Source organism: Neorhizobium sp. P1_A6, assembly GCF_056406795.1.
Window position 1 is genome coordinate 1 of sequence record NZ_JBFTZM010000023.1, and the last position, 56186, is coordinate 56186.

Annotated in this window: 54 protein-coding genes, 3 tRNA genes and 1 pseudogene (1 of these 58 running past the window's edge); 29 read left to right on the forward strand and 29 right to left on the reverse strand. The window is 61.6% G+C overall.

The annotated features are described in order from the left end of the window. The 3 genes from AC1D3C_RS27665 to AC1D3C_RS27675 form a co-directional block, all read right to left on the reverse strand. Positions 1-248: GTP-binding protein (locus AC1D3C_RS27665; RefSeq protein WP_477485133.1), on the reverse strand; the 248-nt coding region annotated here is incomplete at its 3' end. Positions 249-772: 524 nt separating this feature from the next. Beyond that, positions 773-846: transfer RNA gene (locus tag AC1D3C_RS27670), tRNA-Gly, on the reverse strand. A gap of 25 nt (positions 847-871) precedes the next feature. Further along, positions 872-956 (reverse strand) — tRNA-Tyr (locus AC1D3C_RS27675). A gap of 202 nt (positions 957-1158) precedes the next feature. On the opposite strand from AC1D3C_RS27675, the gene rlmB reads away from it, so the two are divergent. The 4 genes from rlmB to AC1D3C_RS27695 all read left to right on the forward strand — a co-directional run bounded on the left by rlmB (position 1159) and on the right by AC1D3C_RS27695 (position 5490). Further along, positions 1159-2037: a 23S rRNA (guanosine(2251)-2'-O)-methyltransferase RlmB gene (rlmB, locus tag AC1D3C_RS27680; protein WP_477485134.1), complete on the forward strand. Its 879-nt coding sequence runs from the start codon at positions 1159-1161 to the stop codon at positions 2035-2037. Positions 2038-2123: 86 nt separating this feature from the next. Then, entirely contained in the window at positions 2124-2912 is a 789-nt protein-coding gene (gene cysQ, locus AC1D3C_RS27685) for a 3'(2'),5'-bisphosphate nucleotidase CysQ (protein ID WP_477485164.1), read from the forward strand. Positions 2913-3077: 165 nt separating this feature from the next. Further along, positions 3078-4382, forward strand: a complete 1305-nt coding sequence (locus tag AC1D3C_RS27690) for a UDP-glucose dehydrogenase family protein (RefSeq protein ID WP_038542102.1) — start codon at positions 3078-3080, stop codon at positions 4380-4382. Between the two features lie 202 nt (positions 4383-4584). Further along, positions 4585-5490 (forward strand): transglycosylase SLT domain-containing protein, encoded by a 906-nt coding sequence (locus tag AC1D3C_RS27695; RefSeq protein WP_477485135.1) that lies wholly within the window; start codon positions 4585-4587, stop codon positions 5488-5490. Between the two features lie 47 nt (positions 5491-5537). On the opposite strand, the gene AC1D3C_RS27700 is transcribed toward AC1D3C_RS27695, so the two are convergent. Continuing rightward, positions 5538-5936 (reverse strand): hypothetical protein, encoded by a 399-nt coding sequence (locus AC1D3C_RS27700; RefSeq protein WP_477485136.1) that lies wholly within the window; start codon positions 5934-5936, stop codon positions 5538-5540. Positions 5937-6144: 208 nt separating this feature from the next. After that, positions 6145-6220 (reverse strand) — tRNA-Thr (locus AC1D3C_RS27705). 248 nt (positions 6221-6468) lie between these two features. Here AC1D3C_RS27705 and AC1D3C_RS27710 point away from each other — a divergent pair. Then, complete coding sequence (locus AC1D3C_RS27710; protein WP_477485137.1) at positions 6469-7242, forward strand: NAD kinase; 774 nt, start codon at positions 6469-6471, stop codon at positions 7240-7242. A gap of 47 nt (positions 7243-7289) precedes the next feature. On the opposite strand, the gene AC1D3C_RS27715 is transcribed toward AC1D3C_RS27710, so the two are convergent. Beyond that, entirely contained in the window at positions 7290-7946 is a 657-nt protein-coding gene (locus AC1D3C_RS27715; RefSeq protein WP_038542099.1) for a TetR/AcrR family transcriptional regulator, read from the reverse strand. Between the two features lie 170 nt (positions 7947-8116). Here AC1D3C_RS27715 and AC1D3C_RS27720 point away from each other — a divergent pair, with 170 nt between their 5' ends. Then, positions 8117-9322, forward strand: a complete 1206-nt coding sequence (locus AC1D3C_RS27720; protein WP_247034015.1) for a multidrug effflux MFS transporter — start codon at positions 8117-8119, stop codon at positions 9320-9322. 80 nt (positions 9323-9402) lie between these two features. Here the strand turns inward: AC1D3C_RS27720 and prfB are convergent. The 3 genes from prfB to AC1D3C_RS27735 form a co-directional block, all read right to left on the reverse strand. Further along, positions 9403-10534 (reverse strand): peptide chain release factor 2 gene (gene prfB / locus AC1D3C_RS27725; protein ID WP_247034016.1). Its coding sequence is split into 2 segments (ribosomal slippage): positions 9403-10464 and positions 10466-10534, totalling 1131 coding nucleotides; the frame shifts between segments, so codons are not numbered across the junction. 112 nt (positions 10535-10646) lie between these two features. Further along, positions 10647-13118: a penicillin-binding protein 1A gene (locus AC1D3C_RS27730; protein WP_477485138.1), complete on the reverse strand. Its 2472-nt coding sequence runs from the start codon at positions 13116-13118 to the stop codon at positions 10647-10649. Between the two features lie 256 nt (positions 13119-13374). Then, the gene (locus AC1D3C_RS27735) at positions 13375-14622 is read right to left on the reverse strand and encodes an N-acetylmuramoyl-L-alanine amidase (protein WP_477485139.1); all 1248 of its coding nucleotides are present in this window, start codon (positions 14620-14622) and stop codon (positions 13375-13377) included. A 628-nt stretch (positions 14623-15250) separates the two neighbouring features. Between AC1D3C_RS27735 and AC1D3C_RS27740 the strand changes: the two genes are divergently transcribed. The 6 genes from AC1D3C_RS27740 to aat all read left to right on the forward strand — a co-directional run bounded on the left by AC1D3C_RS27740 (position 15251) and on the right by aat (position 22343). Continuing rightward, positions 15251-18232, forward strand: a complete 2982-nt coding sequence (locus tag AC1D3C_RS27740) for an Rne/Rng family ribonuclease (RefSeq protein ID WP_477485140.1) — start codon at positions 15251-15253, stop codon at positions 18230-18232. A gap of 294 nt (positions 18233-18526) precedes the next feature. Beyond that, positions 18527-19303: a DsbA family protein gene (locus tag AC1D3C_RS27745; protein ID WP_477485141.1), complete on the forward strand. Its 777-nt coding sequence runs from the start codon at positions 18527-18529 to the stop codon at positions 19301-19303. Positions 19304-19437: 134 nt separating this feature from the next. Then, positions 19438-19875 carry a type II 3-dehydroquinate dehydratase gene (gene aroQ / locus AC1D3C_RS27750; protein WP_038585793.1) on the forward strand — a complete coding sequence of 146 codons (438 nt, stop codon included), beginning with the start codon at positions 19438-19440 and terminating at the stop codon, positions 19873-19875. 28 nt (positions 19876-19903) lie between these two features. Beyond that, complete coding sequence (gene accB, locus AC1D3C_RS27755; protein WP_038542081.1) at positions 19904-20362, forward strand: acetyl-CoA carboxylase biotin carboxyl carrier protein; 459 nt, start codon at positions 19904-19906, stop codon at positions 20360-20362. A gap of 8 nt (positions 20363-20370) precedes the next feature. Next, on the forward strand, positions 20371-21717 hold the full coding sequence (gene accC / locus AC1D3C_RS27760) for an acetyl-CoA carboxylase biotin carboxylase subunit (RefSeq protein ID WP_038542079.1): 1347 nt from the start codon (positions 20371-20373) through the stop codon (positions 21715-21717). Between the two features lie 8 nt (positions 21718-21725). Continuing rightward, on the forward strand, positions 21726-22343 hold the full coding sequence (gene aat, locus AC1D3C_RS27765) for a leucyl/phenylalanyl-tRNA--protein transferase (protein WP_038542077.1): 618 nt from the start codon (positions 21726-21728) through the stop codon (positions 22341-22343). A gap of 7 nt (positions 22344-22350) precedes the next feature. On the opposite strand, the gene AC1D3C_RS27770 is transcribed toward aat, so the two are convergent. The 6 genes from AC1D3C_RS27770 to AC1D3C_RS27795 form a co-directional block, all read right to left on the reverse strand. Further along, positions 22351-22770, reverse strand: a complete 420-nt coding sequence (locus AC1D3C_RS27770; protein WP_037081092.1) for a DUF2155 domain-containing protein — start codon at positions 22768-22770, stop codon at positions 22351-22353. Between the two features lie 76 nt (positions 22771-22846). Further along, positions 22847-23245, reverse strand: a complete 399-nt coding sequence (locus AC1D3C_RS27775) for an NADH:ubiquinone oxidoreductase subunit NDUFA12 (protein WP_038542075.1) — start codon at positions 23243-23245, stop codon at positions 22847-22849. A 103-nt stretch (positions 23246-23348) separates the two neighbouring features. Beyond that, positions 23349-23810 carry an N-acetyltransferase family protein gene (locus AC1D3C_RS27780; protein ID WP_477485142.1) on the reverse strand — a complete coding sequence of 154 codons (462 nt, stop codon included), beginning with the start codon at positions 23808-23810 and terminating at the stop codon, positions 23349-23351. A gap of 23 nt (positions 23811-23833) precedes the next feature. Next, positions 23834-24340 carry a GNAT family N-acetyltransferase gene (locus AC1D3C_RS27785; RefSeq protein ID WP_038542070.1) on the reverse strand — a complete coding sequence of 169 codons (507 nt, stop codon included), beginning with the start codon at positions 24338-24340 and terminating at the stop codon, positions 23834-23836. A 5-nt stretch (positions 24341-24345) separates the two neighbouring features. Continuing rightward, positions 24346-25851: an Asp-tRNA(Asn)/Glu-tRNA(Gln) amidotransferase subunit GatB gene (gene gatB, locus AC1D3C_RS27790; protein ID WP_247137786.1), complete on the reverse strand. Its 1506-nt coding sequence runs from the start codon at positions 25849-25851 to the stop codon at positions 24346-24348. A 98-nt stretch (positions 25852-25949) separates the two neighbouring features. Further along, on the reverse strand, positions 25950-26459 hold the full coding sequence (locus AC1D3C_RS27795; protein ID WP_477485143.1) for an N-acetyltransferase family protein: 510 nt from the start codon (positions 26457-26459) through the stop codon (positions 25950-25952). A gap of 281 nt (positions 26460-26740) precedes the next feature. Between AC1D3C_RS27795 and AC1D3C_RS27800 the strand changes: the two genes are divergently transcribed. Continuing rightward, positions 26741-26998, forward strand: coding sequence for a YjhX family toxin (locus tag AC1D3C_RS27800; protein ID WP_477485144.1), 258 nt, complete (start codon positions 26741-26743; stop codon positions 26996-26998). A gap of 109 nt (positions 26999-27107) precedes the next feature. Here AC1D3C_RS27800 and AC1D3C_RS27805 read toward each other — a convergent pair whose 3' ends face one another. The 5 genes from AC1D3C_RS27805 to AC1D3C_RS27825 all read right to left on the reverse strand — a co-directional run bounded on the left by AC1D3C_RS27805 (position 27108) and on the right by AC1D3C_RS27825 (position 30670). Continuing rightward, a complete protein-coding gene (locus AC1D3C_RS27805; RefSeq protein ID WP_477485145.1) occupies positions 27108-27404 on the reverse strand; it encodes a hypothetical protein in 297 nt (98 codons plus the stop codon). Between the two features lie 42 nt (positions 27405-27446). Beyond that, entirely contained in the window at positions 27447-27929 is a 483-nt protein-coding gene (locus AC1D3C_RS27810) for a hypothetical protein (RefSeq protein ID WP_477485146.1), read from the reverse strand. 102 nt (positions 27930-28031) lie between these two features. Beyond that, the gene (gene gatA / locus AC1D3C_RS27815) at positions 28032-29513 is read right to left on the reverse strand and encodes an Asp-tRNA(Asn)/Glu-tRNA(Gln) amidotransferase subunit GatA (protein ID WP_477485147.1); all 1482 of its coding nucleotides are present in this window, start codon (positions 29511-29513) and stop codon (positions 28032-28034) included. A gap of 57 nt (positions 29514-29570) precedes the next feature. Beyond that, the gene (gene gatC / locus AC1D3C_RS27820) at positions 29571-29858 is read right to left on the reverse strand and encodes an Asp-tRNA(Asn)/Glu-tRNA(Gln) amidotransferase subunit GatC (RefSeq protein ID WP_477485148.1); all 288 of its coding nucleotides are present in this window, start codon (positions 29856-29858) and stop codon (positions 29571-29573) included. Positions 29859-29968: 110 nt separating this feature from the next. After that, positions 29969-30670, reverse strand: a complete 702-nt coding sequence (locus AC1D3C_RS27825; RefSeq protein ID WP_247035225.1) for a metal-dependent hydrolase — start codon at positions 30668-30670, stop codon at positions 29969-29971. 131 nt (positions 30671-30801) lie between these two features. On the opposite strand from AC1D3C_RS27825, the gene ruvX reads away from it, so the two are divergent. Continuing rightward, the gene (gene ruvX, locus AC1D3C_RS27830) at positions 30802-31290 is read left to right on the forward strand and encodes a Holliday junction resolvase RuvX (protein ID WP_038549038.1); all 489 of its coding nucleotides are present in this window, start codon (positions 30802-30804) and stop codon (positions 31288-31290) included. Here ruvX and AC1D3C_RS27835 read toward each other — a convergent pair. The 3 genes from AC1D3C_RS27835 to AC1D3C_RS27845 form a co-directional block, all read right to left on the reverse strand. Then, a complete protein-coding gene (locus tag AC1D3C_RS27835; RefSeq protein ID WP_038542055.1) occupies positions 31233-31559 on the reverse strand; it encodes a DUF6105 family protein in 327 nt (108 codons plus the stop codon). The genes ruvX and AC1D3C_RS27835 overlap by 58 nt on opposite strands. A 294-nt stretch (positions 31560-31853) precedes the next feature. Continuing rightward, positions 31854-32339 (reverse strand): group II truncated hemoglobin, encoded by a 486-nt coding sequence (locus tag AC1D3C_RS27840; protein WP_038542051.1) that lies wholly within the window; start codon positions 32337-32339, stop codon positions 31854-31856. 65 nt (positions 32340-32404) lie between these two features. Then, the gene (locus AC1D3C_RS27845; RefSeq protein ID WP_038542049.1) at positions 32405-33049 is read right to left on the reverse strand and encodes a TetR/AcrR family transcriptional regulator; all 645 of its coding nucleotides are present in this window, start codon (positions 33047-33049) and stop codon (positions 32405-32407) included. Between the two features lie 185 nt (positions 33050-33234). Between AC1D3C_RS27845 and AC1D3C_RS27850 the strand changes: the two genes are divergently transcribed. Continuing rightward, complete coding sequence (locus AC1D3C_RS27850; RefSeq protein ID WP_477485149.1) at positions 33235-34170, forward strand: AEC family transporter; 936 nt, start codon at positions 33235-33237, stop codon at positions 34168-34170. Here the strand turns inward: AC1D3C_RS27850 and AC1D3C_RS27855 are convergent. Then, complete coding sequence (locus tag AC1D3C_RS27855) at positions 34152-35804, reverse strand: acyl-CoA dehydrogenase family protein (RefSeq protein ID WP_477485150.1); 1653 nt, start codon at positions 35802-35804, stop codon at positions 34152-34154. The two genes, AC1D3C_RS27850 and AC1D3C_RS27855, sit on opposite strands and share 19 nt — an antisense overlap. 202 nt (positions 35805-36006) lie before the next feature. Here AC1D3C_RS27855 and AC1D3C_RS27860 point away from each other — a divergent pair, with 202 nt between their 5' ends. From AC1D3C_RS27860 to dprA, 4 genes are read left to right on the forward strand one after another with little or no spacing between them, the layout of a single operon-like run. Continuing rightward, positions 36007-36948, forward strand: a complete 942-nt coding sequence (locus tag AC1D3C_RS27860; RefSeq protein ID WP_105437415.1) for an aspartate carbamoyltransferase catalytic subunit — start codon at positions 36007-36009, stop codon at positions 36946-36948. Beyond that, positions 36945-38231, forward strand: coding sequence for a dihydroorotase (locus AC1D3C_RS27865; RefSeq protein WP_477485151.1), 1287 nt, complete (start codon positions 36945-36947; stop codon positions 38229-38231). The genes AC1D3C_RS27860 and AC1D3C_RS27865 overlap by 4 nt, the downstream gene beginning before the upstream one ends. Then, positions 38200-38862 carry a glycerol-3-phosphate 1-O-acyltransferase PlsY gene (gene plsY, locus AC1D3C_RS27870; RefSeq protein ID WP_051899686.1) on the forward strand — a complete coding sequence of 221 codons (663 nt, stop codon included), beginning with the start codon at positions 38200-38202 and terminating at the stop codon, positions 38860-38862. Before AC1D3C_RS27865 ends, plsY begins: the two co-directional genes overlap by 32 nt. 13 nt (positions 38863-38875) lie before the next feature. Beyond that, the gene (dprA, locus tag AC1D3C_RS27875; protein WP_477485152.1) at positions 38876-40018 is read left to right on the forward strand and encodes a DNA-processing protein DprA; all 1143 of its coding nucleotides are present in this window, start codon (positions 38876-38878) and stop codon (positions 40016-40018) included. On the opposite strand, the gene AC1D3C_RS27880 is transcribed toward dprA, so the two are convergent. After that, on the reverse strand, positions 39998-40204 hold the full coding sequence (locus tag AC1D3C_RS27880; protein ID WP_477485153.1) for a hypothetical protein: 207 nt from the start codon (positions 40202-40204) through the stop codon (positions 39998-40000). The genes dprA and AC1D3C_RS27880 overlap by 21 nt on opposite strands. Before the next feature lie 246 nt (positions 40205-40450). Here AC1D3C_RS27880 and topA point away from each other — a divergent pair, with 246 nt between their 5' ends. From topA to rpmG, 6 genes are all read left to right on the forward strand, one after another. Next, positions 40451-43132 (forward strand): type I DNA topoisomerase, encoded by a 2682-nt coding sequence (topA, locus tag AC1D3C_RS27885; RefSeq protein WP_477485154.1) that lies wholly within the window; start codon positions 40451-40453, stop codon positions 43130-43132. Beyond that, a complete protein-coding gene (rnr, locus tag AC1D3C_RS27890; RefSeq protein WP_477485155.1) occupies positions 43129-45483 on the forward strand; it encodes a ribonuclease R in 2355 nt (784 codons plus the stop codon). Before topA ends, rnr begins: the two co-directional genes overlap by 4 nt. A gap of 2 nt (positions 45484-45485) precedes the next feature. Continuing rightward, positions 45486-45938 carry a DUF983 domain-containing protein gene (locus AC1D3C_RS27895; RefSeq protein ID WP_477485156.1) on the forward strand — a complete coding sequence of 151 codons (453 nt, stop codon included), beginning with the start codon at positions 45486-45488 and terminating at the stop codon, positions 45936-45938. Next, positions 45935-46621, forward strand: a complete 687-nt coding sequence (locus AC1D3C_RS27900) for an NUDIX hydrolase (protein WP_477485157.1) — start codon at positions 45935-45937, stop codon at positions 46619-46621. The genes AC1D3C_RS27895 and AC1D3C_RS27900 overlap by 4 nt, the downstream gene beginning before the upstream one ends. Positions 46622-46631: 10 nt before the next feature. Then, positions 46632-47816 carry an MFS transporter gene (locus tag AC1D3C_RS27905; RefSeq protein WP_038542029.1) on the forward strand — a complete coding sequence of 395 codons (1185 nt, stop codon included), beginning with the start codon at positions 46632-46634 and terminating at the stop codon, positions 47814-47816. Positions 47817-47907: 91 nt separating this feature from the next. Beyond that, positions 47908-48075 carry a 50S ribosomal protein L33 gene (gene rpmG, locus AC1D3C_RS27910; RefSeq protein ID WP_003547442.1) on the forward strand — a complete coding sequence of 56 codons (168 nt, stop codon included), beginning with the start codon at positions 47908-47910 and terminating at the stop codon, positions 48073-48075. 875 nt (positions 48076-48950) lie between these two features. Here rpmG and AC1D3C_RS27915 read toward each other — a convergent pair. After that, positions 48951-50321, reverse strand: coding sequence for a PleD family two-component system response regulator (locus AC1D3C_RS27915; RefSeq protein WP_477485158.1), 1371 nt, complete (start codon positions 50319-50321; stop codon positions 48951-48953). A gap of 16 nt (positions 50322-50337) precedes the next feature. After that, complete coding sequence (locus AC1D3C_RS27920; protein WP_038542024.1) at positions 50338-50709, reverse strand: response regulator; 372 nt, start codon at positions 50707-50709, stop codon at positions 50338-50340. A gap of 132 nt (positions 50710-50841) precedes the next feature. Here AC1D3C_RS27920 and AC1D3C_RS27925 point away from each other — a divergent pair, with 132 nt between their 5' ends. Both AC1D3C_RS27925 and AC1D3C_RS27930 read left to right on the forward strand, forming a co-directional pair. Continuing rightward, the gene (locus AC1D3C_RS27925; RefSeq protein WP_477485159.1) at positions 50842-51150 is read left to right on the forward strand and encodes a DUF3572 domain-containing protein; all 309 of its coding nucleotides are present in this window, start codon (positions 50842-50844) and stop codon (positions 51148-51150) included. Position 51151: 1 nt separating this feature from the next. After that, positions 51152-51822 (forward strand): annotated as a pseudogene (locus AC1D3C_RS27930) (HAD family hydrolase); the annotation flags it as partial. Here the strand turns inward: AC1D3C_RS27930 and AC1D3C_RS27935 are convergent. Further along, positions 51806-52387: a GNAT family N-acetyltransferase gene (locus tag AC1D3C_RS27935; RefSeq protein ID WP_038542020.1), complete on the reverse strand. Its 582-nt coding sequence runs from the start codon at positions 52385-52387 to the stop codon at positions 51806-51808. The pseudogene AC1D3C_RS27930 and the gene AC1D3C_RS27935 overlap by 17 nt on opposite strands. A 77-nt stretch (positions 52388-52464) precedes the next feature. Between AC1D3C_RS27935 and AC1D3C_RS27940 the strand changes: the two genes are divergently transcribed. Then, positions 52465-53757 carry a DNA polymerase IV gene (locus AC1D3C_RS27940; RefSeq protein ID WP_477485160.1) on the forward strand — a complete coding sequence of 431 codons (1293 nt, stop codon included), beginning with the start codon at positions 52465-52467 and terminating at the stop codon, positions 53755-53757. Positions 53758-53865: 108 nt separating this feature from the next. Then, positions 53866-55242 carry a L,D-transpeptidase gene (locus tag AC1D3C_RS27945; RefSeq protein WP_477485161.1) on the forward strand — a complete coding sequence of 459 codons (1377 nt, stop codon included), beginning with the start codon at positions 53866-53868 and terminating at the stop codon, positions 55240-55242. A 6-nt stretch (positions 55243-55248) separates the two neighbouring features. Here the strand turns inward: AC1D3C_RS27945 and dnaE are convergent, their stop codons facing one another. Further along, positions 55249-56186, reverse strand: partial view of a DNA polymerase III subunit alpha gene (gene dnaE / locus AC1D3C_RS27950; RefSeq protein ID WP_477485162.1) — the 3' end only. Its footprint extends 2560 nt past the window's final position; only the last 938 of its 3498 coding nucleotides appear in the window; the start codon falls outside the window, past its right edge — the gene reads right to left on this strand; it ends in the stop codon at positions 55249-55251.

Here is a 56186-nt window from a genome sequence, read left to right on the forward strand (position 1 = left end):
TAGTCGGCGTGGCCGGGGCAGTCGACGTGCGCATAGTGGCGGGCCGGCGTCTCATATTCGACGTGCGCCGTCGAAATGGTGATGCCGCGTGCCTTTTCTTCAGGAGCCGCGTCGATCTGGTCATAGGCCTTGTACTCGCCGAAGTACTTCGTGATCGCGGCCGTCAGCGACGTCTTGCCATGGTCAACGTGACCGATCGTGCCAATGTTGACGTGCGGCTTGTTGCGCTCAAACTTGCTCTTTGCCATTGAATGCTTCCTGTGAACATAAGGGTGGACCCGGCGACCGGGTTTGGTGTCGCCGTTTAAGGCTTTCCACTAGAATGCGCAAGACATAATTACGACGCGCGCCCGGACAAGGGGAGCGGGGCAAATCGGCTTGAAAATGCCCGGGGACGGTCGGTTCAGCACGCCCTCAGTTCAAGATCCGGACCGGCTCTGACTTCGGGCTTCGGCGAATTGACGTGCGCCAGAAGCGCAAAAAAGCCCCGCGGCCGGGTAAGGCCGCAGGGCTCCAGGTCCGCCTTTATCATGTTAGTATAGCACAAAAGTTTGTTCCGGGATCGTTTGTCAGCTGCCGTACCTACCGGCGGCCCCTCGGCACCGGATGCGCGGCTCAAAACGATGCGGGGAAACATGCCTCGTTCCGGCTGAGGCAGTGTCTAGTGTCCCACAGCATGGCGCAAGCCGCGCGATCGCCGGACCCGCTTCAACGGAGATGCAGGAAAGCGTTGCACCGACTGGCACGCCGTCATTGTAAATGGTTGAGATTATGGAGCGGGTAGCGGGAATCGAACCCGCGTATTCAGCTTGGAAGGCTGCTGCTCTACCATTGAGCTATACCCGCGGTGTGGTGTCCGATCAGAGACGAATGGTGGAGAGAGTTGGATTTGAACCAACGTAGGCTGAGCCAACGGATTTACAGTCCGTCCCCTTTAACCACTCGGGCATCTCTCCAGTTTTTCGTCCGGATCGTGAGACCAAGTTCGTCAGATCTTGAAGCTTGCTGCCCCTCAATCTGCGCCGCGTATATGACCGCCTCGTTCTCGTCTGTCAACACGAGGAAGAAGCAAAAATGACGAAAATAAATCAGTCGCACTTTCGACCCGCCTCCCCGTCGAGGGCTTTGCCCGGCGAGCGAGGATGGCTATAAGGCCTGATGAGCAAGGACGACAAACAAGACAAATCCACCCGCGATACCCATTACGCAACGCTTCGGCGCGCCGTGCGCGACGCCAAGCGCGAACGCGGGGAAATTCCGACGCCGCCCTTGAAGCGGCCGAAATCCAACAAGGACTGGAAGCCGCCGCAGCTTCAGCCGGAACAGGTCTTCCTCTATGGCCTGCACACGGTGCGCGCTGCCCTCGACAATCCCGAGCGCAAGCTCATCAAGCTTTTGGTGACGCAGAACGCCTTCGCGCGGCTCGATATCGGCGAGCCGGAGACGCTGTCCTTCCCGGTTGAATTCGTTTCGCCCCAGGATATCGACAAGCTGCTTGGGCCCGAGGCCATCCACCAGGGCGTGATGCTGGAAACACGGCCCCTCCCCGTGCGCCGGCTGGAAGGCTTGAAAGAAAGCCCGCTTCTCCTCGTCCTCGACCAGGTCACCGACCCGCACAATGTCGGCGCGATCATGCGCTCGGCGGTCGCTTTCGGCGTCGGCGCCATCATCACCACCCAGAGACATAGCCCGACCGAATCCGGCGTGCTCGCCAAGTCGGCCTCCGGCGCGCTCGAACTGATACCTTATATACAGATTACCAATCTCGCCGACGCCATCGAGGAACTGCACCGGCTTGGCTTCCAGACGATCGGGCTCGATTCGGAAGGCCCCGCCCCGCTCGAAGGCACGTTTGCCGGCGGCCGGATCGCCCTGGTGCTTGGTTCCGAGGGCAAGGGCCTGCGTCAGAAGACCCGCGAGACGGTCAACGCGCTTGCCCGCCTCGACATGCCGGGCGCCATAAAGTCGCTCAATGTCTCGAACGCCGCCGCGATCGCGCTTTACGCGACACAGCAGCATCTCGCCAAGGCCGGTTGAGCCGAGCCGTTTTAAGACTCCCAAGCGCGGGGCAAACGTGTCATTGGAAGTCTGCCCAACCGACGTGACCAGCCGCCATGGAATTCATGCTCGCCACATTCGAAAAAGCCGCGCTGCTTGCCGGCAAAGCCATCCTGGACGTCTACAGGGCCGGCCCCAACACCAGCTACAAGGCCGACCGATCCCCGGTCACTGAGGCGGACGAACGGGCCGAAGAGATTATCCTCGCTGAACTCGCCCAAGCCTTTCCGGACATTCCCGTCATCGCCGAAGAATCGGTAGCGATGGGGCGCATCCCGTCGATCGAGGGACGCACCTTCATCCTGGTCGATCCGCTCGACGGCACCAAGGAGTTCATCAACGATCGCGAGGATTTTACGGTCAACATCGCCCTGATCGAGAACGGTATGCCGATCCTCGGTGTCGTTTATGCGCCCGCCCTCAAGGTCGCTTATCTCGGCGGCGGTGGACGGGCGGAAAAACTTGTGATCGACGACAAATTCGCGGTGACGAGCCGGGCGCCGGTCGTCGCAAGGCCCGTCGAGGCCCGCCCGATCTGCGTTGCGAGCCGCTCGCATAATTCCGCCGAGACGGAGGCCTTCCTCGAAAAATCAGGCGCCGCCGATATCCGCAGCATTGGTTCCTCGCTGAAATTCTGCCTGCTCGCGGAGGGTGTGGCCGATCTCTATCCCCGCTTCGGCCGAACCATGGAATGGGACACGGCCGCCGGAGACGCCGTGCTCCGTGCCGCTGGCGGCAGCACGGTCACGCTCGACGGGGCACCGCTTACCTATGGCAAGACCGGCCGCGCGGACATGATGGATTTCGCCAATCCCGATTTCATTGCCTGGGGATCGCGCCCTGGAAAGCCGTAGCCGCAATCCTATTGTCATTACCCCGTAACGTTGGCCACTCAGGCCGGCTCGGGTAACGCCTGACCAAAGCGCCGCAGGCAACCAATCCGACGCGTTGCATTCCCTTTCGGATGCGCTTAGGAAACCGCTGCGCGTGAGATTGCCGGATAAAGATGAGGATCATTGATGCGTATTGTGATGGTTGGATCGGGTTATGTCGGCCTCGTGTCGGGTGCCTGCTTTGCGGATTTCGGACATGACGTGATCTGCGTCGACAAGGCTGCCGAAAAGATCGAGGCGCTGAAACAAGGCGTCATCCCGATCTTCGAGCCGGGCCTCGAGGCGCTGGTCGAATCGAACGTCAAATCCCGTCGCCTTTCCTTCACCACGGAACTCGGCCCCGCCGTGGCCGACGCGGATGTCGTCTTCATCGCGGTCGGCACGCCGTCGCGCCGCGGCGACGGCCATGCCGATCTCGGCTATGTCCATGCCGCAGCACGCGAAATCGCCGAGGCGTTGACCGGCTTCACCGTCATCGTCACCAAGTCGACCGTTCCGGTCGGCACCGGCGACGAGGTGGAGCGGATCATCCGCGAAACCAATCCGGACGCGGATTTCGCCGTCGTCTCCAACCCCGAATTCCTGCGCGAAGGTGCTGCGATCGAGGACTTCAAGCGCCCTGACCGCATCGTCGTCGGCCTTTCCGACGAACGCGCCCGCGGAGTGATGACGGAAGTCTATCGCCCGCTCTATCTCAACCAGTCGCCGCTCCTCTTCACCAGCCGCCGGACCTCCGAGCTGATCAAATATGCCGCCAATGCCTTCCTGGCGATGAAGATCACCTTCATCAACGAAATGGCCGATCTCTGCGAGCGCGTCGGCGCCGACGTCCAGGACGTTTCACGCGGCATCGGTCTCGACGGCCGCATCGGCTCGAAATTCCTGCATGCCGGCCCCGGCTACGGCGGCTCCTGCTTCCCGAAGGACACGCTGGCGCTCGCCAAGACCGCCCAGGATTATGAAAGCCCGGTCCGACTGATCGAAACCACCATCGCCGTCAACGATACCCGCAAGCGCGCCATGGGCCGAAAGGTGATCGCGGCTGCCGGCGGCGATGTGCGCGGCAAGAAGGTCGCCGTCTTCGGGCTGACCTTCAAGCCGAACACCGACGACATGCGCGACAGCCCGGCGATCGCCGTCGTCCAGACCCTGCAGGATGCCGGCGCGATCGTTTCCGGCTACGATCCGGAAGGCATGGAAAACGCCCGGCAGCTGATGGCTATCGAATTCGCCGACGGCCCCTATCAGGCCGCCGAAGGCGCCGATGTCGCGGTTCTCGTCACCGAATGGAACGAATTTCGCGCACTCGATCTCGAGCGCCTGAAATCCGTCATGAAGAGCCCGGTTCTCGTCGACCTGCGCAATGTCTATCGCGCGCGGGAGGTGGAAGCCCATGGCTTTGCCTATACCGGCGTCGGAAAAATGCACTAGGGCAGTCTCGAAGGCGGCGGGCCTGGAGTTTTTGGGCTCTTTGCAAGAGTTGTCCCGCAGATCGGGCAAGCGAAAATCACCCGGGCCGTGACCTGGTGCCGGACCATCCGTGCCAGTCGCTTTTGGAGCAATCCTGCCGCCGAAGGCTTTAAAGCTGCGCCCTGGTTGGGCATATTGCCTATCGATGATGTTTCGCCGCCTCATGCAGATAGGCTTGGGCCTGTCCTTGGCTGTTCCGCCCTCCGGTGGGAGTGTCGGTGCTGCCGAAGACTCCGCCGCTCCCGAATGCCGATACGAGCGTGCGGCATCGGACGAGATCGGTCGAATGTGCATCCGCGCCGAAACCTACAATCAGGATCTCTGCCAGGTGATGCAGCGGCTGGCCGAGAAGAATGGGCTGCCTCCGGAATTTTTCGCGCGGCTGGTCTGGCGGGAAAGCCTGTTCCGGGCCAATGCGGTGAGCCCGAAAGGGGCCGAGGGCATCGCGCAGTTCATGCCGGAAACCGCAAGAATCCGCGGCCTGAGAAACAGCTTCGATGTCATCGAAGCGCTTGCGGCATCCGCTCTCTATCTGAGGGATCTGCGCGACCGTTTTGGCAATCTCGGCCTTGCCGCCGCAGCCTATAATGCGGGCGAAGCAGGTCTCGAAACATTCCTGGCGACCGGACGGCTGCCGATCGAGACGCGCGACTACGTGTTTGCGATTACCGGCCATTCCGCAGAAACGTGGAAGGGCGATCCGCCGAAGATGGCGGCTCAGGCTCTCGATCCCGGAAAACCCTTCCTCGACGGCTGCCTACGGCTTGCCAATATGAGGCGGCTCAACGAGAGCGTGTTGATAGCATCGGCGGATTGGGCGCCCTGGGGCGTGCAGCTTTCCGCGCACTACAATCCGAATATCGCCAGCCAGCTATTTGCCACCACGATCAGCCGCCTGCCAGCGCCGCTCAACTCGGAACGGGCGCTCGTCGTGCGGCAGAAACGCGGCAATTTCGGCTATCGCCCGCGCTATGCAGCGCGGATCGGCCGCGCCACCAGAGCCGACGCGACTGACTTGTGTGCCAGGATCAGGGCACACGCGGTGCCCTGCACGGTTTTCAGAAACTGACGCGGCACGCAGAAGAAGGTCTTCCGCTTGCCGCACATAGGTCTCTATCAGCAGTTTTGTGCCTGCCCCGGCGCAAGAGTTCCGTCCGCATTGGGCGTCGCGGAGCCGGAACCCTGCGGCAGGTTGTTGGTCGTGGCGGAGCCGGAACTCTGCGATAGATTGTTCGACGGGCATTTGGAACCGCCGGAATTGCCGACCGTGCTGCCCGTCGTATTGGAATCAAGCGTGCCACGTCCAGCTCCATTCAGCGGGGTCGTGGTATTGCCATTAAGCGTGCCGGAGCCGGAGCCACTGGCGCCCGAACCCGAAACGGATCCGCCGGTTCCCGCAGCACCTGAGCCCGAAGCGCCGCCTGATCCTGATCCAGATCCCGAACTAGACTGGGCGACCGCGGCAGTGGCGAGGCCAAGCGACAGCGCGCCGACGGTAAGTATCTTTGCAAACATTGGATTTCCTCTCGTGGGACGTTGCAGACATGCCCTACGACCGTCTAACCCTGCCGATCGCATAAGGTTTCAGAGGTTCTGCGCAGACATCTCAGGGTTACGCACGATGGCGGGCAAAGGCGGCGCTGCCGCAGGCGTCAGCTAGGTCCGCCGCAGCGGCACGGCGGCCTCGATAAGGCGAAATTGATACCAAATGCCAGGAAAGGAATGGTGCCCCCGCCAGGGTTCGAACCCGGGACCCCCTGATTACAAATCAGGTGCTCTACCAACTGAGCTACAAGGGCACTTTCGAGGGGGGAGTTACCAGATTTTCCCCTCCTGTAAAGAGAAAATCGCCAGAACATCACACACAAAGCAACGGAGCTGCGTTTCACTCGCGGACGATGGCGCAAGGTGCTTGTCCAAAGGCCTGTTTTTCCTGTACTTAATGCCGTCCGGCCGGCATGGTCCTGTCACAGGATCGTGTTAGCTCAATTGGTTACAGCGTCCCTTGCGCGGCCCGTCGGGCGGCGGCACCCTCAAAGGCCCGTTCATGTCGTCTGAGACGAACAAGCTCTCCATCATCGCCTCGACAGCCCCGGAAGCACAATCCGCGCTGGAAGAACTCGTGCGGCTCTATGGCAATGTGCCGACCGAGGAAGCCGACGTGATCATCGCGCTCGGCGGCGACGGTTTCATGCTGCAGACGCTCCACGACACGATCAATACGGGCAAAAGCGTCTACGGGATGAACTGCGGCTCGGTCGGCTTCCTGATGAATGATTACCGCGCCCAGAAACTGCACGAGCGGGTGGCCGAATCGGTGGAAAACGAATTTCACCCGCTGAAGATGACGACGGAAAACGAGGACGGCTCGACGTCGGTGGCGCTCGCCATCAACGAGGTCTATCTCTTTCGGCAATCCTATCAGGCGGCCAAGCTCAGGGTGGAGATCGACGGCCATGTGCGGCTGGAGGAACTGATCTGCGACGGCCTGATGATCGCGACGCCCGCCGGTTCGACCGCCTACAATCTCTCGGCTCATGGCCCGATCCTGCCGCTGGAAGCGCCGTTGCTCGCCATGACGCCGGTCTCGGCCTTCCGGCCGCGGCGCTGGCGCGGGGCGCTGCTGCCGAACCATGTCTGTGTCGATATCCACATCCTCGAAGCGGAGAAGCGGCCGGTCAACGCGGTTGCCGACAATACCGAGGTGAAGTCGGTGCTGAAGGTGCGGGTGGCACAGTCGACCGAAATCACCGCGCGCATCCTCTCCGATCCGAACCATTCCTGGTCCGACCGGATTCTCGCCGAACAGTTCAACAACTGACTCAGCGTCAACTCACGCAGATGAAACCTGTTGCCGTCGCGTGAAGCTCAGCGCTTCGGGGAAAAGGCGCGCAAAAAAGTGCGGGTGGCATTTGCCGCCATCTGGTCGATCTCCGATTCGGGCGTCTGGCGACCGAGCTGCTGATCGTAACGAAGGTCGGTCGCCAGAAGCGCCATGTACTGGCGGGCGGCGAGCGCCGGATCGTCGACCTCAAGATAACCGCCATGGGCGAGCTGCGCCAGGCGGGCTGCGATCGCCGGATATTTCTTGCCCGGCCCGTATTCCTTCCAGGTCTCGAAAAGCTCAGGGAAGCGAGCGCCTTCGGTCTCGACCACCTTGCGAAGCCAGCGGCCGTTCGGGTCGCAGATCGCCTTGCGCAGGAGCTGCGCCGAAAACTGCGTCAGCTCCGTCTCGATGTCCTGCGGCGCCACGGGGAAGGTATCGAGCACGCGAAAGAAACCGGCGCTGGAGCGGTCGGTGATTTCGGCGACCACGACCTTGAAAAGATTATCCTTGTCGCCCAGCTGATTATAGATCGTCTGGCGCGACACCCCTGCCCTCGCCGCGATCGCATCGATGCTGGCGCCGCCAAAGCCTTCCTGGGCGAAAACATCGGCTGCAGCGTTGAGGATCGCCTGACGCTTGTTCTGCGCCGGCGGCCAGGTGTCGTAATCGCGCGGAAGTTCGGCAGACGAATTTTTCATGACATCACTATAGCGGGGCTTGACCGATTGGACAATTGTGTCCAAAATACTTTACATGATTGTTTAGGCCTGTCCTCCCAAACGCGGCCGGCTCTCATATTCATCTCCCATAATCGTCCTCGACCTGCCGTTACCACGGCAGATGTGGTGACGGGAAAGGTTTTTTCCAAATGCAAAGCAGAGCTCCTTCGCATGCCCTGTCGCTCGGGCTGCTCTCGGCTATCGGGCTTTTCGCCCTCGACATGTACCTGCCGGCGCTGCCGACCATTCGCGCTAGCCTCAATGCCAACAGTCATGAGGTACAGGCGAGCCTGATCTCCTTCTTCGCCGCCATGGCGGTGTCGCAGATCGCCTACGGCCCGCTCTCCGACATGTTCGGTCGCAAGCGGCCGCTTTATGTCGGCCTTGCGCTTTATGCCATCGGCGCGATCGGCTGCGCGCTGTCGCCGTCGATCGAGTGGCTGATCGCCTTTCGGTTCCTGCAGGGCATGGGCGCCTGCGCCGGCGTGGTCATCTCCCGCGCCATCGTCCGCGACCTGCATACCGGTCCGGCCGCAGCCGAGTTGATGTCCCGGCTGATGCTGGTGTTCAGCGTCTCGCCGATCCTTGCCCCGCTTGCCGGTAGCATCGTCACCGTGTTCGGCGACTGGCGGCTGATCTTCTGGGTGATGGTCGGTGCCGGCGCGGTCGGCGCCGTCGTTGCCGTGTTTTTCCTTGAGGAAACCCGCCTGCCGGCTGCGCGCAGCGAAAGCAGCCTCGCCGGCGCGCTCAACTCCTATGGCACGCTGCTCCGGGACCCCTATTATCTCGGGCTTGTGCTGATCGCCTCCTTCGGCATGTCGAGCTACATGATCTATGTGGCAAACTCGTCCTTCGTGCTGATCGAGCATTACGGCCTCTCACCGACCTTCTACAGCATCGTCTTCTCGTGCAATGCGGTCGCCTTCATCGGCATGTCGCAGCTGAACGGCTGGCTCTCACGCAAGATCGGGCTCCGCAAAGTGATCCGCAGCGCGGTGTTCGGTTATTCGACGATGATGGTCCTTCTGGCACTCGTCACCTCGCTCGGCATCGACCGTCTCGATGTGATGGCGGCCTTCCTGTTCGGCGGCTACGGCTTCCTCGGCCTGATCATTCCGACGGCGGCGGTGCTGGCGCTCGAACATCACGGCCGGATTGCCGGCACGGCGTCGGCGATGATGGGCACGATCCAGTTCGTGACGTCAGCGGTCGTGGTTGGCCTCGGCGGCATGTTTGTCGACGGCACCTCGCGGCCGATGGTCACGGTCATCGCGACATGCTCGGTGGTGGTCCTCCTGCTGTCGCTTGTCGTGCTGCGCAGCCGCCAGGGGGCCATGACGGCTGCGGCGGAATAAACCTCGCTTTTGCCCAACAAGAAAAGCGGCCGGACCTTGCAAGGTCCGGCCGCTTTCGTTTGTGATTGTTGCATGGATCGTCAGTCGACGTCGGCGACATCCACATCCGGCTTGCCGCTGATGCGGTGCGCCAAGGCCGCTTCCATGAAAGGATTGATATCTCCGTCCAGCACGTCGTCCGGCGCAGTACTTGTCACGCCTGTGCGCAGGTCCTTGACCATCTGGTAGGGCTGCAGAACGTAGGAGCGGATTTGGTGGCCCCAGCCGATATCGGACTTGGAAGCAGCCTCGGCATTGGCCGCGTCCTCGCGCTTCTTCAACTCCGCTTCGTAGAGCCGCGCACGCAGCATGTCCCAGGCCTTGGCCTTGTTCTTGTGCTGCGAGCGTTCCTGCTGGCACTGCACCACGATGCCCGACGGAATGTGGGTGATGCGCACCGCCGAGTCGGTGGTGTTGACGTGCTGGCCGCCGGCGCCCGACGAACGATAGGTGTCGATGCGGCAATCGCTCTCGTTGATCTCGATGTTGATCGAGTCGTCGATGACCGGATAGACCCAGATGGACGAGAACGAGGTGTGGCGGCGGGCGTTGCTGTCATAAGGCGAAATGCGGACCAGGCGATGGACGCCCGATTCGGTCTTCAGCCAGCCATAAGCATTGTGGCCCTTGACGAGAATGGTCGCCGACTTGATACCGGCTTCTTCGCCGTCATGCACTTCCAGAAGCTCGACCTTGAAACGCTGGCGTTCGGCCCAGCGGGTGTACATGCGCAGAAGCATGTTAGCCCAATCCTGGCTTTCCGTGCCGCCGGCGCCGGAATGGACTTCGACATAGGTGTCGTTGCCATCCGCTTCGCCCGACAGCATGGCCTCGACCTGGCGCCGGCCGGATTCCGCCATCAGCGCCTTCAGCGCATCTTCGGCTTCCTTGACGATCGCTTCGTCGCCCTCTTCCTCGCCGAGTTCGATGAGCTCGATATTGTCGTTGAGTTGGCTCTCCATGGCCTTGACGCCATTGATGCCGTCATCGAGTTGCTGGCGCTCGCGCATCAGCTTCTGCGCTTCCGCAGCATCGTTCCAGAGGTTCGGGTCCTCTGACTTGTTGTTCAACCAGTCCAGTCGTCTTACCGCCTGATCCCAGTCAAAGATGCCTCCTCAGCAGGCTTATGGCCTGCTTGATTTCGTCGACTACATTGATGATTTCCGCACGCATGGCGCTTGTTCTTCGCTCTTTGTGTTGGGGTTTTAAGTGCCGTGGACATAGTTGCAGTGAGCCCGGATGTAAAGCCCGGGACTGCCGACAAGGCTGCCGCTTCGGATGGCGATCAGAACAGACCCGGCATGCCCGAGGTGACAGCCTGCTGCGCCTGGGGCGAGTTGGTGAAAATCTGATCCTGGGTCATGTATTCGCCGTCGCCGATGACCTGGAAGACGTCGGCCGGGCCGGTGCCGGGCTTGAAGGCCTCGACGATCGTGTCGGGCTGGCCTTCCATGGCCGCCATGCCGGTCTTGCGATTGACCGCGACGAGCTGCATCCCATCTGGCACGTGGAATTTTTCGGCTGGCGTCAGCTTGGCGGCCTGGGCGAGGAACTCACCGAAAATAGGCGCTGCAAGACCACCGCCGGTGCCGGCACGGCCGAGCGGAGTCGGCGTATCGAAGCCGATATAAAGGCCGGCGACGAGGTTCGGGGTGAAACCGACGAACCAGGCATCCTTCTCATCGTTGGTGGTGCCGGTCTTGCCGGCGACATCGCGGTCCTTGACCGGAATCTTGCCGGCGGCCGTGCCGCGCAGCACCACGCCCTGCATCATCGAGGTGATCTGGTACGCGGTCATCGGGTCGAGAACCTGCTCGCGGTTATCGACGATACTCGGTTCTTCCTGATGGGCCCAGTCGTTGGAATTGCAGCCGTCGCAGGCGCGCTCCTCATGGCGGAAGATCGTCTTACCGTAGCGGTCCTGGATGCGGTCGATGACGGTCGGCTTGATCTGCTTGCCGCCGTTGGCGATGACGGCATAGGCCGAGACCATGCGCATGACCGTCGTCTCGCCGGAACCGAGCGACATGGCAAGCACCGGCAGCATCTTGTCGTAGATTCCGAAACGCTCGGCATATTCGGCAACCAGTTCCATGCCCATGTCCTGTGCCAGGCGCACGGTCATCTGGTTGCGGGATTTTTCGATGCCGGTGCGCAGCGTCGACGGGCCGCCGGCCTCGCCGCCGTAGTTCTCCGGCTTCCAGACCTGGCCGCCGGAGACGATCTCGATCGGGGCGTCGAGGATGACCGAAGCGGGCGTATAGCCGTTATCGAGCGCTGCCGAATAGACGAACGGCTTGAACGACGAACCCGGCTGGCGCATCGCCTGGGTGGCGCGGTTGAATTCGGACTGCGAATAGGAGAAGCCGCCTGCCATCGCGAGAACGCGTCCCGTATTCGGGTCCATGGCGACGAAACCGCCCTGGACTTTCGGTGGCTGGCGCAGCCGATAGGTCTTGGCCTGCGGATTGATCGGTTCCACGTAGACGACATCGCCGGGCTTCAGCACGCCGTCCGGCGATTTCGCCGGCTTGCGGGTATTGGTCGAGTCCCGGTAGGCCCACTTCATGTCGTCGCCGTTGATCGTGCCCGTCTCGCGAGCCGCATCGACCTTGCCGGCCGCGTCCGCCGAGGGCTGCAGGCCGATCGTGGCGGACTTTGCCGATACTTCGGTCACGACCGCCAGCTTCCATTCCGGCACGTCCGCAAGCGACTTCTGCTTGGCGAGTTCCGGGCCCCAATCCCAGGTTCCAGGGGCGCCGGTCGTGGCGATCTGCGCTACCGGGCCATGAAAGCCGCGGCGCTCGTCATATTCGATAAGGCCGTTCTGAAGGGCGCGGCGGGCGATGACCTGAAGATCGGGGTCGAGCGACGTGCGGACCGAAAGCCCGCCTTCGTAAAGCGCCTTGTCACCGTAGCGGTCGATGATCTGACGGCGGACTTCCTCGGAGAAATAATCCGATGCGAAGACATGGGCGCCGGTGCGGCGCTGCTTGACGCCGAGCGGCTGCTTCTTGGCGTCGTCGGCATCGCCTTGCGTGATGTAGCCGTTCTCGGCCATGCGGTCGATGACCCAGTTGCGGCGCTCGAGTGCCGCCTTTTCGCGGCGGAAGGGATGATAATTGGCCGGACCCTTGGGAAGGGCCGCAAGATAGGCGGCCTCGGCCGTCGTCAGCTCGGTCACCGACTTGTCGAAATAGGTGAGCGCAGCACCTGCAATGCCGTAGGAATTGAGGCCGAAGAAGATCTCGTTCAGGTAGAGTTCGAGGATCTTGTCCTTGGAATAGGTCTGCTCGATACGGAAGGAAAGGATCGCTTCCTTGACCTTGCGGTCGATCGTCTGGTCGCCGGTGAGAAGGAAGTTCTTCGCCACCTGCTGGGTGATGGTCGAGGCACCTTCGGGGCGACGGCCGGAACCAAGGTTCTGAAGGTTCGAAAGGACGGCGCGCCCAAGCCCCGTGATGTCGATGCCGGGATGGCTGTAGAAATTCTTGTCTTCAGCCGACAGGAAAGCGGCCTTGACGCGATCGGGCACCGCCTGGATCGGCAGGAACAGGCGCCGTTCGCGGGCATATTCGGCCATCAGCGCGCCGTTGCCGGCATGAACGCGGGTGGCGACCGGCGGCTCGTAAGAGGCAAGAACCTCGTAGTTCGGCAAGTCCTTGGTCATCCCGGTGAGATAAATACCCACGCCGGCAGCCACGACCAGAAACAGGACGCAGGCCAATCCAAAGAGATAACCAATCAATCTTACCATATTGGAGCTACCGTTCAGCTTTCATTCGGCGCGTGAAACACACCATCGCATGGTTAGAGGCGTTTTGCACGGTGATCGAACCAGCGCAAGCCGGAAGAGGATCAATCGTCCGTCATCCATTGCGTCCGGGAACCACCGAGTAATCGCCCGAATGTGAGTAAAATAGGGCTCTTAGCTGCAATTTCCGGTGACTGGCCTCCCCTTGCATCATATTCGCCGGCGCCTGTGGCACCCGCGCCACGCGCATCCGGGAAAATCAGCCACCATTTGCCATCGCCCGGTCACGATAGCGCCTGATCGCGTCGACCATGCGGTCGATCACCTTCGAGCGCCACGACTCATCCAGAAGCAGCTTTTCATCTTCGGCATTGGACAGAAAGCCGAGTTCGAGGAGCACGGACGGAATGTCCGGTGCGCGCAGCACCTGGAAACCCGCGTAACGGTGGGGATTGTTGATGAGCCCGATCTGTCCCTCGAAGGATTCGACGACATTGCTGGCGAGCGCGATCGAAAACGCCTGGGTCTCGCGGCGGGTGAGGTCGAGCAGGATATCGGCAACTTCGGGCGGCCCGCTCTGGAGGGTATAGCCCGCAAGTTCGTCGGACAGGTTTTCGCGGGTGGCGAGGTTTTCGGCCATGCGGTCGGAGGCCTTGTCAGAGAGCGTATAGACGGTCGCGCCGCGGATATCCTTCTGGCCGAGCGTGTCGGCGTGCAAGGATACGAAGAGATCGGCATGGCCCTGGCGGGCGAGCGTCACGCGCTCGGAGAGCGACAGGAACGTATCGTCGTCGCGGGTGAGGAAAACCTTGATGCCCTCGACCTTGCTCAATCGTTCGGCAAGCGTCTTGGCGAACGCCAGCGTGATGGTTTTTTCCGGGGTCTTGGTGCCCGCCCCGGTGGCGCCGGCATCGATCCCGCCATGCCCGGCATCGACGGCAACGGTGAAGACATTGTCCTTCTCGGCCATCGCCAGCGGGTCCGGAGTGGCTGCCGCCGACGTCGCCCAGTTCTGGGTTTTCACCAGATCGGCAAAAACCTCCTTTGAGGCCATTTCCGCATCCAGGACCAAACGGTAGCTGCCGTTGTCGTTCGACTGAACCTCGGCGATCGACAGTTTCACCGGTCGCTTGGCGGTCAGCACGATACGAGCGCTCGACTCACCCATCGTGCCGTAGCGGATATCCTTGAAGAGGCCGCGCGCGGACAGATCCTCGGCAGGGAAGCCGAAGGCCGTTGCCGGCAGGTCGACGATCACCCGTTCAGGCGCGGCGACGTAATGGACGGAGAATTCCGGTTTCTTCTCGAAATCGATGACGATCCGGGTGCGCGCCTCGTCACCGGCGACCCGCGCGCTGAAGGCGAGAAGCGGCGGCTGCGGCGTTGCACAGGCGGAGCTCAAGGGGAGGGTCGCGACGAAGCCTACCAAAAGGAGAATCGCGCAACCGATTCGCGCGAAAAACGGTCGCCGCCGCCCGCCGCCGGCCGTCGCCGCGCCTGCCTTCACATCCGCCCTCAAAACGCCACTCGCATTCAAAGCCCCGCCGCCTATCAGGCAACCCGCATCAAAGTGCCCATTTTAGAAGGCATTTGCCCGTTAAAAGATGCGAATCATCCGCCCGTTCCTTGCCATTCATAAGAGGTCTAATTCCATCGAGAATATGGCAAACTTGGCTTTTCCCTTGCTATTGTGACAGATAAACCATACAACGCCCCCGAGGGTTAAAGTGTTGACGGGATAGTCTGCCGATAGGCTGGCCAGCCTCTTCAGGACCTGGCGCCGAAGACCGACAGTCATCCGCCGTCGCTACACTTTTTCCTGATACACGATCCAACCGGCGGTGGCCGGAATAATACCGGGTGGCATGCCACCCACCGCTCATACGGAGCACATTCATCGGGCCCCTGCGGGCCTATGGTATCGTCATTCTCGTTTGGTTTTTGATGTCGCGGCACAATTTTCAGAACCTGGAGGGACCGAGGGAGCAACGCTCCCCGTCATCTTTCCGGTTGCCGTCACAACCGCGCCCGACGGGAACATCTTTATCCGGCGCAACGACCGCATTGCATGACGGGCCTGTCCTTGTGGCAGCCTTTTCTGCATTCCCCCGGCGGCGCCGAGGAGCAGAATTTCAATGGCAGACAAAATGCTTATCGACGCGTCTCACGAAGAGGAGACGCGCGTAGTTGTCGTTCGCGGTAACCGGATCGAGGAATTCGATTTCGAATCGCAGCATAAGAAACAGATACGCGGCAATATCTATCTGGCGAAGGTGACGAGGGTCGAACCCTCACTACAGGCCGCTTTCGTCGACTACGGCGGGAACCGTCACGGCTTCCTCGCCTTCGCCGAAATCCATCCCGACTATTATCAGATCCCGCTTGCCGACCGCCAGGCGCTGATGCAGCAGGAAGCCGAGGATCAGCGCAAGATCGCCGAGGCGGAAGCCGCTGATCCGGTGGTCGATCCAGCCCACCAGGAACAGCCGGATATCGGCATCTCCATCCCGGCACCCGCCGCCGAGCCCGAAAGCGAAGCCGGTGGCCAAGCAATGGAAGCAAGCCCGGCCGAGGTCGTCGCTGCTGAAGAGGCCGAAAAGCCGAAGGCCAAGCCGCGCCGCAGCCGCGCTCGCAAGAAGCCGGCAGACGAAGCGCCCGCCGCAGAAGCCGCAGCATCCGAGGGCGAAAGCGCCCCCTCCTCCGACAACAATGACGACGACGGTTCGACGCCCGGCGAAATGGCCGCGATGGTCGAGACCGATTCGATTTCGGAAGACGTCGACGCCCGCCGCGGCGGCGGCCGCAACGACGATTTCGATGACGACGACGATGACGACCACGGCGAGAAGGAAGTGATCGAATCGGTCGGCGCCGAAGACGCGATGGAAGAAGTTCCGGACCGCGTCGTGCGCAAGCCGCGCAAGCAGTATCGCATCCAGGAAGTCATCAAGCGCCGCCAGATCCTGCTTGTGCAGGTCGCCAAGGAAGAGCGCGGCAACAAGGGCGCTGCTCTTACCACCTACCTTTCGCTCGCCGGCCGTTATTCGGTCCTGATGCCGAACACGGCGCGCGGTGGCGGCATCTCCCGCAAGATCACCCAGCCGCAGGACCGCAAGCGTCTCAAGGAAATCGCCCGCGAGCTCGACGTGCCGCAGGGCATGGGCGTCATCCTGCGCACCGCCGGTGCCAACCGCACCCGCGTCGAGGTCAAGCGCGACTTCGAATACCTGATGCGCCTGTGGGAGAACGTCCGCACGCTGACACTGAGCTCGACCGCTCCTACCCTCGTCTACGAGGAAGGCTCGTTGATCAAGCGCTCGATCCGCGACCTCTACAACAAGGACATTTCCGAGATCATCGTGTCCGGCGAAGAAGGCTATCGTGAAGCGAAAGACTTCATGAAGATGCTGATGCCGAGCCATGCCAAGGTGGTCCAGCCCTATCGCGACCTGCATCCGATCTTTGCCCGTTCCGGCATCGAGGCGCAGCTCGACCGCATGCTGCAGCCGCAGGTGACGCTGAAGTCCGGCGGCTACCTGATCATGAACCAGACGGAAGCGCTCGTCGCCATCGACGTCAACTCCGGCCGTTCGACCCGCGAACATTCGATCGAGGAAACGGCGCTCCAGACCAATCTGGAAGCGGCGGAAGAAGTCGCCCGCCAGCTTCGCCTGCGCGACCTTGCCGGCCTGATCGTCATCGACTTCATCGACATGGAAGAAAAGCGCAACAACCGCGCCGTCGAGAAGCGGCTGAAGGATTGCCTGAAGAACGACCGCGCCCGCATCCAGGTCGGCCGTATCTCGCATTTCGGCCTGCTCGAAATGTCGCGCCAGCGCATTCGCGCTTCGGTTCTCGAATCGACGACGCAGATCTGCACCCATTGCGGCGGTACCGGTCATGTGCGCTCGCAGTCGTCGGTCGCCCTGCATGTGCTGCGCGGCGTCGAGGAATACCTGCTCAAGAACACCACGCATGACATCACCGTGCGCACCACGCCGGAAATCGCGCTCTATCTCCTCAACCACAAGCGCGCCAGCATCGTCGATTACGAGAACCGCTTCGGCGTCTCGATCTTCATCGAATCGGATGTCAGCATCGGCTCCAGCCACTTCGCGATCGATCGCGGCGAGCCGGTCGAAAACCCGGTCAAGATCGAAAGCCTGATGCAGTTCGCGGCCATCCCCGTCGAAGAGGACGATGACGACATCATCGTCGAGGCCGACGAGGAGGAAGAGGAAGAGATCGTTGCTTCGTCGCAGCCGGCAGCTGCTGCGGTTGCCGAGCGCGCCCAGTCGCAGGGCGACGATCCGAACGGCCGCAAGCGCAAGCGCCGCCGGCGTCGGCGCAACCGTGGCGGCGAAAAGGGCGCAGATGCCCAGGCCGCGCAGGGCGGCAGCGACGACATGGCTGATGGCGACGAGGACGGCGACGAAGGCGAGGACGATGTTTCCGAAGCCGGCGAAGCATCCGACGCAACGGTAGCCGCCGATTCGGACTCGGAAGAAAATCGCCGCAAGCGCCGCCGCCGCGGCAAGCGCGGTGGTCGCCGCAATCGCAACGGCGAGGACGGACAGGAACTGAACGCTTCGGATGACAGCGAAGCGGCCGACGAAGATGCGTCCAGCGAAGACGTCGAGGCAGTGCCGGCAGCAGCAGCAGCCGAGACCGCTGAAGAGATCGCCGTCGAGGCAGTCGCTGCTCCCGTCGAGGCGGAAGCCGCACCTGCCGGCAAGGCAGAAGCCAAGCCCCGCCGTTCGCGTCGTGGCAAGGCAACGACCGTCGCCGACGCCCCGGCTGCGGAAGAGGTCCCAGTGGCTGCCGCAGATACGGCTCCGGTGGAAACCGTCGTCGAGCAGGTCGAAGCTGCACTCGGCGAAGAGCCACGGGCTGCCGAGGTTGCTCCGGCTGCCGAAGCTCCCATCGAAGAAGCGCCGACGGCTGAGCAGGTCGATGCCGGCGACGCGAAACCGGCTCGTGCCAATCGCGCCTCGAACATCTCCTCTTCCGCCGAGGCGGTGGTGAAGAGTTCCGATCCGGCGGCCGCGCCCGAGACCGACGCCGATCCGTCGAAGCCCAAGAAGGCCGGCTGGTGGCAGCGCCGCGGCTTCTTCTGAGCCTGACGAGAACAGATGAAACGGCCGCGCAAAACGCGGCCGTTTTTGTTTTTGCTCTGCCTTGAACCTCAGAAACCGGATCAACTGCCTGCCGAAACGATTCCGGAAAGGCAGCCAACGTGTTGGAATCCGACTCCATTTCGTCATCCGGCCAGGCGTTATACGCAGTTGTGAACCGGTGAAAACGGCCTGGACATGATTTTGAGGTTTTTTGGAAAGCCCGACTGGCTTACTTTGGGCACAAACGACAACAATGGTGCGCGGGATTCGTGTGCCCGATCCAAGAGGATATGGATGACTCGCCTGTTCAAGACGCCCGCTTTCAAGACATTGGCCGCCGGCTCGATGCTGGCCTTCGCATTTTCCGTGGCCGCCCCGGCTGTCGCCCTGGACGACCAGCAGAAGAAGGAGATGGGCGAGTTCATCCGCCAATATCTGATCGAGAACCCGGAAGTGCTGGTCGAGGTTCAAAACGCATTGGAAGCCAAGCAGCAGACCCAGCGCGTCGAACAATCGACCAAGGCGATCGCGGACAACAAGCAGGAGATTTTCTCCTCGCCGACCGACATCACGCTCGGCAATCCGAAGGGCGACGTGACCATCGTCGAGTTTTTCGATTACAATTGCGGCTACTGCAAGCGGGCGCTCTCCGACATGGACGACATCCTTTCCAAGGACAAGAACGTCCGTTTCATCCTGAAGGAATTCCCGATCCTCGGGCCGGACTCGCTTGCAGCCCATCGGGTGGCCAACGCCGTGCGTCTGCTGGCGCCTGAGAAATATGCAAAATTCCACCGCGAACTGCTTGGCGGCAAGCCGCACGCCTCGGAAGCGACGGCCATTGCGGTCGCGGGTGCGCTTGGCGTCAAGGAAGCGGCGATCCGCAAGTCCATGGCCGATGAGCCGAACGACGATCTGGTGCGCGACGCCTATCGGATCGCCAACGCGATCGGTATCACCGGCACGCCGACCTATGTGGTCGCCGACGAAGCCGTCTTCGGCGCCGTCGGCCTCGATACGATCGAGCAGAAGGTCGCCAATGTGCGCGCCTGCGGCAAGGCGACCTGCTGACAGGGCAGGTGCCAACCAATAGATGTTCCATCGCAGTGGACTCACGGGCTTTCGGCGCGGCGGGGGCTTTCCCTTGCCGCCTCGCCGGTCTATAGGTGGCCCCTGAATTTCTGCAGGGAACCAATAGATCAGTGATGAGCAAGACGGTCTTCGTCCTCAACGGCCCCAATCTCAATATGCTGGGCAAGCGCGAGCCGGGCATCTACGGCGCTGCCACGCTGAAGGACGTCGAGAACGACTGTATTGCAGCCGGCAGGGAACTTGGCTTCGACGTCGATTTCCGCCAGAGCAATCACGAGGGCGTGCTGATCGACTGGATGCACGAGGCCAACGAAAAGGCCGTCGGCGTCGCCATCAATGCGGGCGCCTATACCCATACCTCGATTGCATTGCACGACGCCATCAAGGCGATCTCCGTGCCGGTGATCGAGCTTCATATCTCGAATGTCCACGCGCGGGAGGAATTCCGCCATCATTCGATGATCGCACCGGCGGTAAAGGGCGTGATCTGCGGTTTTGGCACCGCGAGCTACATTCTGGCGCTGCACGCCTTAAAATCCATTACCGCTTGACAAGATAAACAGAACAATAGGGTTTGCCATGTCTGACAAGAAGAACGGTATCGACAAGGGACTGATCCGCGACCTCGCGAACATCCTCAACGAGACCGACCTCACCGAGATCGAAGTCGAACAGGACGATCTGCGTATCCGCGTATCCCGCGCCGGCACGATGCAGTATGTCCAGGCCCCGATCGCAGCGCCCGGCTACGCTCCGGCTGCCGCAGCCGCTCCCGTTGCTGCAGCGCCCGCCGTGCAGGACAACAAGAACGCCGTGACCGCGCCGATGGTCGGCACTATCTACCTCTCCCCGGCCCCGGGTTCGCGCGCCTTCGTTGAAGTCGGCGCCACCGTCAAGGAAGGCCAGACGCTGCTGATCATCGAAGCCATGAAGACGATGAACCAGATCCCGGCGCCGCGCTCCGGCAAGGTCACGGAAATCCTGGTCAACGACGCTCAGCCCGTCGAGTATGGCCAGCCGCTCGTCGTCATCGAGTAGGCGCATCCATGATTTCCAAGATCCTCATAGCCAACCGCGGTGAAATCGCGCTTCGCGTGCTTCGCGCCTGCAAGGAACTCGGCATCGCGACCGTCGCGGTCCATTCCACCGCCGACGCCGACGCCATGCATGTGCGGCTTGCCGACGAAAGTGTGTGCATCGGCCCGCCGCCGTCGCGCGACAGCTATCTGAACATTCACCAGATCGTCGCCGCCTGCGAAATCACCGGCGCCGACGCGGTGCATCCGGGCTACGGCTTCCTGTCGGAAAACGCCAAGTTCGCGGATATCCTCGACGCGCACGGCATCACCTTCATCGGTCCGACCGCCGACCATATCCGTATCATGGGCGACAAGATCACCGCCAAGCAGACCGCGCAGGAACTCGGCATCCCCGTCGTTCCCGGTTCCGACGGCGAAGTGAAGCCCGAGAATGCGATGGAAATCGCCCGCCAGATCGGCTTCCCTGTGCTGATCAAGGCAACCGCCGGCGGCGGCGGACGCGGCATGAAGGTCGCCAAGACAGAGGCCGATCTCGACGAGGCCGTGTCGACTGCCCGTTCCGAAGCGCTCGCCGCTTTCGGCAACGATGCCGTCTACATGGAAAAATATCTCGAGAAGCCGCGCCACATCGAAATCCAGGTTGTCGGTGACGGCGAAGGCAACGCCATCCATCTCGGTGAACGCGACTGCTCGCTGCAGCGCCGCCACCAGAAGGTCTGGGAAGAAGCCAATTCCCCTGCCCTCAACGTCGAGCAGCGCATGAAGATCGGCGAAGTCTGCGCCGACGCGATGCGCAAGCTGAAATACCGCGGCGCCGGCACGATCGAGTTCCTCTACGAAAATGGCGAGTTCTATTTCATCGAAATGAACACCCGTCTTCAGGTCGAGCATCCGGTCACCGAAGCGATCACCGGCATCGACCTCGTGCATGAACAGATCCGTGTCGCCTCTGGCGGCGGCCTGTCCGTCCGCCAGGAAGATATCGTATTCTTCGGCCATGCCATCGAATGCCGCATCAATGCCGAGGATCCGCGCACCTTCGTGCCGTCGCCCGGCACGATCACGCATTTCCATGCGCCCGGCGGGCTTGGCGTGCGTGTCGATTCCGGCGCCTATGCGGGCTATAAGATCCCGCCCTACTACGACAGCCTGATCGGCAAGCTGATCGTGCATGGACGCACCCGCGTCGAATGCATGATGCGCCTGCGCCGCGTGCTGGACGAGTTCGTCGTGGACGGCATCAAGACGACCCTGCCGCTGTTTCAGGACCTCGTCGACAATCCGGATATCGCCAATGGCGATTATGACATTCACTGGCTGGAAAACTACCTCGCCGGCGACAAGACGCATTAGGGAGATCGATGGCAGGGCGGCGTGGCAGATATTACCCGGCGATAACCCCGGAAATCCTGCTGCGCGCCTATTCCATCGGCCTCTTTCCGATGGCCGAATCCGCCGACGACCCGGAAATCTTCTGGGTCGAACCGGAAATGCGCGGCATCCTGCCGCTCGACGGCTTCCACGTTTCGAAAAGCCTGGCCAAGGCGGCCCGCAAGACGCCGCTCGACATCCGCTTCGACACGGCATTCGAGCGGGTGATCGCCTTCTGCGCCGAGCCCGCCGGCGACCGACCGAGTACCTGGATCAACTCCACCATCCGCAAGCTTTATATCGAACTGCACCGCATGGGCCACGCGCACAGCGTCGAGGCCTTCGAGGGCGACGAACTGGTCGGCGGCCTTTATGGCGTTTCGCTCGGCTCGGCCTTCTTCGGGGAGAGCATGTTTTCGAGGCGCACGAACGCTTCCAAGATCTGCCTCGTACACCTTGTCGAGCGGCTTCGGAAAAATGGCTTCACGCTGCTCGACACCCAGTTCACCACCGAACATCTGAAAACGTTCGGCGCGATCGACATCCCCAAGGACGACTATCTCAAGCTTTTGAGAAAAGCGGTCGATTCCCCGCATCTGAAATTCTGACGGGGAATCAGTTGGTCGCCTTCGGCGGCGGCACGTCGGACTTCTGTTTGCAGCCGGTCAGCCAGACGTCGTAGATCGGATGCTCGACGGCATTGAGGCCGGGGCTGTCGGCGAACATCCAGCCGGTGAAGATCCGGCGGATCTTGCGGTCAAGGGTGATCTCGTCGACTTCCACAAAACCATCGATTTTCTGGGCTTCCGTCTCGTCGCGGGAATAACAAACTTTTGGCGTCACCTGCAGCGCGCCGTATTGAACGGTCTCGTTGACATAAACGTCGAATGTAGTGATGCGGCCGGTGATCTTGTCGATGCCGGCAAAGACCGCGACCGGATTATTCAGCCGCGCTGCAGACACACCATCCGCCGCAAGCACGGATGCAAGCGCGATCAATGCGCCGACCATTGGCTTGCGTGGAAAAACCGTCATCAATCCCATTATGCTTCCCGTCCCGGCGATCCCGTCGGCGTCGAGACCTAGAGTGCGATTGTGGCCAAAACAGGTGTCAGTTGCCGGGCGTCCAGGCATCGTAATCGCCTGTGACGCGGGGGCGTTCGCCGGTGGCGGCAAGCGAGCCCTGCGGGTGATAGGCAAGCGGCGTGCCGGTGGCATTCAGCTTGTGCGCCTTTTCCCATTCCCGAGCCTTGTAATCTTCCTGCGACGGAGCAACGTCGGTGCGATAATGCATCCAGCCATGCCAGCCCGGCCCGATTGCGGAAGCTTCTGCGTAATTCTTGTAGATCACCCAACGCTTCGGCTTGCCCCAGGAGGTCATCGGGCCTTCGTAATAGATGTTGCCAAGCTCGTCTTCGCCGACCTTCTTGCCGAAACGCCAGGTGAAGAACCGGGTGCCCATGGTCTGTCCGTTCCACCAGGTGAAGATCTGCAGCAGGAGGTTTTTCATGGATGTTCCGTCGGCTTGGCAAACAGGATGGCGATCGAAGTGGTTGATCCGCTTATGCCGCTTGGCGCCTTCGATGTCCAGTGATTCCAAATGTCGCGCACGGTCATTTGAGCTTCATCTTGAAGCCGAAATGGCTTTTGGCGAAGCCGAGCCGTTCATAGAAGCGATGCGCGTCCGTGCGGGCCATGTTGGAGGTGAGCGCGACCTGGCGGCAGCCGCGGCGCCTGGCTTCCTCGATCGCATGATGGATCATCTGACCGCCGATGCCCTTGCCGCGCATCTCGCCGCGCGTCTGCACCGCCTCGATGATCATCGACAGCGATCCCCTGCCCGTCAGCGTGCGGTTGAAGAGGATCTGGAACGTGCCGGCCACTTCGCCTTCCAGTTCGGCAACGAAAAGCTGCTCGTTCTGGGAGGCATCGATGACGTTGAAGGCGCGCAGGTAGTCGTCGAAGGCGGCCTCGTCCTTCGTGTCGCCATGGCCTCCGACGTCATCCGCGGCAAACAGGTCGATGAGCTCGGGAAGATCTGCTTGCCGCGCTCGGCGGATGACGATATCGGCCATGCAAAAAGTCCTCCTCGGGTGGGTCAGCGCAACTCCAGCCGTTTCTCCATGATGATCGCCGGCAGGCCGGAATTCGGAGCACCCCACTCCTCCATCCTGTCGACCTCGGAAAACCCGAGCCTCTCGTAAAAGGACATCGCGCGCACGTTGGGCAGCGCGACCTCGACCCGCATGATCTCGGCATCCGGAAAACAGGTTTCGAGTTCGGCGAAGATGTCGCGGCCGATGCCCTCGTTCTGGCAGGACGGCTTGACGTAGAGCTGGTGCAGCATCGCCGTCTTCACCATCTTCGGATACATGGCGGCATAACCGATGCCGCCGATATCCTTGCCGTTGTCGGCGACCAGGAACTCGCCGCCGCGCTTCTGGATGCGCGCCTTGACGGCGCCTGGAGAATGCCAGCCGTCGACCATTCTCCTGACCTTGTCGGCCCCGTAGAACGGATCATAGGTGTCGTGAAAAGTCGCCGCCAGCAGGGCGCGGATCTGCTCGACGTCAGCTTCTCCGGCAGTGCGGACGAAGTAGACCATCGGGCCTACTCCTCTTCGATCCCGAGCTTCGCCTTGACCAGTGCCTGGACGGCCTGCGGATTGGCCTTGCCGCCGGTCGACTTCATGACCTGGCCGACGAACCAGCCGGCGAGCGTGGGTTTGGCCTTGACCTTGGCGACCTGGTCCGGATTGGCAGCGATGATCTCGTCGACGGCGGCCTCGATTGCGCCGGTATCGGTGACCTGCTTCATGCCGCGGCTCTCGACCAGTTCGGCCGGGTCACCGCCTTCGTTGAGCACGATCTCGAACAGGTCCTTGGCGATCTTGCCGGAGATGGTCTCGGCCTTGATGAGGTCGATGATGGCGCCGAGCTGGGCAGGCGAAACCGGAGTCTCTTCAATGTCTTTGCCGGTTCTGTTCAAGGCGCCGAGCAGATCGTTGATCACCCAGTTTGCCGCCGTCTTGCCGTCGCGGCCCTCGGCAACAGCCTCGAAATAATCGGCGATCGCCTTTTCGGAGACCAGCACCGAGGCATCGTAGATCGACAGGCCGAGTTCGCGCACGAAACGGGCCTTCTTGTCGTCCGGCAGTTCCGGCAGGTGCTTTTCCAGCTCGGCGATGAAGGCATCGTCGAACTCGAGCGGCAGCAGGTCCGGATCCGGGAAATAACGATAGTCGTGCGCGTCTTCCTTCGAGCGCATCGAACGTGTTTCGCCCTTGTTCGGGTCGAAAAGGCGAGTCTCCTGGTCGATCGAACCGCCGTCTTCGAGAATGCCGATCTGGCGGCGTGCTTCGTATTCGATCGCCTGGCCGATGAAGCGGATCGAGTTGACGTTCTTGATCTCGCAACGGGTGCCGAATTCACCGCCGGGCTTGCGCACCGAGACGTTGACGTCGGCGCGCATCGAGCCTTCGTCCATGTTGCCGTCGCAGGTGCCGAGGTAGCGCACGATCGAGCGAAGCTTGGTCATGTAGGCCTTCGCTTCGTCGGAAGAGCGCATATCGGGCTTGGAGACGATCTCCATCAGAGCCACGCCGGAGCGGTTCAGGTCCACATAGGACATGGTCGGATGCTGGTCGTGCATCGACTTGCCGGCATCCTGTTCGAGATGCAGGCGCTCGATGCCGATCTCGATATCCTCGAACTGACCCTGGCGGTCCGGGCCGAGCGAGATGACGATCTTGCCTTCGCCGACGATCGGATCCTTGAACTGGGAGATCTGATAGCCCTGCGGCAGGTCCGGGTAGAAATAGTTCTTGCGGTCGAACAACGAACGTTTGTTGATCGCAGCCTTCAGGCCAAGCCCGGTGCGCACCGCCTGCTTGATGCATTCCTCGTTGATCACGGGAAGCATGCCGGGCATGGCCGCATCGACGAGCGAGACGTTGGAATTGGCCGGCTTGCCGAACTCGGTTGAGGCGCCGGAGAAAAGCTTGGAATTGGAAAGGACCTGAGCGTGCACCTCCAAACCGATGATGACTTCCCAATCGCCGGTGGCACCGGGAATGAAGCGTTTCGGATCGGGCGTGCGGACGTCGACAAGGGTCATCTGATGCTCGTGAAATGGTCTCGATTGCGTTTTCTGGAGGTAGAGCAAATGGCGCGGACGTGCAAGCTTAACCGACGTCTTGAAGCTGGCAGGGCGATCTAGAAGCTCGGCCCGTAAGTATCCGGCGCTTCGAGAACGAGGCGCTTCGACAGGCCGACCGATTGCACGTCGCGGTCGATCTTCGGGGAATAGCTTGTGGAGAGCCAGTTGATGGAATAGCCCTGCTTTTCGAAAAAGCCGATGGCTTCGGTATTGCGGGCATGGGTCTCGACGCGAGCGACTTCAAAACCCTGGTGGACGATCTCGGCCTCGATCTCGACGAGTAGCGCGCGGCCCAGCCCCTGTCCCTTGAAGGACGGATCGATCCAGAAATCGGAGATCAGTTCGTCGAGTTTTTCACGCGCCGCCCAGCCGGCGACATTGCCGCCCTGCTCGATGACGGTGATGGTCAGCCAGGAGGAGCGCGTGAAATTCTGGAAGGCGGTGCGGGCGCCGGAGCGCATGTCGGTCATCTCGCCGATCGACATCATGGCCTTTTCCCAGGAGCGGAAGCCGGTTTCCGCCAGGATATCCACCTCGTCCTCACGCGCATTGCGAATATGGGCCATAACTTCCCCTGTTGCAGCCTCAGTAGACCACTGAGTCTGCGCTTTGACCAGTGCAACATATAGGGCGTTTCCGTCAGGTGCTTGACGACCACGGAAAACCCGCCTAGTGCGGATTTCGTATCGATGGAGTTTTGATGTTCTCTTCCGTAGAGACCCGGTAAGGGGCCGGCCCCGCTCTTAAAGCCGCGCCGGCCCAGACAAAAACGAGAACCCCGACGTCACGCGACGCCGGCAACGTTTTTGTGCGCTCGTTCACGAGCRCTTCTCCGGACATCAAGACAATGGATATTTCCCGCGCCGAACAGCGCATCCTCCACCTGCTCGCCCAGGGCGGCAGGATCGAGATTACCCGCGATCAAAACCGCAAGATCGAAAAACTCCAGCTGGTCACCCGCGAGGGTTGGGTCTTCTCGGGTTTAGACCTCACCACCTTCCGCAAACTCAAGCAGAAACGAGCGATCAAATCACAGGGCGGCAAGCCTTATCGCATCACCGAACGGGGATTGGTGCTGGTGAGGGCCGAGCAGGACAATCGGTAGCAAAAACGACGGCCGGTCTTCTGGAAGCGAAGACCGGCTTCATGAATTTCGCAGCGAAATTGGCTTATTGCATTTTTTCAGTGTTCGGCGATCTCTGATCCTGGAATAACTAGCTTCCATTCTTGATTTTCATTTGTGTGGTATCAAGCGGAAAATGGCCTGCTGCACCCTTCGGAAAAACTGCGTTAAGCCGCAGCCCACTAGGAGATCTGCAATCAATCACTCTTTTAGAAATAGGAATGATAACCCAATCTTGAGCAATTAGCTCTTGAACCTCAATGCGGGTATAGCAAGGCAATATTTCTCTTTGCTTAGTATCGAAATGCGCCTGTCTCTGATTAGAGACAGGCATGTCGCACCCATCATAATCGCATTGCAAAGCGGCTCTCAACTTAAAATAGGCCATACGCTCTCCCCAAACTTATACTATCTGAGGATTGCAAACCTACTAAAGGTTGTCAACAGTCCTGAGTAATCTTCTGACTTGAATTGATACACTGTAGGACATCCAAAGGGCTAGCAGTGCGAAAACAACAAAAGGCGCCATACACAAAAATGCGAATATGAAAGTTATTACATCAACCAAAGCAGGGGACTTCAAAGAGGACACGAATAAGAACACAAGAGACAGTATTGCCATCACAAGAAACGCCGGCTGAAAATAATAATAAAATACGTCCGCCAACCTCCTTGATCTATTTTCAACCTTATAATCCAAATCTTCTGACTTTTTCAAATATTGATCAATTAATTCAGATCGAGACTGCTCGCGATTTCTTCGCATGAGCAATCCATTCTTTAGTGAAGTCACGATGTCTTTTTCACGCTGAAGTGCCGTGCTGAATAACGCGAGTAAAACAGCAAACGTTAGGTTAACAGCTACTGAAAGCTGAAAAACAGATTGGAGGGAAGCGTATGTCACATCATCCATTCCTTGGCTCCACCATAAGAAGAACTGACATTACTCAACAATTTGCAGTGTAACGCGATTCCGTGTGTTCTGCAAATGAGACTACAATCTTGAGATATTATTTTACCACCACTTCGCCGGCGTGAACCGGCCGGCGGCCTGTTCGATGACATGAGCGGTGCGGAACAGAGTTTCTTCCTCGAACGGCTTGCCGATCAGTTGCAGGCCGAGCGGCAGGCCCTTGGCATCGATGCCGGCGGGAACGGCGATGCCCGGCAGGCCGGCCATGTTGACCGTTACCGTAAAAATGTCGTTGAGGTACATCTTGACCGGATCGGACGCGAGGTCCTCGTCGGCGATGCCGAAGGCGGACGACGGCGTGGCGGGCGTCAAGATTGCGTCGACGCCGGCGTTAAAGACGATCTCGAAGTCGCGCTTGATCAGCGTGCGGACTTTTTGCGCCTGAAGGTAATAGGCGTCGTAATAACCGGCCGACAGAACGTAGGTGCCGATCATGATGCGGCGCTTGACCTCGGTGCCGAAACCGGCGGCGCGGGTCTTTTCATACATGTCGACGATGTCCTTGCCGTCGACGCGCAGGCCGTAACGCACGCCGTCGTAACGGGCGAGGTTCGACGAGGCTTCGGCAGGAGCGACGATGTAATAGGCCGGCAGCGCGTATTTGGTGTGCGGCAGGGTGATGTCGACGATCTCGGCACCGGCATCCTTCAGCCAGGCAATGCCCTGAGCCCAAAGTTTCTCGATCTCTTCCGGCATGCCTTCGACGCGGTATTCTTTCGGAATGCCGATCTTCATGCCCTTGAGCGACTGGCCGAGCGAGGCTTCATAATCCGGCACCGGCAGGTCGACGGAGGTCGTGTCCTTGGCATCGACCGACGCCATCGACCTCAGCATGATCGCCGCATCGCGCACATCACGGGCGATCGGGCCGGCCTGGTCGAGCGAGGATGCGAAGGCGACCGTGCCCCAGCGCGAGCAGCGTCCATAGGTCGGCTTGATGCCGACGGTGCCGGTGAAGGCGGCCGGCTGGCGGATCGAACCGCCGGTATCCGTCGCGGTAGCACCGGCGCACAGGAATGCGGATACGGCAGCGGCTGAGCCGCCGGAAGAGCCACCCGGAACCAGCTGCTGGTTCGAGCCCCTCGCTCTCCACGGGTTGACGACCGCACCGTAATGCGAGGTCTCGTTGGAGGAGCCCATCGCGAACTCGTCCATGTTGAGCTTGCCGAGCATGACCGCGCCGTCGTCCCAGAGGTTCTGGGTGACGGTCGATTCGTATTTCGGCAGGAATCCGTCGAGGATATGGCTGCAGGCCTGGGTATGGACGTCGCGGGTGGCGAACAGGTCCTTGATGCCGAGCGGAATGCCTTCGAGCGCACCGACCTGGCCCGCGGCGCGGCGGGCGTCGGAAGCCTTCGCCATGCCGAGCGCCTTTTCCGGCGTCACCGCCACATAGGCGTTGAACACCGAGTTGGCGGCGTCGATCGCGGAAAGATAGGCCTCGGTCAGCTCGACCGAGGTGAATTCCCTGGCTTTGAGCTTTTCGCGGGCTTCGGCAATGGTGAGGCTGGTGAGTTCGGTCATGGGCTCTTCAAACGGTTCGAATACGAGGAGGAGGTTCGACGGGGCGCTATTCAGCGCTCACTCGACGACCTTCGGCACCAGGAAAAAATTGTGGTCGGTGGAAGGCGCATTGGCGACGATATCGTCGGCCTTGTCGCCGTCGGTGACATTGTCGGCGCGCTTGCGCATGTTCATCGGGGTCACCGATGTCATCGGCTCGACGCCCGTGACATCGACTTCGGCAAGCTGCTCGACGAAATTGATGATACCGTTCAGTTCGCCGACCATGCGATTGGCATCTTCCTCGGTGACCGCAATGCGGGCAAGGCGCGCGACGCGCTTGACGGTGGCGAGATCGACGGACATGGCATAACTCCGATGGGAAATTTCCCCTTCGCTATAATGGCCATGTCTGCCCTTCGCAACAGGGAGCGCACCTCAATTTGCGAAGGGCGGGCAGCCTGAAAGGATGCTGTTCAGAAGGTCAGGCTGCCGCCCGGAGCCGGCGTCTCGACCCGGGTGCGCGAACCTTCCATGCCCTTGACGAACTTTTCCGGCGTCTGATCGACGCCCGGCAGGCCATAATGGCAGGGCAGCGCATGCTTGAAATCGAAGAAACGCTGGCAGGAAAGCGCCGCCACCGCGCCGCCCATGGTGAAGCGGTCGCCGATCGGCACGATGCCGATATCCGGCTGGTGCAGTTCATTGATCAGGGCCATGTCTGAGAAGATGTCGGTATCGCCCATGTGGAGGACGGAGGGCTCGTCGTCGAAATGTAGCATCAGGCCGTTTGCGTTGCCGAGGCAGTGCGAAACGCCGTCTTCGGTCAGCGAGGCAGACGAGTGCAGCGCATTGGTGAAGGTGGCGGTGAACCCTTCGAAACCGACCGTGCCGCCGGTATTGCCCATTTCGAGCTTCTCGACGCCCTTCTTGGCCAGCCAGACGCCGAGGTCATAGTTGGCGAGAACGACGGCACCGGTTTCCTTGGCGATCTGAACCGTATCGCCGACATGGTCGCCATGGCCGTGGGTCAGCAGGATATGGGTCAGCCCTTCGGCGGCAGCCTTGATATCCTGGCCGGCAAAGGCGGGGTTATAGGTCAGGAACGGGTCGACCAGGATCTTGGCCTTGGCGGTCTCGATGCGGAAGGCGGCATGGCCGAGCCAGGTGATCTTCATGGAAAACTCTCCTTCAATATAGTGTGGATGGTAACGACACATAGCCGATATGAGGCTAAAGGGAAGTGGGACAGAGGGTGGGACAAACCCGCTCTGGACACCCTATTTGGATCCCTGGGGATGAAGAACGCATGACAGTGATGACGATCGAGGAACTGGCCGAAGCCTTGCAGCCTGCACAGGCGATTGCCGGGCTCGACCTCGGCACCAAGACGATCGGGCTTGCCATGTCGGATCTCGGCCGGCGCTTTGCCACGCCACGTCCCGTCATCAAACGGGTGAAGTTCACCAAGGATGCCGAAGTGCTGCTCGCCTTTGCCGAAAAGGAGAAGGTGGCGGGCTTCGTCATCGGCTTGCCGACCAACATGGACGGCTCGGCCGGTCCGAGGGTTCAGGCGACACGCGCCTTCGTGCGCTCGATGTCGGAAAAGACCGCCCTGCCCTTCGTCTTCTGGGACGAGCGTCTCTCGACGGTGGCCGCCGAGCGGGCGCTTCTGGAAATGGACGTGTCGCGGGCCAAACGTGCCGAGCGGATCGATTCCGCCGCGGCGAGCTTCATTCTTCAGGGAGCGCTCGACAGGCTCTCTTCGCTTGGCAGGGAGACCGACTTCGCAAGCTGACGCTTCTGCCACCAAGCGGCAATCTCGCGGCGCTTGCGGAAGGCGACGATGGCGAACACGACCAGGCTGTCGAAAACCATGGCACGCGCCACCAAAGGCGGAATGGTTTCCGGCGGAATGCCGAGAATATTGCCGTAGATCTGGAAGACCAGGTCATGGGTCTGGCGGGTCAGCATGAAGAAGCCAAAGCTCATGTCGTAGTAGGAAAGCCCGTACCAGCTGGACAGCAGCAGGACCGGGCCGGCCCACAAAATCAGGAACCACTTCATGCGGTTCTCCCCCTTAGCTCGACGGGATAAACATCCAGAGACACGAGCCATCTCGATAGAGCCATAAGGCTCAGGACCAGTGCGGGAACGGCAATATCAAGTGCCAGCGCCGCGAAGATCGTCGTCATGACAAGCAGCAATGCCCTGCCCCTGATTGTGGTTCCCATACGCGGATACTCGGCAAACGTTGTAGTTAACAGTGCGTTAACGTGGAACTTAAGCCCGCAGGGATTTGCCGCAACGGAAACCGGGGGAGATGGTTAATTTCGCAAGTGTGCCTGTGGATAGAGCAGGTCAGGCTGCCGGCGATTTGGGCTTCTTCGGAATATACGGACCACCGGTTTCGCCCCACCCCCATTCGGGCATTGGCGCATGCTCGTAAACCTTGGCTCCAGGCTGCGAATTGACGACCGCAAGCCGCGTTCCCCATTCGAGATAGCCGACCAGTGCGGATGTGAACTCCGGATCTGCCGGAAGTTCGAGATCCGTATAGGTGTCGAGCAGAATATTGATCCATCGCCGGCGCATCGGCTCGGTCAGATGTCTTTCAAGATGATGGCGTACCATCGCCGGATGACCGCCGCGTTGTTCCGAATAGAGTTTCGGTCCGCCAATGACCTCGGCAATGAACATTGCAACATGCTCGGGATGGTTCTTGTCCATGCCGGCAAAGACGGGCCCGAGCAGGTCATCCGCCGGGACGCGACGATAGAACTCCGTCGTTAGCCGCAGCAGCGCATCGAAGCCGCCGATCCATTCATATAGCGTCGGTACGGTCATGGTCGTTCCCTCGTCTTCCGAAGAGATATGAGGCGGACGTCATGGCTTCAAGACTTGGGCGCCGATCAGCCGTAGATCGCGCGAACCAGGCGGCGGAGCGCGTTGCCGACCTTGTCCCAGTCCTTCTCGGTTTTCAGCGCCAGACCGGCGAACTGGCCGCTGACGGCGGCCGATATCACCAGGTGCTGGATCGCCGCAAACAGCAGCGCATTGGTGGTCGCGGCATCGACGCCCTTCGGCGGCGTCAGCGAGCCCCGCATCTTCTCGAGCCATTTGCCGAGCGCCTTGGTGCGCGCCTCCGACAGCCGGCGGACCTGCGGCGTGTCCTGCGAGACCTCCCAGGCGACGATCTTGCAGACCAGCGGATCGTCGCGCAGCGCTTCCATGAAATAGATGGAGAGCTTCTCCATCAGGTCGCCATAGGTCAGCAGGAACATGCCGCCGGTATCTTCCGGGATGCGATCCTTGACCCAGGTGCCGAGATCGGCGCCGATCGCCTCGATCAGCCCGTCGAGACCGCCATAATATCGATAGATGAGTTGTTTGTCGCAGCCGGCGCGGCGCGCCACGGCGTTGATGCCGAAACCCTGGAACCCCTGTTCGGCGAGCAGCGCGCGGGCGGCCAGGAAGATCGCCCGCTCGGTGCCGGCGCGGCTGCGCACTTTCGCGACCGAACCTTCTTGCGCTGTGACTTCAGGGATCTGGAGCATTTTCCGCCTGTTTCGGTTTCGTCTTGACCCACCGCGATAGTCGGTGGCTTCCGCTGCCGCAAGCTGTCTCCGTCGCCATGCACAGGATTGCGCGCGCCGCACTTGAATTCGCGGGGCTCTTACATTGCACTATCGGCGTGGGAGGACTAACGAGATCGTAGTCTCCCACCGACGTGCCCTCCTCCATGCTCATCGTCTTCCAAAGCGTTCTGCCGATTTTCCTGCTGGTTCTCCTCGGCATGGGATTAAAACGCGCGCCGATCATCAATCCCGATTTTTGGGACGGGCTCGAACAGTGCAGTTACTGGGTGCTGTTTCCGGCCCTGTTGTTCTCGACCATGGCCAAGGCGGATTTTTCGAATACCGAAGACCTGACGGTCAGTTTCGCGGCGATCGTTTCTGTTCTGGTGATGTCGGGCGGCTTGCTGTTGGCATGGCCGCTGCTGCGGAACCTGCGCGTCGGCGGACCGGCCTATACCTCGCTGTTCCAGACCGCGACGCGCTGGAACGCCTTCATGGCGCTGGCGATCGCCGCAAAGACCTACGGCCAGCAGGGCCTGACCATGGTCGGCCTGGTGATGGCGGCGATCATCATCCCGCTCAACTTCATCAACGTGACGGTGCTGCTGTGGTTCTCCGGCCACGACCGGAACTACAGGGCTATTCTCTACAGGATCTGCACCAATCCGCTGATCCTCTCGACGGCGCTCGGCATCATCGTCAATCTCATCGGCATTCCGATCTATGAGCCGGTGATGGTGGCGGTCGACCTGCTGTCGCAGGCTTCGCTCAGCCTCGGCCTGATCACGGTCGGCGCGGGCCTGCGGGTCATGGACGCGCTCAAGCCGAGACCGATCACGTTGCTTGCCGTCTTCCTGAAGCTGATCGGTTTCCCAATCGTTGCCGTCGGTGTCGGTGCGCTGTGCGAGGTCCAGGGCAACGGCCTCGTCCTCCTGGCACTGAGTGCCGCGGTGCCGACCGCGATGAACGGTTATCTGCTTGCAAAGCAGCTGAATGGCGATGCGGACATGTATGCGGCGGCGGCAACCCTGCAGGTCGTCGCCTCGTTCCTCACCATTCCGGTCGTGATGACGGTCGTCGCCTACGTCGCGGCTGGATAAAGCAGGTCGACGATATAACGGGCGTCGAAACGGGCATCGAGCATGCCGTAGGTCGAGCGCCAGCCGCCGGCGAGCCGCGTTTCCAGGAAAGCATCGGCGATCTTGCCGGCGCCGAGCCGCACCAGTTCGGCTGCCGCAGCCGCAAGTGCCAGCTGTTCTACCAGAAGCCGGGCGGCACCCTCGTCGGTTTCGCAGAGCGCCATGGCGGCGCGCAGCACTTCGACCGTCTTTTTGCCCGCAGGACCAAGATCCCGTTCGAAACCGGCAAGCACCGTGTTGAACAGGTCCCGCCCCCGCGACAGGACCCGGAGCACGTCGAGCGCCATCACGTTGCCGGAACCTTCCCAGATCGCGTTGACCGGAGCCTCGCGATAGTGCCGGGCGATCGGCCGTTCCTCGATATAACCGTTGCCGCCGATGCATTCCATCGCTTCGTAGATAAGCGACGGCGCAATCTTGCAGTTCCAATATTTGATGACCGGCGTCATGACTCGGGCAAAAGCCGCGTCGGCCGGGTTGCTGGCGGCGCGATCGAAGGAATCGGCGAGCCTGAAAGCGAGCGCCGTCGCGGCAGCCACGTCGAGCGCCATGTCGGCGATGACGCGCGTCATCAGCGGCTGATCGACGAGCTTCTTGCCGAAGACACTGCGGCCACGGGTGTGGTGGACCGCTTCGGCAAGCGACGCACGCATGATGCCGGCGGATGCCAGCGCGCAATCGAGCCGCGTCAGCGTCACCATGTCGAGAATGGTACGGATGCCGCCGCCCGGTTCGCCCAGCAGATAACCGAAGGCATCGGTGAATTCGACTTCGGAGGACGCGTTCGAGCGATTGCCGAGCTTGTCCTTCAGGCGCTGGAACTGCAGGCCGTTCGCCGACCCGTCCTCAAGCAGCCGCGGCACCAGGAAACACCCGATGCCGTCGCCGGTCTTTGCCAGCATGACGAAACCGTCGCTCATCGGTGCCGACATGAACCACTTGTGGCCGGAGAGCCGGTAGATGCCCTCGCCCACGCGTTCGGCGGTCGAGCGGTTGGCGCGCACGTCGGTTCCGCCCTGCTTTTCGGTCATCCCCATGCCAAGGGTGACCGCGCTCTTCTGCAAGGCAGGGCGATTCGTCGAATCGTATTTGCGCGACAGGATCTTTGGCGCCCATTCCTTCTGGACGCGGGGCGAGGCCATCAGCGCGGCAATCGAGGCGCTGGTCATGGTCAGCGGACACAAATGGCCGCATTCGAGCTGCGCCGACAGATAGAATCGCGTCGCTCGCGCCTTATGTTCGTGGCCTTTTGCTTCCGGAATGTTTTCCCAGACGGAGGAATGCAGGCCGGTCTGCATCGAACGGCGCATCAGCGCGTGCCAGGCCGGGTGGAACTCGACGACATCAAGCCGCTCGCCGCGCGGACCGTGGGTCTTCAGCTTCGGCGGGTCCTCGTTCGCCATGCGCGCCAGTTCCTGCGCCTCCGGCGAGGTCACGTAACGGCCGAGCTGGTCGTATTCCTCGCGGATAGTGCGGTTCAGCGTGCTCGTCAGGTCGACGACCAGCGGATCGGATCGGTAGGCATTGATGCCGGACCAGGGTTTTGGCTGGTTCAGTTCGGCAAATTTTTCTTCGGCGCGCGACATCTGGTTCATGAAACGGGTTCTAGCGGAAGTTACCGGGCCTGGGAACGGCGCCCGCTCAGGATTTCTGGCGTTCTCAACAAAAGGCCGCACCCACGCCGGGAAACCACTGTGAGCGACAATGGACAAACAAGCAGTGAGATAAACCCCGCGCCCGCTTGCAGCGGTTGTCGGCAGTCATTATAGACCGCCGAACGCAAGCGGAGACGTGTCCATGGTCTTCTTCCCTCATCGCCATCTGATTGGCATCAAGGGCCTTACCGAACAAGACATCACCTTTCTTCTCGACAAGGCCGACGAGGCCGTGAAGATTTCCAGGCAGCGGGAGAAAAAGACCTCCACGCTGCGCGGGCTGACCCAGATCAATCTGTTCTTCGAAGCATCCACCCGTACGCAATCGTCCTTCGAGCTCGCCGGCAAACGCCTGGGCGCCGACGTGATGAACATGTCGGTCGGCAATTCCTCGGTCAAAAAGGGCGAGACGCTGATCGATACGGCGATGACGCTCAATGCCATGCGCCCGGACGTGCTCGTGCTGCGCCATTCCTCGGCCGGTGCCGCCGCACTTCTGGCGCAAAAGGTCGCCTGCTCCGTGATCAATGCCGGCGACGGTCAGCACGAGCATCCGACCCAGGCGCTGCTCGACGCGCTGACCATCCGCCGCGCCAGGGGCAAGCTGTCGCGCATCATCGTCGCTATTTGCGGCGACGTGCTGCATTCGCGCGTCGCTCGCTCGAACATTCTTCTGCTCAACGCCATGGGCGCGCGCGTTCGCGTGGTGGCGCCTTCGACGCTGCTCCCTTCGGGTATCAGGGACATGGGCGTCGAGGTCTTTCACTCCATGGAAGAGGGTCTCAAGGATGCCGACGTGGTGATGATGCTGCGCCTGCAGCGCGAGCGCATGGCCGGCGCCTTCGTGCCGTCGGTGCGCGAATATTTCCGCTTCTACGGGCTCGACGCCGAAAAGCTCAAGGCCGCCAAGCCAGATGCGCTCGTCATGCATCCCGGCCCGATGAACCGTGGCGTCGAGATCGCCTCGGAAGTCGCCGATGGCCCGCAGAGCGTCATCGAGCAACAGGTGGAAATGGGGGTCGCGGTGCGCATGGCCGTGATGGAGGCCCTGCTCGTCTCCCAGAACCAGGGAGAACGCGCATGACCCCTACCGTCCTCAAGAACCTCCGCATCATCGACCCGTCGCGCAATCTCGACGAGACCGGCACGATCATCATCGGCGCCGACGGCCGCATCCTCGCCGCCGGGAAGGACGCACAGAACCAGGGCGCGCCGGAAGGCGCGACGGTTCGGGACTGCCAGGGCCTCGTCGCGACGCCGGGCCTCGTCGATGCCCGCGTCTATGTCGGCGAACCGGGCGCCGAACACACCGAAACGATCGAATCGGCAAGCCGGGCGGCGGCAGCCGGCGGCATTACCTCCTTCATCATGATGCCCGACACCGACCCTGTGATCGACGATATCGCGCTGGTCGAATTCGTGCAGAAGACGGCCCGCGACAAGGCCGTGGTCAACGTCCATCCCGCCGCCGCCCTCACCAAGGGGCTGGCCGGCAAGGAGATGACCGAGATCGGCCTGCTGCAGCAGTCGGGCGCCGTCGCTTTCACCAACGGCCGGCATGGGCTTTCCGACACGCTTCTGCTGCGCCGGGTGATGACCTATGCGCGCGAATTCGATGCGGTCGTCTCGCTGGAATTGCGCGAAAAATATCTCGGCAACGGCGTGATGAACGAAGGCTTGTTCGCGAGCTGGCTCGGCCTGTCCGGCGTGCCGAAGGAAGCGGAGATCATCCCGCTCGAACGGGACTTGAGGATCGCCGGCCTGACGCGAGCGAAATACCACGCCGCCAAAATCTCCGTGGCGGAATCGGCCGAAGCGATGCGGGTCGCCCGGGCCCGCGGCGCCAACGCCACCTGCGGCGTCTCGATCAATCACCTGGCGCTCAACGAGAACGACATCGGCGAATACCGGACCTTCTTCAAGCTGTCGCCGCCGCTGCGCTCCGAAGACGACCGCGTGGCGATGGCGGATGCTCTCGCCGACGGCACGATCGATATCATCGTCTCCTCGCACGATCCGCAGGACGTCGACACCAAGCGCCTGCCGTTTGCCGATGCCGAGGATGGCGCGATCGGGCTGGAGACGCTGCTTGCAGCAGCGCTGCGCCTGCACCATGACGGTCGCGTGCCGCTGATGCGGCTGATCGATGCGATGTCGACCCGGCCGGCGCAGATCTTCGGGCTTGATGCCGGCACGCTGAAGCCCGGCGCCAAAGCCGATATCACACTGATCGACCTCGACGAGCCTTGGATCGTTTCGAAGGATATGATCTTGTCGCGGTCGAAGAATACGCCGTTCGAAGACGCGCGATTCTCGGGCCGCGCCGTCGCTACCTATGTGGCCGGCAAGTGCGTCTACACGCTTTAAGGGGAGCAAGGGCGTGAGTGAACTCTTCAACTGGCAGATCACCCTGCCGATCGCGCTGGCCGCACTGGTGTTCGGCTATCTGCTCGGCTCCATTCCCTTCGGCCTGATCCTCACCCGTGCGGCAGGACTTGGCGATATCCGGTCGATCGGATCGGGCAATATCGGCGCCACCAACGTGCTGCGCACCGGCAACAAGAAGCTCGCGGCCGCCACCCTGCTGCTCGACGCGCTGAAGGCGACCGTCGCGGCGCTGGTCGCCTGGTATCTCTTCGGAAAAGAAGCCGGGCTGCTGGCCGGTTTTGCAGCCTTCATGGGCCATCTCTTCCCGGTCTGGCTCGGCTTCAAAGGCGGCAAGGGCGTCGCCACCTATATCGGCACGCTGCTTGGCGTCGCACCGTGGATGGTGCTGGTGTTTGCGGCGATCTGGCTCGGCGTCGCCAGGATCAGCAAATATTCGTCGCTGGCCGCTCTGGTTGCAACCCTTGTCATTCCGGTTGTGCTGTGGTTCTTAAACGAGCCGAAGATCGCGCTGGTCATGGCCGTCATGACGGTGATTTCCTGGTGGAAGCACGAAGCCAACATCAAGCGGCTGATCGCCGGCACAGAAAGCAGGATTGGCCAAAAGGGATAGACCGGGGGAAACAATGCCGGACGGCAGCGCGAAACGAACAGGAATTGCGCTGACGGAGAGGCAAAGGATCGCCTGGCTAAGGCTGATCCGCTCGGACAATGTCGGCCCCGCCACGTTTCGAGATCTCATCAACCACTGCGGCTCGGCGGAAAACGCGCTTGCCATGCTGCCCGAACTCTCCGCCCGCGGCGGAGCGACCAGGGCAATCCGGATTGCCGGCGTGCAGGAGGCCGAACGCGAACTCGAAGCCGCCCATCGCTKTGGCGCTCGCTTCGTCGGCATCGGCGAACCGGACTATCCGCCGGCGCTGCGCCAGATCGAAGGCGCGCCACCGCTTCTTGCCATGAAAGGTGACCTTTCCGCCGCAACGCGCCCGTCCGTCGGCGTCGTCGGATCGCGCAACGCCTCGATTTCGGGCGCCAAGTTCGCGGCAATGATCGCAAGGGATTGCGGCCGCGCCGGTTATACGGTGACGTCAGGCCTTGCCCGCGGCATCGATACCGCAGCCCATCGCGCCAGCCTGGAAACCGGAACAATCGCGGTGCTCGCCGGCGGGCTCGACCAGCCCTACCCGCCGGAAAACATTCCACTGCTCGACGAGATCACCGAGGGCGCCGGCCTTGCAGTCAGCGAAATGCCGTTCGGCTGGGAGCCCCGTGCGCGGGATTTCCCTCGCCGAAACCGGCTGATATCCGGCATTTCGCTGGGGGTCGTGGTGATCGAGGCGGCGGAGCGCTCGGGCTCGCTGATCACAGCCAGGCTGGCGACCGATTTCGGACGGCTTGTCTTTGCGGTTCCCGGTTCGCCGCTCGATCCGCGCTGCCACGGCACCAACGGGCTCCTGAAACAGGGTGCGATCGTCACCACAGGATCGGCCGATGTGATCGAGGCGCTGGCGCCGCTGTCACAACTCGATCTCTTCAACCAACCGATGGTCGAAGAACCGAAGGAGGGCGGCGAGATGCTGCCGCCCAATGACGACGACCGGGCGGTCATCGTCTCGGCGCTCGGACCGACACCGGTCGATGTCGACGACATCATCCGCCACACAGGCCTGCCCGCCTCGTCCGTCTATCTCGTGCTGCTGGAACTCGATCTCGCTGCCCGGCTGCATCGCCATGCCGGTGGAATGGTCTCACTCGCGATGGAAGACTGAGCGGGGGCGTCGGCCGGCCTGGACGTCTCCCGCCTCCACATAGGCCATTTCGATGAGGTAGCAGAGCATGTCCGCGCCCTCTCCCAAGGCGACCTGCCGGAGTTCCCCCAGCATCTGCCTTATATAGGCGATATTTTCTCTGGCATCGTCGTCACGCCGGCCATTCGCCTCACCCCGAGAAACCATATTCCGTCCTGTCAAAAAAAAGCCGATCGCGGTCCAAATAAATTCACCTTGAGGTATGCTGCGGACCATATCGCATTTATTTAAGATTGCAACTAATTGTATATCTTCTCCAGGTTGCATCTCGTTGTACCCTATAATTTGGCATACGCCCCTTGACCGCGAGGCAAACGCCCTCCATGTCGGGAGGTCAGATTTCCGCCTGGACCGCAACGGTGCCGGGCCAAGCCTCTATTGCAGAGAAGCAAAATGAATGTTGTCGTCGTAGAATCTCCTGCCAAAGCCAAGACAATCAACAAGTATCTCGGCTCCGGCTACAAGGTTCTCGCCTCTTTCGGCCACGTGCGCGATCTTCCGGCCAAGGACGGTTCCGTGCTCCCCGATCAGGACTTCGAAATGCTGTGGGAGGTCGATCCCGCGTCCCAGAAGCGGATGAAGGACATTTCCGATGCCGTAAAAGGCTCGGACGCCCTATTCCTCGCGACCGACCCGGATCGCGAGGGTGAAGCCATTTCCTGGCATGTGCTCGATCTTCTCAGGAAGAAGAAGGTGATCGGCGACAAGCCGGTCAAGCGCGTCGTCTTCAACGCTATCACCAAGAAGGCCGTGCTCGATGCGATGGCCAATCCGCGCGATATCGACGTGCCGCTGGTCGACGCCTATCTCGCCCGCCGCGCGCTCGATTATCTGGTCGGCTTCAACCTGTCGCCGGTGCTGTGGCGCAAGCTGCCGGGCGCCCGTTCGGCCGGCCGCGTGCAGTCGGTTGCGCTGCGGCTCGTCTGCGACCGCGAATCGGAGATCGAGCGTTTCATCTCCGAAGAATACTGGAACCTGTCGGCTCTGCTGCGCACGCCGCGCGGCGACGAGTTCGAGGCGCGCCTCGTGTCTGCCGACGGCAAGCGGCTGCAGGGCCGCTCGATCAAGAACGGCGAGGACGCCAACCGACTGAAGGCGCTGCTCGACGGTGCCGCCTATGTGGTCGATACGGTCGAAGCCAAGCCCGTCAAGCGCAATCCCGGCCCGCCCTTCACCACGTCGACGCTGCAGCAGGCCGCCTCCTCCAATATCGGCTTCAACGCCTCGCGCACCATGCAGGTGGCGCAGAAGCTTTATGAAGGCGTCGATATCGGCGGCGAGACGGTCGGCCTCATTACCTATATGCGTACCGACGGCGTGCAGATGGCGCCGGAAGCGATCGACGCGGCCCGCAGCGCCATCGTCGACCAGTTCGGACAGCGTTACCTGCCGGAAAAGCCGCGCTTCTATTCCACCAAAGCGAAAAACGCTCAGGAAGCCCACGAAGCGATCCGCCCGACCGATTTCACCCGCACGCCGGACCAGGTGCGCCGCTACCTCGATGCCGACCAGGCCCGTCTTTATGAGCTGGTCTGGAAGCGCGGCATCGCCAGCCAGATGGCATCCGCCGAAATCGAGCGCACCACGGTCGAGATCCTCGCCGACAACAAGGGCGAGAAGGCGGGCCTGCGCGCCGTCGGCTCGGTCATCCGGTTCGACGGCTTCCTCGGCGCCTATGTGGACAGCCGCGAGGACGCCGAAAAGGGCGAGGACGACGATGAAGATGGCCGCCTGCCCGAGATCAATGCCCGCGAAAAGCTCGACAAGAACAAGGTGAACGCCAGCCAGCACTTCACCGAGCCGCCGCCGCGTTATTCGGAAGCCTCGCTGATCAAGAAGATGGAAGAGCTCGGCATCGGCCGCCCCTCCACCTATGCCGCGACGCTGAAGACGCTGAGCGACCGCGAATATGTGACCATGGACAAGCGCAAGCTGATCCCGCATTCGAAGGGCCGGCTGGTGACGGCCTTCCTCGAAAGCTTCTTCACGAAATACGTGGAATACGACTTCACCGCCGATCTTGAGGAAAAGCTCGACAAGATCTCTGCCGGCGAACTGGACTGGAAGCAGGTTCTCCGCGAATTCTGGCAGGATTTCTTCGCCCAGATCGAAGACACCAAGGAACTGCGCGTTACCAACGTGCTCGATGCGCTCAACGAGACGCTGGCGCCGCTGGTCTTCCCGAAGCGGGAGGACGGCAGTGATCCGCGCATCTGCCAGGTGTGCGGCACCGGCAACCTGTCGCTGAAGCTCGGCAAATACGGCGCCTTCGTTGGCTGCTCGAACTATCCGGACTGTAACTACACCCGCCAGCTTTCCTCGGAAGGCGGCGCGGATGCGGAAGCGAACGCCCTCAACGAACCCAAGGCACTCGGTGCCGATCCGCATACGGGCGAGGAACTGACGCTGCGCTCGGGCCGGTTCGGACCCTATATCCAGCGCGGCGAAGGCAAGGAAGCCAAGCGTTCTTCGCTGCCCAAGGGCTGGAAGCCCGAGGACATCGACCACGAAAAGGCGCTCGCCCTGATCAACCTGCCGCGCGACGTCGGCAAACATCCGGAATCAGCCAAGATGATTTCGGCAGGGCTTGGCCGCTACGGACCGTTCCTGCTGCATGACGGCAGCTATGCCAACCTGGAGAGCATCGAGGACGTGTTCTCGATCGGCCTCAACCGCGCCGTGACCGTGCTTGCCGAAAAGCAGAGCAAGGTGGCGGCTGGCGGTGGCCGCGGCCGTGGCACGCCTGCGGCACTGAAGGAACTCGGCGACCATCCGGACGGCGGCACGATCACCGTGCGCGACGGCAAATACGGCCCCTACGTCAATTGGGGCAAGGTCAACGCGACGTTGCCGAAAGGGCTGGACCCGCAATCGGTAACGATGGAGCAGGCCATGGCCTTCATCATCGAAAAGGGCGGCAAGGCACCGTCGGCCAAGGCAAAGCCGAAGAAGGTCGCCGCCAAGGCAACCACCGCGACCAAGAAGGCGGCGCCGAAAGCCAAGACGGCCGCAACGGCTAAAGCTCCGGCGAAAAAGACTGCAGCTGCACCGAAGGCGAAGAAGACGGGCACGTGAGAGAACCGCGCGACAGATCGAGACACCAGGGAAAACGCCCCGACAAAGCCATCCGAGGCCACACCGCTTCCACAACGGAAAAGCCGGTGATCATCCACGGCGCGGTGCCGCCGCGCGATGTCCTGCTCGAGTTCATCGCCGAAAATCCGGACAAGGGGTCGAAGCGGGAGATCGCCAAGGCCTTCGGGCTGAAGGGCGACACCCGCGTCGAGCTGAAGGACCTGCTTCGGACGCTGGAGGAAGAAGGCCTTCTCAAGAAGAGCCGCAAGTCGCTCACCCGTCCCGACGCGCTGCCGCCGGTCACCGTTCTCGACATCACCACCCGCGACAAGGACGGCGAGCTGATCGGCCGCCCGGCCGAATGGCCGGAGGACCTGGGTGCGGCGCCTGCGGTGCTCATCCGTCAGTCGTCCGACAGCCGCGGCAAGGGCAGAGTGGCTGCTGCCGGGCTCAACGACCGGGTGCTCGCAAAAATCTTCCCGAACAAGGACCGGACCGGGCCCGCCTATACCGCCCGCGTCATCAAGATCATCGACAAGCGCCGCGGGGCCTCGCTCGGCATCGTCCACAAGCTTGCCGATGGCGAATTGCGCCTGCTGCCGATCGACCGGCGCGGCGAGGAAATGGTGATCGAGCCCGCCGATATCGGCGAGGCCAAGGACGGCGACCTGGTCGAGAGCGAGGTCGTCCGTTCCGGCCGCTTCGGCCTTCCGCGCGCCCGGGTTCTGTCGATCGTCGGTACGATCGGCTCGGAAAAGGCGATCTCGATGATCGCCGTCTATTCGCACGGCATCCCGCATATCTTCCCGAAACAGGTGATGGACGAGGCCGAAGCGGCCAGGCCCGCCACCATGGCGCAACGCGAGGACTGGCGTTCGCTGCCGCTGATCACCATCGACCCCGCCGACGCCAAGGACCATGACGACGCGGTCTATGCCGAGCTCGACCCCTCGCCCGACAATCCGGACGGCGTCATCGTCACCGTCGCGATCGCCGATGTCTCCTGGTATATCCGCACCGGCTCTCCGCTCGACCGCGAGGCTTTGAAGCGCGGCAATTCGGTCTACTTCCCGGACCGCGTCGTACCGATGCTGCCGGAGCGCATCTCGAACGATCTCTGCTCGCTGCGTGAAGGCGAAGACCGGACCGCACTTGCCGTGCGCATGGTGTTTTCGAAAGAAGGCCGCAAGGCCGGCCACACGTTCCACCGGATCATGATGAAGAGCGCCGCCAAGCTTTCCTATCAACAGGCCCAGGCGGCGATCGACGGAAAGCCGGACGACAAGAGCGGACCGCTACTCGAACCGATCCTGAAGCCGCTGTGGCATGCCTATGGGGTGATGAAGCGCGGTCGTGACCGCCGCCAGCCGCTTGAACTCGACATGCCGGAGCGCAAGATCCTGCTGAAGCCCGACGGCACGGTCGACCGGGTCTTCGTGCCGGAGCGGCTCGATGCCCACAAGCTCATCGAAGAAATGATGATCCAGGCGAATGTCGCCGCCGCCGAGACGCTGGAGAAGAAGCGGCAGGCGCTGATCTACCGCATCCACGACACACCCTCGCTTGCCAAGCAGGAGACGCTGCGCGAGTTTCTCGCGACATTGGGCATTCCGATGGCCAAGGGCGGCCAGATGCGGGCCAACTCGTTCAACGGCATTCTCGCCAAGGCCGAGGGCACCGCGCACCAGGTGATGGTCAACGAGATGGTGTTGCGCTCCCAGAGCCAGGCGATCTACAGCCCCGATAATATCGGCCATTTCGGCCTTAACCTGATGAAGTATGCGCATTTCACCTCGCCGATCCGCCGCTACGCCGACCTCATCGTGCATCGCGCGCTGGTCGGGTCGCTGGGCTTGGGCGAAGGCGGGATCAAGCCGGAGGAAGAGGCGCAGCTGGACGATATCGCCGCCGAGATCTCCACCTTCGAGCGCCGCGCCATGGCCGCTGAGCGCGACACGATCAACCGCCTGATCGCCCACCATCTGAGCGAACGCATTGGCGAGGAATTCGTCGGCCGCGTCTCCGGCGTCACCAAAGCGGGACTATTTGTCTCGCTTCCGACCTATGGCGCGGACGGATTCATACCTATATCCACGCTCGGCAACGACTACTTCATCTACGACGAGGCGCATCAGGCGCTGTCCGGAGAGAAGACCGGTCTCGGTTACCAGATCGGCGATACGGTTGACGTGCGGCTGAAGCAGGCGATCCCGCTTGCCGGCGCGCTGCAGTTCGAAATGCTGAGCGAAGGCAAGAAATTGCCGACCGCGACGCGCTCCTTCCACAAATCGGGGCGGCGCGGCCGAACCCAACCCGGCACGCGGCCTCCGCGGAGCGGCCGAAGGAGATAGGAATGCAGGAACAGGGCGAACAGACGGTCCGATATGGTGGAGCTCAGGAGGCCGAAAGACCGCTCGGCCGCTCCATCAAGCGAGGCCTGCTCTCAACCTGTCCTGCCTGCGGCACCGGTCGCCTGTTCCGGGCGTTCCTGAAACCGGTCGATACCTGCGCCGTCTGCGGCGAGGAAATCCATCATCACCGCGCCGACGACCTGCCGGCCTATCTCGTCATTGTCGTCGTCGGTCACGTGCTGATGACCGGGTACCTGCTGACCGACATGACTTTCAGGGCTTCCCCCTGGGTCCAGCTCGCCATCTGGGTGCCGCTGGCGATCCTCACGGCACTTGTGACCATCCAGCCGATCAAGGGTGGTGTCATCGGTTTCCAATGGTCGCTGAAGATGCACGGCTTCGGGGGAACGGACGACGAGGCGGTCGATCCCGGCCGGGGCGGACCGATCGCATGACATCGCCTGCCGAGGAACAGGCTCCGTTCGCAATGGACGCGCCGAAGCATGCACGCGTGGCCGGCGTGACACCTAAGGACGCCGCGTCGCTGATCCTGATCGATCGTTCCGCCGGCACCCCGCGGGTTCTCATGGGCCGGCGCGGCAGCGGCCATGTGTTCATGCCTGACGTCTACGTGTTTCCCGGCGGCAGGCGCGATGCCCGCGACCATGCCCTTCCCTTCAGCGCCGATCTCGATCCGCTGGTTGTCGAAAAGCTGGTTGCCGGCACCACCGCCCGCATGACCTCGGCCCGCGCCCGGGCCCTGGCGCTCGCGGCCCTCAGAGAACTTCAGGAGGAGACCGGGCTTGCGGGCGGCAGCGCTGCCGACCTCTCCCGCCTGCGTTATGTCGCCCGCGCCATCACGCCGCCCGGCAATGTCCGGCGCTACGATACGCGCTTCTTTCTCGCCTTTGCCGACGAAACCCGCTTCGACATGGCGCTTCTTGGCGACTCAAACGAACTTCAGGACGTGCGCTGGCTTGACATTGCCGAGCTTTCGGGTCTGAAACTCCCGCGCATCACGCAGGCGGTTCTGGAGGACGTGAAAAACCTGATGGCATTCGATCCGTCTTTACCGTTTGGAAGCCCGGTGTCCTTCTACTTCATGCGTCATGGACGATTCGTCCGCAGCCGACTGTAAGGAACATTGAATGGCTCAGCCGACGACAGACGCCAACGGCCATGTCGAGAAGATTCACTGGCCGTCGCTGATCGCCGCCATATCCGCCATCAGTGCCGTAGGCATTGCCATCGGCCTCGGCCTGCCGCTCCTCAGCATCATTCTTGAAAAGCGCGGAATTTCTTCCACCCTGATCGGCCTCAACGCCGCCATGGCCGGCGTCGCCTCGATGGTCGCGGCGCCGATCACCACTAAAATCGCCCATGACTGCGGCGTGGCGCGCACCATGATGTTCGCGGTGCTCATTGCTGCCATCAGCGCCATCGGCTTCTACTACGCGGATGCCTTCTGGATGTGGTTCCCGCTGCGCTTCACCTTCCACGGCGCAACGACGACGCTTTTCATCCTGTCGGAATTCTGGATCAACGAGGCGGCCCCGCCAAGGCGCCGTGGGCTCGTTCTCGGCATTTACGCCACCGTGCTCGCCATCGGCTTCGCGATCGGTCCCCTGCTCTTCTCCGCGCTCGGCAGCGACGGCGTCCTGCCTTTCCTGGTCGGTGCGGCGATCATCATGCTGGCGATCATCCCGATCTTCATCGCCCGCCATGAAAGTCCCGTGCTGGATACCAAGCCGGACCGACACTTCTTCCACTACATCTTCCTCGTTCCGACAGCGACGGCGGCGGTATTCGCCTTCGGTGCGGTGTCGGCGGGCGGGCTGTCGCTGTTCCCGATCTATGCGATCCGTTCGGCGCTGACCGAAGCGCAGGCCGCGCTGCTGCTGACGGTGATGGGCATCGGCAACATGGCCTTCCAGATCCCGCTCGGCCTCTATTCCGACAAGCTGAGGGACCGCCGGCCACTCCTCACCGCCATGGCGGTGCTCGGCGTCGCGGGATCGCTTGCCCTGCCCTTCCTGATCCAGAACTGGATCATGATGGCCGTGGTCCTGTTCTTCTGGGGCGGTTGCGTCTCCGGCCTCTATACGGTGGGCCTAGCGCATCTCGGGTCGCGGCTCAGCGGTGCCGACCTTGCTGCCGCAAACGCGGCCTTCATCTTCTGTTATGCGGTCGGTACGGTTGCCGGTCCGCAGGGTATCGGCGCTGCCATCGATATCGCTGGCAATGACGGTTTTGCCTGGGCCTTGGCGGGATTCTTCGGCTTCTATGTGCTGGTTTCCATCTGCCGAATGCTTTTCCGGTCAAAACGGAGTTGACTTTTCGAGCGCGATTTGTAATTTCGCGCCAGATTTCGCCGTGGACCCAACCCGCGTCCGCGGCTTCATTTTTTCTTAGAGGCAGAACACCATGGCGAAAGCTACGACCATCAAGATCAAGCTGCTGTCGACGGCTGACACCGGTTTCTTCTACGTCACCACGAAGAACAGCCGCACGATGACCGACAAGATGACCAAGACCAAGTATGATCCGGTCGCCAAGAAGCACGTCGAGTTCAAGGAAACCAAGATCAAGTAAACCTTGATCCGAGGGTTCTCGAAGGGCGCCAGCCGAGAGGCTTGGCGCCTTTTCTTTTGAGCATCACTCTAGCGCCGTCCGTTCATTCGGCCCCACCAAGGCGCTCCAGATCCTTAAATTGCCGCATCATGCTCTCCGACAATCGGCACCGGTTTTCGGGCCGATGCGGGAGCGGTATGATCCAGAGCGGGACAGGCTGCGTAGAAATGGAAAAGCGCCGCTCCAGAGGCTGGAAGCGGCGCTTTCAAATGGGGGTCGACCAGCCTGCAATCACGGCACGAGGAACCGCTTTGGTATGCCTGCCGGTCGACCGACCCCACGACCCAGGAGATGCGGCGGACCTGAGCATCATGGGGTATCGGCGTCCCTTTCGGGAACGTTATCTTCGTTAAGCGTCAAAATTGCGCAAAACCAAAAGAAAATCAACAGATTCTTAATCTGATACCGGTTCTGCCACTGTTGTTGGTTAAAATTCGCGTCCGCTATTCATATTTTGCCTGTTTTTCTTGTAAAAAATTAAAGATCATCCCCGAGGCTTTATATGCTTAAGGCAATCAAACTCTTGGAACCTTGACCTGAATTCAAGAACATCCTTGAGGAACACTGGTTATCTCCTCAGCCATGCAATTTCGGAGAAGCCAATTCGCACAGCTATTCTCGATTGGCGGGCCTGGAGCGCCCCATGGATACATTCGGAATTTCTTGAATGCACTGCAGCAGCAGAATTAACCGATCACTGTTCATGAAATTGGTCCATCAATTCGTACCTGTAAAAAATCAGGTTCCCGCTTGAAATAACTGGGGACACCTTCGGCTTTTCCACAGCACTCCCGCCTTGTAGGCGGTCAACATGCAATTTAGGGTTTTCTGATTCTCTAAGCGGCGGCGGCAACCACGCGATTGCGCCCGCCATTCTTCGCTTCGTAGAGCGCGCGGTCGGCCTGCTTCATGAGCTGCTCCGGCGTCTCGGCCCCATGTGCATTGCATGCAATCCCGAGCGATGCCGTGATATTGAGCATGATGCCCGCTGTCTTCAAATGAAACGGCTGACTTTCGATGATGCTGCGAAGCCGTTCGGCAATCACGGCGGCCGACATAGAATCGGTATCGGGCATGACGACCACGAATTCCTCGCCGCCGTAACGGCAGGCAAGATCGGCTCCCCTTACGGTCGAGCGGACGCGGGCTGCGAATTCCTTCAGCACCTCATCGCCGGCATCGTGGCCGTAGGCATCGTTGACCGACTTGAAGCGATCGATATCGGTAATGCAGACGGACAGCGGCCGTGAGCGCGCGGCAGCGCGATTGAACAGTACCTTGAGGTGATTGTCGAGATAACGCCGGTTGTTGAGGCCAGTCAGCCCGTCGGTGACGGCAAGCTCGATGGTCTGGCGCATACTCATGCGCAGGCGGTCGTTGTAGCGCTTGCGCTTGATCTGGGTGAGCACGCGGGCCACGAGCTCATTCGGGTCGATCGGCCGGACGATATAGTCGTTGACGCCAAGGTCGAGCGCCCGGACGATCAGGTCGTCAGCACCCATTTCTGTCACCAGGAGCAGCGGCAGGAACCGGGTTCGCTCCAGCGAGCGAAGCTGCGAGCACAGTCTCAGCGGATCGTATTCGTCGAAATTGGCGTTGACGACCACCAGATCGACCGGGTTCTCCGCCGCTTCGAAAAGGGCAGCCTGCGGATCGGACATGGCAATGACGCCGGCGACCGGCTTCAGCGCCTTGATGATGCGCTCCTGCGAGCTTGCGCGGCCATCGACGAGAAGGACCTGGGCCATCTCGTCGCGACCGTCAGCGCCCTTCAGCATGTCTTCCAGCCCGATATTGCTGGCGGTGTCGGCGCGGATGCGCAGCTCGTCGCTGAGCGTCTTCAACCGCACCAGGCTCTTTACCCGTGAAATGAGCTGCAGGTCGTTGACCGGTTTGGTCAGGAAATCGTCGGCACCGGCTTTGAGGCCACGCACGCGGTCGGACGGTTGGTCAAGCGCCGTGACCATGACGACGGGAATATGGGCGGTGCGCGGATTGGCCTTCAGCCGTTCGCAGACCTCGAAACCGTCGATACCAGGCATCATGATGTCGAGCAGGATCAGGTCCACATGCGTGCTGTCGCAGATCGCCAGCGCCTTGTAACCGTCGTCAGCGGTCAGGACGTCGAAATATTCGGCCAGAAGCCTGGCTTCGAGCAGCTTCACATTCGCCGGAATATCGTCGACTACAAGTATCCGCGCCGTCATGAGGTCCGTCCCGTTTTCATGCGTCGCCGAGATATGTCTTTATTGTCTCGATAAATTTCGGCACTGAAATGGGTTTCGAGACATAGGCCTCGCATCCACCCTGGCGGATGCGCTCCTCATCGCCCTTCATCGCAAAGGCGGTCACCGCGATCACCGGAATGACATGCAGCTCGTCGTCTTCCTTCAGCCATTTGGTGACTTCGAGGCCAGAAACCTCGGGCAGCTGGATGTCCATCAAAATCAGGTCTGGGCGATATTTTCGTGCCAGATCAAGCGCTTCCATACCGTTGCGGGTCTGGATGGTATCGTATCCCGATGCTTCGATCAGGTCGCGGAAGAGCTTCATGTTCAGCTCGTTGTCCTCGACGATCATGACCCGTTTGGGCATAGCGATCCGTTCCTTAAATCCCGGCTTGCATGAGTGCCTTCAGTATATAAGCTCCCGGAACGGCCGATTCCACAGAGCGCCTATCAGGCACGGTAAAGCCATATAGTTGAAAAAGAGGTAACTCGGCAGACAATGCGGCGCGACCCCGGTAATACTCGAAACAGCAGACCCCAGGCGGAAGAGACCGCGGCCGCCATTCTCGGATGGCTCGCCAACGAACCCGATATGCTCGGCCGTTTCCTCGCCCTTTCCGGCGTCCAGCCCAACCAGATGCGCAATGCGGTGAACGATCCGGGCTTTCTCGCCGGCATGATCGATTTCCTGATGGGGCATGAGCCGACGCTGCTGGCCTTCTGCGAGGCGACGGATACGAAGCCTGAAACCGTGGCAGCCGCCTCGCAGCACTATTCCAGGCCCGGGTTCGATTCCGGCGACTATTGAGATGAGCGAGATCCTCGACCTTTCCCATGTGCGCCTCGGCGACCGGCCGCTCGTCGTCTGCGACATCGACGACGTGGTGCTGCATTTCGTGGCTCCCTTCCAGGACTTTCTGCGCGGCGAAGGCCATGAACTGCTGCCGCGTTCCTTTCGTCTCACCGGCAATATCGTTTCCATAGAGACCCAGATCGCGCTCGAACATCCGGACGTGCGTCGGTTGATCGAGGCCTTTTTCGAAGCCCAGGAGAACTGGCAGATCCCGTTCGACTTCGTCGTCCAGACGCTCGACGCGCTGTCGAAGGATGCCGACGTCGTGTTCCTCACCGCGATGTCGCCGCGCTACCAGGAGCACCGCCGCCGGCTTCTCGACCGGATCGGCCTCACCTTCCCGCTGATCGCCAGCGAAGAACCCAAGGGACCGATCATGCAGCGCCTGCACGACGGACGCCCCCTGCCCTGCGTCTTCATCGATGACATGGCGCATAACCTGCACTCGGTGCGGGATCACGTCGCAGAATGCCTCGTCATCCATATGATGCCCGACTCGCCGCTCCACCTTCTGGCGCCGAAGCCGGACGACGGCATCATCCGGGCGACGGACTGGGGTCATGCTGCCGAACTGATCTATACCCATATCCAGTCCAAAGCCGCCTGACATCTAAAGTTCCAGCCGCATCAGCGGTCGTCCGTCCTTGCGGCGCTCCACCACTTCGAAGCCGGCGGCGTCGAAGATCGCCGTCGAGCCTATGCACAGCGTCACCGATTTCGACTGCTTCACATGATCGATCGGACAGGCCTCGACAAACCGCGCTCCCATATGCCGCGCATAGTCGACGGCGCCAGACAGCAGGCGGTGGCTCAGTCCTTTGCCCCTGAGCTTCGGCGTCAGGAAAAAGCAGCTGACCGCCCAGACGGAGGGATCGGTTGCATCCGCCTCCTCCAGCGGGCGCGAAACGGTACGCGGCGAATTGAACTGCGGCACATCATGGCGCGGTCCGACCTGCACCCAGGCCACCGGTTCACCCTCCGCGTAAGCCAGAATGCCGGGCGGCGGACCAGCATTTATACGGTCGTGGATATGATCCTTCCGCTCCTGCGGCTGCATCTTGGTGCGCACCGCATGCGGCAGGCGCAGAGCGACGCACCAACAGTGGTAGAAGGCACCCTGCGGGCCGAAGAGCATTTCGAAATCCCCCCAGCGCTCTGCCGTCACGGGCTCGAAACGAAGATCGATATCCACGCCAAACCTCTATGCTCTCCCTTGTGACTCACGAGCTTAGGCCTTAACGTCGCGGTGTTCAACCTTTGTTCTCTGCCATGACGCCTACGCCTGACAAGACACCCGGCTTCTGTCGCGACTGCCTTGCGGAGCAGAAGGCGGAGGTGCGCCGTTGCCGCGCCTGCGGCAGCCCGCGTCTCGTCTATCACAACGAACTCTACGCATTGACGCTGGCGCATATCGATTGCGATGCCTTCTATGCGACGATCGAAAAGCGCGACAACCCGGAACTCGCCGACAAGCCGGTGATCATCGGCGGCGGCAAACGCGGCGTCGTCTCGACGGCCTGCTATATCGCCCGCATCAATGGCGTGCGCTCGGCGATGCCGATGTTCAAGGCGCTGGAACTCTGCCCGGACGCCGTCGTGATCCCGCCCAATATGGAAAAATATGTCACCATCGGCCGGCAGGTGCGCGCGATGATGCACGATCTGACGCCGCTGGTTCAGCCGCTGTCGATCGACGAGGCCTTTCTCGAACTCGCCGGCACCGAACGGCTGCATCACGCCCCGCCGGCCCGCATCCTTGCGAAATTCGCCAAGCGGGTGCAGGACGAGATCGGCATCAGCATTTCGGTCGGCCTCTCCTACTGCAAATTCCTCGCAAAGGTCGCCTCGGATCTTCAGAAGCCGCGCGGCTTTTCGGTGATCGGCCGGCAAGAGGCGCTGGAATTCCTCGCGGCCCGCCCCGTCACCACCATCTGGGGCGTCGGCAAGGCTCTCAACGCGACACTGGAGGCAGACGGGATCCGCACCATCGGCCAACTCCAGACCATGCAGGAAGCCGACCTGATGCGCCGCTACGGCACGATGGGCCAACGGCTCTATCGCCTCTCGCGCGGCATCGACGACCGCGAGGTGCATGTCAACGACGCGGCGAAGAGCGTTTCGGCCGAGACCACCTTTTTTGACGACATCGCGGGTTATGACGACCTCGTGCCGATCCTGCGCCGGCTTTCCGAAAAGGTTTCGACGCGGCTGAAGAAACACGGCATCGCCGGGCAGACCGTTGTCCTCAAGATGAAGACCGCCGATTTCAAGAGCCGCACCCGCAACAAGCGGCTTGAGGACCCGACCCAGCTCGCCGACCGTATTTTCAGGACCGGCCTGTCGCTGATGGAAAAGGAGACCGACGGCACCAAATTCCGCCTGCTCGGCATCGGCGTCACCGATCTCGGCGACCCGACGCTTGCCGATCCGCCCGATCTCGTCGACCGCCAGGCAGGCCGCCGCGCGGCTGCGGAAGCGGCGATGGACAAGTTGCGCGACAAGTTCGGCAAGGCCGCGGTCGAGACCGGATATACTTTCGGAAGCCGCCGCCGGGATCAATGAAATGTGATCCGTTATTAACCATAACGTTAAAACTACTCGCGGCGCGGATAACCTTCCTTAAACCTCATGCGCTAATGTGCCGGTCTTGTATTGCGTATGGGGTCGGTCATGTTGCGTCGCCTAGTGTTCGGGTTAGGTCTTTTGTCTGCGACCATGCTGTCGCATGCAGCTTTTGCGGAAGGTGCCCGCACGCTGCAGATCATCGTTTCCAAGGACAAGCAGTCGCTGGTCGTCTATGACGGCGAAACGGTGGTCGCCACCTCGAAAGTGTCGACCGGCAAGGAAGGCCATTCGACGCCGAGCGGCATCTTTTCGATCCTCGAAAAGCAGAAATATCACGAATCCAATCTCTATTCGAATGCGCCCATGCCGTGGATGCAGCGCCTGACCTGGTCGGGCGTCGCGCTTCACGAATCAAACAGCGTCCCGAACTATCCCGCCTCGCATGGTTGCGTGCGCATGCCGGGCGCCTTCGCCAGATCGCTCTACCAGATCACCGAGCGCGGTGCGCATGTGATCATCACCGACGCGCCGGTCGTGCCGCAGCTGATCGAGAACGCCAACCTGTTCCTGCCGCGCAAACCGCTGCCGACCGGGCCGCTGCTTTCCGACGTCGAGCTCAGGACCTCGTCGATCGGCAGCAGCGCCAAGCCTGTCGAAGTGGCGATGAACGTCGCTCCGAACAATCCCTCGATCATCCACCCGACCACCGGCGCGTCGCCGCAGGCGACCAAACCGGCCACGGCCGCAACGGAGGAGGTCGCGCCGCTTCGCATCCTGRTCACCCGCCGCGGTGACCGCGAGACGCTGATGGATGCCCAGATCCTGCTGCAGCAGCTCGGGTTCGACACCGGCGGCGGCGATGGCTCCGCCGGTCCGATGACCCGCAGCGCGATTGCCGGCTTCAAGCGCTGGAAGAACCTGTCGCCCAAGGGCGCGCTGGTGACGCCGGAATTCCTGGCCTCGCTCTATGAGACCGCCGGCAAGCCGCGGCCGCCGATGGGTCAGATCATGGTGCGCCGGAATTTCCAGCCCGTGTTCGAGGCTCCGGTCGGCATCAAGGATCCCGAAATCGCGCTCGGCACACACTTCTTCAGCGTCGACAAGGTCGAGCGCCAGGAAGAGACGGCTGAATGGCACAGCATCACCGTGCCGAATGGCCTCAGCGCCGCGGTGAAGCAGCGGCTCGGGATCACGGTAGCCGACAACCCTTATGCGCCCGGTGCTGCCGCACAGGCCCTCAGCCGCATCGAAATCCCGGCCGACATTCGCGACCGGATCGAAACGCTGATCAGCGACGGTTCGTCCCTGACGATCAACGACCAGGGCATCGGCCCGGACACCGGCGACGGTACCGATTTCATCACCATCACCCAGCCGGCGCAGCGGGTCGCCGAAGCGCAGATGCAGTCGTCGATCACCAAGCCGCAGCCGGTCAGTCAGCGGCGGTCGGACGCCAAGCCCCGCGCCTACGGCCTTTATTAAAGTCTCCTAGACCAGCTCGACATCGAGAACGCCCGGCGCCGTCCTCAGCGCCGCGGCGATTTCCGGCGAGATGCGGTATTTTTCCGTCAGCTCCACCTCGATTTCCCGCTTGCCGTCATCCTTGATGATCACGAAGGACACCAGCCCGTCGCCCCGGGCATTGAGGTGCCGGGCAACCGCGCGCATCGGGCCTGAATCGCGCACGAAGACGCGCAGCGCCTTCTGCATCTGCACCGACTTTTCCTCGAGCGACTGCGCCGTCTGGATGCGCAGGCCGATACCTTCCGGCCGCTCTTCCGCCTGCACGGTGATGACCAGCGACTTGCCCGGTTCGAGCAGGTCCCGGTATTGCGCCAGCCCTTCCGAAAACAGCACGGCCTCGAACTGGCCGGTCGCATCCGAGAAGGTGACGATGCCCATCTTGTTGCCGGTACGGGTCTTGCGCTCCTGCTTGCTGGTCACCGTTCCGGCAAGCCGGCCGGCGGTAGCGCCCTGTTTCACGGCGGCGGAAAAGTCCGCGAAATTCTGGACGCGCATCTTGGCGAGCACGTTGGCATAGGCATCGAGCGGATGGGCCGAGAGATAGAAGCCGAGCACCTGGTATTCGCGCATCAGCTTTTCGGACGGCATCCACGGCGTGAACGCCGGGAAAATCAGCGTTTCCGGCCCGGAGGCGGAGGACGAGCCGAACATGTCGTGCTGGCCGCTGACCTTCTCCCCTTGTGCGCGCTGCGCATAACCGATGATGCGGTCGAGGCCGCCGCTCAGTTCGGCGCGATCACGGCCGAAACAATCGAAAGCGCCCGCCGAGATCAAGCTTTCCATGACGCGGCGGTTGACCTGTTTCGGGTCGATCCGCAGGCAGAAATCCTCGATGCTGGCAAACGGCACATCGCCGCGCACTTCGGTGATGTGGTCGACCGCCGACTCGCCGACGCCCTTGA

Bases quoted from the DNA above. Each gene is read 5' to 3' on its own strand.
- AC1D3C_RS27920 (WP_038542024.1), bottom strand. From the start codon at position 50,709: ATGCCCAAACGGGTCATGATCGTCGAGGACAACGAGCTGAACATGAAG.
- cysQ (WP_477485164.1), top strand. From the start codon at position 2,124: ATGCTCGCCACATTCGAAAAAGCCGCGCTGCTTGCCGGCAAAGCCATC.
- AC1D3C_RS27905 (WP_038542029.1), top strand. From the start codon at position 46,632: ATGGCTCAGCCGACGACAGACGCCAACGGCCATGTCGAGAAGATTCAC.
- AC1D3C_RS27810 (WP_477485146.1), bottom strand. From the start codon at position 27,929: ATGGATGATGTGACATACGCTTCCCTCCAATCTGTTTTTCAGCTTTCA.
- aat (WP_038542077.1), top strand. From the start codon at position 21,726: ATGGCAGGGCGGCGTGGCAGATATTACCCGGCGATAACCCCGGAAATC.
- AC1D3C_RS27880 (WP_477485153.1), bottom strand. From the start codon at position 40,204: ATGGTTTCTCGGGGTGAGGCGAATGGCCGGCGTGACGACGATGCCAGA.
- AC1D3C_RS27730 (WP_477485138.1), bottom strand. From the start codon at position 13,118: ATGGTAAGATTGATTGGTTATCTCTTTGGATTGGCCTGCGTCCTGTTT.
- AC1D3C_RS27695 (WP_477485135.1), top strand. From the start codon at position 4,585: ATGCAGATAGGCTTGGGCCTGTCCTTGGCTGTTCCGCCCTCCGGTGGG.
- AC1D3C_RS27785 (WP_038542070.1), bottom strand. From the start codon at position 24,340: ATGGTCTACTTCGTCCGCACTGCCGGAGAAGCTGACGTCGAGCAGATC.
- AC1D3C_RS27800 (WP_477485144.1), top strand. From the start codon at position 26,741: ATGGATATTTCCCGCGCCGAACAGCGCATCCTCCACCTGCTCGCCCAG.
- AC1D3C_RS27840 (WP_038542051.1), bottom strand. From the start codon at position 32,339: ATGACCGTACCGACGCTATATGAATGGATCGGCGGCTTCGATGCGCTG.
- AC1D3C_RS27710 (WP_477485137.1), top strand. From the start codon at position 6,469: ATGTCGTCTGAGACGAACAAGCTCTCCATCATCGCCTCGACAGCCCCG.
- AC1D3C_RS27900 (WP_477485157.1), top strand. From the start codon at position 45,935: ATGACATCGCCTGCCGAGGAACAGGCTCCGTTCGCAATGGACGCGCCG.
- topA (WP_477485154.1), top strand. From the start codon at position 40,451: ATGAATGTTGTCGTCGTAGAATCTCCTGCCAAAGCCAAGACAATCAAC.
- accB (WP_038542081.1), top strand. From the start codon at position 19,904: ATGTCTGACAAGAAGAACGGTATCGACAAGGGACTGATCCGCGACCTC.
- AC1D3C_RS27715 (WP_038542099.1), bottom strand. From the start codon at position 7,946: ATGAAAAATTCGTCTGCCGAACTTCCGCGCGATTACGACACCTGGCCG.
- rpmG (WP_003547442.1), top strand. From the start codon at position 47,908: ATGGCGAAAGCTACGACCATCAAGATCAAGCTGCTGTCGACGGCTGAC.
- AC1D3C_RS27855 (WP_477485150.1), bottom strand. From the start codon at position 35,804: ATGAACCAGATGTCGCGCGCCGAAGAAAAATTTGCCGAACTGAACCAG.
- AC1D3C_RS27775 (WP_038542075.1), bottom strand. From the start codon at position 23,245: ATGAAAAACCTCCTGCTGCAGATCTTCACCTGGTGGAACGGACAGACC.
- rlmB (WP_477485134.1), top strand. From the start codon at position 1,159: ATGAGCAAGGACGACAAACAAGACAAATCCACCCGCGATACCCATTAC.
- AC1D3C_RS27850 (WP_477485149.1), top strand. From the start codon at position 33,235: ATGCTCATCGTCTTCCAAAGCGTTCTGCCGATTTTCCTGCTGGTTCTC.
- AC1D3C_RS27700 (WP_477485136.1), bottom strand. From the start codon at position 5,936: ATGTTTGCAAAGATACTTACCGTCGGCGCGCTGTCGCTTGGCCTCGCC.
- AC1D3C_RS27720 (WP_247034015.1), top strand. From the start codon at position 8,117: ATGCAAAGCAGAGCTCCTTCGCATGCCCTGTCGCTCGGGCTGCTCTCG.
- AC1D3C_RS27845 (WP_038542049.1), bottom strand. From the start codon at position 33,049: ATGCTCCAGATCCCTGAAGTCACAGCGCAAGAAGGTTCGGTCGCGAAA.
- aroQ (WP_038585793.1), top strand. From the start codon at position 19,438: ATGAGCAAGACGGTCTTCGTCCTCAACGGCCCCAATCTCAATATGCTG.
- AC1D3C_RS27690 (WP_038542102.1), top strand. From the start codon at position 3,078: ATGCGTATTGTGATGGTTGGATCGGGTTATGTCGGCCTCGTGTCGGGT.
- AC1D3C_RS27795 (WP_477485143.1), bottom strand. From the start codon at position 26,459: ATGGCCCATATTCGCAATGCGCGTGAGGACGAGGTGGATATCCTGGCG.
- AC1D3C_RS27805 (WP_477485145.1), bottom strand. From the start codon at position 27,404: ATGGCCTATTTTAAGTTGAGAGCCGCTTTGCAATGCGATTATGATGGG.
- accC (WP_038542079.1), top strand. From the start codon at position 20,371: ATGATTTCCAAGATCCTCATAGCCAACCGCGGTGAAATCGCGCTTCGC.
- AC1D3C_RS27925 (WP_477485159.1), top strand. From the start codon at position 50,842: ATGCGGCGCGACCCCGGTAATACTCGAAACAGCAGACCCCAGGCGGAA.
- AC1D3C_RS27740 (WP_477485140.1), top strand. From the start codon at position 15,251: ATGGCAGACAAAATGCTTATCGACGCGTCTCACGAAGAGGAGACGCGC.
- AC1D3C_RS27835 (WP_038542055.1), bottom strand. From the start codon at position 31,559: ATGAAGTGGTTCCTGATTTTGTGGGCCGGCCCGGTCCTGCTGCTGTCC.
- AC1D3C_RS27940 (WP_477485160.1), top strand. From the start codon at position 52,465: ATGACGCCTACGCCTGACAAGACACCCGGCTTCTGTCGCGACTGCCTT.
- ruvX (WP_038549038.1), top strand. From the start codon at position 30,802: ATGACAGTGATGACGATCGAGGAACTGGCCGAAGCCTTGCAGCCTGCA.
- AC1D3C_RS27745 (WP_477485141.1), top strand. From the start codon at position 18,527: ATGACTCGCCTGTTCAAGACGCCCGCTTTCAAGACATTGGCCGCCGGC.
- AC1D3C_RS27915 (WP_477485158.1), bottom strand. From the start codon at position 50,321: ATGACGGCGCGGATACTTGTAGTCGACGATATTCCGGCGAATGTGAAG.
- AC1D3C_RS27780 (WP_477485142.1), bottom strand. From the start codon at position 23,810: ATGGCCGATATCGTCATCCGCCGAGCGCGGCAAGCAGATCTTCCCGAG.
- AC1D3C_RS27895 (WP_477485156.1), top strand. From the start codon at position 45,486: ATGCAGGAACAGGGCGAACAGACGGTCCGATATGGTGGAGCTCAGGAG.
- AC1D3C_RS27770 (WP_037081092.1), bottom strand. From the start codon at position 22,770: ATGACGGTTTTTCCACGCAAGCCAATGGTCGGCGCATTGATCGCGCTT.
- AC1D3C_RS27825 (WP_247035225.1), bottom strand. From the start codon at position 30,670: ATGAAGATCACCTGGCTCGGCCATGCCGCCTTCCGCATCGAGACCGCC.
- AC1D3C_RS27860 (WP_105437415.1), top strand. From the start codon at position 36,007: ATGGTCTTCTTCCCTCATCGCCATCTGATTGGCATCAAGGGCCTTACC.
- gatB (WP_247137786.1), bottom strand. From the start codon at position 25,851: ATGACCCTTGTCGACGTCCGCACGCCCGATCCGAAACGCTTCATTCCC.
- AC1D3C_RS27865 (WP_477485151.1), top strand. From the start codon at position 36,945: ATGACCCCTACCGTCCTCAAGAACCTCCGCATCATCGACCCGTCGCGC.
- gatA (WP_477485147.1), bottom strand. From the start codon at position 29,513: ATGACCGAACTCACCAGCCTCACCATTGCCGAAGCCCGCGAAAAGCTC.
- gatC (WP_477485148.1), bottom strand. From the start codon at position 29,858: ATGTCCGTCGATCTCGCCACCGTCAAGCGCGTCGCGCGCCTTGCCCGC.
- plsY (WP_051899686.1), top strand. From the start codon at position 38,200: ATGTGGCCGGCAAGTGCGTCTACACGCTTTAAGGGGAGCAAGGGCGTG.